The organism is Teichococcus deserti (assembly GCF_001982615.1).
Classification (GTDB): domain Bacteria; phylum Pseudomonadota; class Alphaproteobacteria; order Acetobacterales; family Acetobacteraceae; genus Pseudoroseomonas; species Pseudoroseomonas deserti.
This window is the reverse complement of the sequence record NZ_MLCO01000069.1, coordinates 1-54,652: the sequence shown is the minus strand read 5'-3', so window position 1 is coordinate 54,652 and position 54,652 is coordinate 1. Positions and strand designations below refer to the sequence as shown.

Genomic DNA, 54,652 nt, shown 5'->3' with positions numbered 1-54,652 from the left:
GGCAGAGGGGCTGATACGTCTGCTTACTATCCTTCGTGACGTAAACAAGGTCTCTACACCTCACGGACAGACGGAAGATGTGTTGGACATGATGAAGGCCATGGTGAACCACGTGCGAAGCATGGGCGAGCTTCTTGTCAAAAACGTGGATCTCAAGGCGATCTAATGTCCGATCTGAAAATGAACGAGCTTCCGAAGGCCACTGCCGAACTGCTGCAGGCCGCAGTCGTCGATGTGGCGAACGTGACGCGAATGGCTGCTGAAAAAGCAGCGCTTAGCCAGCAGAATGAATTGCTGGAGGCAGCCCTTGCAGAGACAGCTACCGTTCGCAAATTCGTTGCCGAACCCTCAACAATCCTTGGAAGCGTAGCCACCAAGCATGGCGAGATTGCTGAACGTGTCGAGGTCGGCGTACGCCGTGCTCGGGATGTTTTCAACCAATTGCCCTTCTCAGCCTCCATTGACAATCTGAGCCGCACTGCGCCCGGAGATTATATACTCAACAACAAGCAGGTTCAGTCGAAATTCATCAACGGCGTAAACAATAGTCTGTCTGCCGTGCTGGGCCATTTGGCCAAGTACAAGACGTTCGGGCGTGATGATAGCTTCTACCACGTCCCCAAAGATCAGTATGCTGTTATGCTGAAGGTGTGCCGGGGTGAGCACGTCGACGGCCTCAACGCGAAAACGATCGCAGCTATCTCTCGAAATATCAGAGAGATTGAGCAGGCAGCAGGAAAGCCCTTCTGTGAAGCAGTTAAGCCTAGTCTCTCCACCTATGCTGAAGTGCAGCAGGGACAGGTCATCAAGACGATCTCCCGGCATGAAGACGAACTTGTTGACGACAACGATAAGCGGCGTGATGAGATCTCTGCTCAGCATCAGCCTGGTTGGATGGACGGTGCCAAGGTAGTAGGCAAAGCCGCCGCTATCGGCGCGACGGTTGGATTCGCTACGGAACTGCTTCGTAAGCACCGGGAACAAAAGAAAAATCCATTCAAGGGGCAATTTACCCGGGCAGACTGGGAAGAAGTCGGTGTCAAAACGCTAAAAGACGGTGCCGTAGGCGCCGTCGCCGGTGCCGCTCTGTATGGGCTAACAAACTTCGCTAAAACGTCTGCGCCCTTAGCAAACAGCTTTGTTGCCGCAGCAAAGGCGCTCTACCCTTTGGTCCTAGCCTACAAAGAACGGAAGATCTCCTTAGATCAGCTTCTCGATCAAGGGACGTTGGTCTGCTCCGACGTAGGAATTGTGGGTCTTTGCGCCGTTGGTAGCCAGGTGGTTATCCCGGTGCCGGTGATAGGTGCACTCGTGGGCAGCGTTGCGGGCAAGGTCCTTTCGCATCTTCTACGTAGTCATGTTGCAAATGCCGCGGGCCAGATTGAGCAGCGTAACCAGGCGATGATAGCTGAATTGGATGAAGCATCTGCAAAGCTTATCCATCGGATCGACGGAGAGTTTGATCGCTTAGGCGATCTTGTCCATGCCGCGTTCGATCTTAGTCTCAACGAGTCATTGACTGTTCGCAGTGTCGAGTTCGCGCTGGCCCTCGGTGTGCCAAGCGAAAAGCTTCTTCGAACGGATCAGGATCTCATCGATTTCCTGAGTGCATAGACCGCCTCGCCCACCTCGGAGGTGGCGCGCCTCATCGTCGGCCACCTCTTTGCTTTAAGAATGGCCCGCCTTGTAGGCAGCCTGTGCTAGCACACGATCGCTGCGAGTGATCTCTTCCGGCGTTCCTGGCTGATCCCAATAACCTTCATACTGGACGGAGTTGGCGCGCATCCAGTCCAGGCTGTAGGTGATGAATGCGGCAGAGTCGGCGTCAGGTCCGTAACCTGCTGCACCCCACTCAGGAATCACGAGCGGCTTTGCGCGCGACTGAGCAAAGCCCGACCACCAGTCTAGGCCCCAATCCATAGTGCGGATGGTGTTGAAGGCTTGCTGTGGATCGGTGGAGAGGCCAACATAGCTGTAGTAGTAGAAGTTGACGCCGACCTTATCCACGTAGGCATCACCTGGGTAAGCTGTCGATGGGTCATAGCCCTGTCCGTAGTTGCCACACCAAGTGAACTCAAAGCGATTGCCACCAGTGACAGAGCGGAAGGCGTTTACGAGATTCCTCCAGGCCGCGATGAAGTTTGCCTGTCGGCCCTGCGCACGCCACGACATCCAGTCGCCGTTGAACTCCCAGCCTGTGCGGATATCAATCTTATCCTGCTGGACGAGGCCGGCAGCGTTGTTCTGATTGATCGCTGAGATAATGTTGTTAGCTGCGGTCACATACTGCGAGTTGTAGCCACCCGATGCCGCTGTGGCGAGGCGAGCTAGATTGACTGGATCGCTGTAGTTTGTGCCTTCGACATTTGGAAGCAGCGGGAAGACGACATACACTTCACGCCCATGGCCGCCTGCTGCATCGGTGAGGAACCAGTTGACGTTGGTGTAGTTGGTGTCGCCCTTATCGGTATGTGCCTGCGTGCCAGCAACCTGCTTGCCAACGAACTGCTCAAATGGCGGGGTTCCGGCCGTGACGTTGTTCTCAAAGTAGGGGACCATCTTGAGGTTGGACGAACTGCTCGAACCGCCGACAAAGGGTGCAACGTCTGCAATCCATACGTCGTACCAAAACTGCGCCGCAGCGAAGTCAGCAGCATTGGCGCGCAGAAGCGCGTAGATGTCCTGCAAGGCAATCTGCGGGTCATTCTGCTGCCATTCATCCGGGGTGCCTTCCTTCATGCCAGCCCAGATGAGCGGCCAGTAGGTGATGGAGCCGATGGTCTCCATGTGGCCGTACACTGGCGTGTTGGCATAGGTGTCGCGCTGTGCGTAAGCTTCCCAATCCAGCTTCTGAAGTGTGTTCAGTCGTGCTGCGTCGGTGATAGCCACGCCGTTGAAGACGAAGGTAACCGCCTTTGTGTCGCTGCCGCCTGCGTTGGTTGCAGTGATGTTTACCGAGATCGTGACGCTCTGATAGACGTTGGCGAAGGCTGTCACCAGGCTGGCAACACCGGCTGAGCTAACTGCCACGCGGACATCGCTGCTCGTGAAGCTTGCTGGTGCACCGCCTGTTGTCGCGATGGCTGTACCCAGCACTGCGCCTGCGGCAACATTCGCCAGGTTGGTGTAACTCTGATTGGCTGTGATGACAGGCTTAGCAACCACAGCGGTGAGGGTGACGGTGATCGTGGCTGCGTTGCTGCCGCCGCCGTTTGTTACCGTGATAGTCAGCGTGATGACGGTCGCCTGCGTCGGGTTAGCCATTGCTGCGCTGAGCGTCAGCACACCGGCTAGGGAGACCTTCACGCGGTCATCACTACTGGTGATGATTGTTGGAGCGCCGCCGCCGAGCACGAGGGTGCCGATGGTGCCGTTAGCCGCCAGGTTGGCTGGCTTGGAAAAGCTCTGGTTCGAGATGGTTGGCTTGGGAACAGTTAGACCAACCTGAAGGGCTGTGATCGCCGCCTCGGCGTTCGTCAGACGAGCTAGGAGATTTTCGTATTGGACGGCATTCACAACGCCTTCGATGCCCTGAGGGCCGGGAATGCCCTGAATGCCCGGCGGGCCGATGTTTCCCCGGGGGCCGGCTGGTCCTTGGTCGCCTGTGTCGCCCTTGTCGCCCTTCACGCCGATCTTGGCGTATTGGAGAGACACTAGGGCACTCGATGCTGAGCGCTCTGCATCCTGGTGCGCTAGCTCGGAGTAGATCTCAGACGAGCGCGTTGGGTTGGTGTCAGGAAGATCAGGGGTGCCGCCGGGGACGGGGTCAGTGAAGACGCCGTTGCTGTAGAGCCAGCCCTTGCGCACTCGTAGGTCAGTAAGCAGCATCCAAGATGATCCTGGACTTACCGATGATACTAGAAGGTCGGTGACAATGCCTCCAACGATGTAGACGTAAGTGTTCTTAGTCATCTTTCTCCCGGCTGGTCCATTCCCACAGCTCCATGGCATTGGTGCCAGTGCTCGGGTCCAAGCTGTCTTCGCAATGTCCGCGGTCAAAGAGGTTCAGGAAGCCGCAGAATGCTGCGGCTATCCGATTGCCTGCTTGAGATGCACGGGCCGCTCTTTGGCTGACTGTCTCATTGGCTGAGCCGAGGAGAACTGCGTTAGCCACGCGGTCTAGGGCTAGTAGGAGGTTGCCAGCGTAGAAGCGGGCAACTCCACAGGGGCTACATGCCATCAGGGCGCCAAGATGGAGGCAGGGTCTGCTCCGACCGCCTCTAGCAAGCCGATGACCTGTGCGTCCTTGGGGTCGAGGCCCTCCTTCAGGGTAAGCACCTTAAAGGCCATGGCCATGTCGGCGCCTAGCACAGCGGCTACAGCGCTCCAGAGGTTGACTGCCTCCAGACGCTCGCGCACCACGCTTACTGGCACATAGCGAACCGCTTCACCCATCCAGCCTGCCGGGAAAAGGCGCAGCACGGTGGCTTTAAGCTCCTCCTCGTCAGCTAGCGCCGGGGTGACAATCTCAACGAGGTTGCCGGAGACATGTGGGGGCAGGGTGGAGATGATGGCGTTCGCCCAAGCCACGTAGTTGGCGTCGTCCACCTCCACGTAGTCGCGCGCCTTGCTGCTGTAGATCTTGCCGCTGTCGCGAACGCGCCAGAAGAAGTTGGAAAAATCAGGTGCTGTGAACATTAGTAGTAGTTTCCTCCGGTGACGCTCGTGCCCGCGACCGAGCCAGGCAAGTAGGTTGCGCTGTTGCCGTTGACCTGGATGTTGCCGCACGACTCGGCGGAGTAGCGCTTGCCGCTGACATTGCCTGGATTGGTGAAGGTGTTGCTGTAGATCACGACGTTGCCGCCGGTTGTCGCGCACACAAAGGCGCCACCGAAAGTGACGGCTGCGCTGACGGTAACAGTGGTGACCACGTTCAGCACTCGACCAGAGCCGGTGGCTACTGCGTGGTACTGAGAACCGCCGCTAATGCGGTAGTTCGTGGATGCGAAGTTTACGATGCTTCCATCAGCGGCGTTCACGTGGGTGTGGCCGCAGGCGCCGAAGTCACATGCGTAAGTGTCAACGTAGGCTGAGCCGAACGCTAGGATGCCATAGCCAATGCTGTTGTAGACAGTGGGGGTTCCTGTGGCCAACATGCGGACGCCCCGGATCTGAACGCCAGCACCGTATGCTGCAACAAAGCAGTTTCCATTGGCTACATTGAACACCACGTTGGACGGTGTCGTCTCGTTGCCCTGAACAACCCAGTCAAACTGACCAGTGCCACCAAGAGGCTTGTTAACGAACGCGGCGCCAACGGTGTATGTGCCAGCGGCGCAGTTGATGATGCAGTGAAACCCGTTGAAGTCGTAAGTCTTGCTTGCGGTGTCGATGACGTTCTGCACAGTTAGCTTGGGAGTGCGTGCCGAGAGGCCATCGTTTGAATTGTTGCCGCTTGGGCTAACATAGGTCATCAAGTCAGCGGTTAGCTTGGGACGAATGGCCGTCTTCAGATCCATCAGATCGTAAGGGACGAAGAGGTTGTTTGGATGGCGCTCGATGTGGGCAGCCGTAATGGTGGACTGGCCGTAAGTGAGGGTCACAACGTACAACGGGATGGCACCAGCAGGGGTGGCTGGGATCGTCTCGTTGCCTGTCGTTGTGGAGGAACCGGAGGTGATTCCGACTACTGCGCGCTGGATGCGCCTGGTGTTCTGCGATGCACCTAGTGTCGATTGTCCGGTGACCGAATCGTAATAAGGGAGCTGCGCAGCTGTGGTATCAGTTTCCTGGAAGCTCGCGTGGATGATGATCTTGCGGGTCTGACCAGTTGTGCCAGGCGCGGTGAAGCCTGTGATCGTTCCACCTGCATAGCTGGCTGCCTTGAAGATCGAGGTAGAATCCGATGCCAGTGTGCTGTAAGCGCTGGGATCAACTGGCGCAGATGTGCAAAGCGTACCGGCGCTGAGCACCACGCTCATGCCAGCTGGTGAGTTTGGGGTGGCATCAAAGCCAGCTACACCCTGCGAGTTCATGGTGAGGCGCAGCACGGATGAAATCGCATCCTGCATGTTGCGGTTTGATTCTAGGACGTGCTCCACCTGGGGAATCTGACCAGGGTAGACGATTACGCGATCTGTCATGTTGTCTCCTCGAAAGGCGAGGCTACGTGGCGCAGTCCTCCCGTTGTTCTACTAATTAGCCGTTCTAGTCAGGTGATCTTCACCCACACGGTCGTGCCGACAGGCCGGGTTGCGTTGATCGCGTTGATGATGGTTTCGTCGGTCACATCAGCTTTGATGTCGCTCGGGGTGGCGTACATCATTGCGCCTCGCCCGTATCCACCGATGGCCTTCGGGTAAGCTGCACGCGGCTTGTTGCCGTAGCCCTGCGCCCCGGGAACACCGCCGACAGTAGCGCCGCGTGTTACGTCAATGATGACTTGATAGGGCATGAGGTTGCTGCCGTACCGGCCAGCCGAGTTGTAGGCCATGTTGATGTTGTAAGCGCCGGTGTCCCTGGCATTCATGGGCTCGAAGATCACCGGCTCAGTGCCTGTGAGATCCTCGATTACGCCGACCATGGCAGGACGTGTGCCGCGGTCGCGGAACAGCTCTCGTTTGATGCGTGCGCGGTAGTTGCCGTCTGCCTCACCCACTCGGCGCGGCAGCATCCCTTTCCCAAAAAACTCATCCGCAAACATGTTCAGGAACACGTCGCGCAGGGTGCTGATGCGAGCCTGGTCGCCTACGTAGTCCAGTTGCTCCATTGAGAAGCTCTTGTGCGTGGCGATGCTACCAAGCACCGCATCCAGCACGGGCGCGTTGTCGGGGAACCAGCCAACCGGCAAGTGGCTACGAAGTCGGGCGCGGAAGTCTTCAACTGAGAGGGTCATGTTAGTTCACCGCCAGTGAGACAACGCGCACTGTTTGGTTGGTAGCCCCGCCTAGATTGCTGGAGCCGTTGTTGACCTTGATCTCCTCCAGGTACCCGATGCCAGGGTGCGCCTGGCGGGCGACTGCCACGAGGTTGGTAAAGCGAAGAGGCACACCCATCCCGAGGCCATTGACGTAGGAAGTAACGGCCAAGCTAACGGCGTTACGCACCTCGAGGGCATTGAAGCCGGGGAGGATGGTGGGAGTGATGGAGATGGTCGCGGCCGCCACGTTCGGGCTGAGCACCGCGAAGTAGGTGGTGAGGGGACGTACATCATCCACCACCTGGTAGATGCGGTTCAGCAGCTCAGGGGCAGGGTCGCCAGTCCCATCATCCACATAGATCGAGACAAAGCCCGCACGCTCACTGCCGTTAGGCAAGGTGTTCTCAGCAAAGCTGTAGCTTAGCCCCTGCTGGACGTTCGCTATGGCACTTCCTATGGCACGGAGAGTGCCCAAACTTCGGCTGTTAATGTAGTCGGGGAAGCGCTGTCGGGCGGCTTCATCGCTCTCAGCGTCAATGCCATTGGCCAGGGGGACCAGGTTAGTCACCGTGTCCACGCCCCCTAGGGCGCTGCTGATAAGGGTAATGGCTCCGGAGCTTACATTGCCCCCACTGCCCGGCAGGGTAGCCCGTACGGGGATCTGTAGCCCCGTGATACCGGGAGGAATGGCGTAGCTCTGGCTTGCTGGTACCCAGGCGCTGTGCTCGCTGTCAGCTGTGACAATGTAGCTCTGCTCGCCGTCCTGGGTTTTGACGATGGTTCCGACCGGGACGGAGGCGAGGGCCGCTGGCACATAGCGAGCGAAGAGAACGCTGCCTGATGCGTAGGTGGCTGGGAGCCGTGCCTGGCCGTAGTCGGCCAGGAAGGTGTCGATGTCGTTGCCCTCGCTGGTGGAGAGCCGGGTCTGCTTGAGCAGCTGAATGGCAATGTACTGGAGCCATTGGCTCTCATGCGCTGAGGAGCGGATGATCTCTAGAAGGAGGTCGCCATCGGAGAAGCTGTTGAAGCTTGGATTGGTGGCGCGGATGTAAGCGACTGCCGCTTCTACAAACTGGTCGTGCGTTGAGTAAGGTAGCTGTGACATCGCGTCTCCATTGTTGTGCTTAGGCGGAAATCTTCATCTGCAATGCCGGGAAGGCGCCTGTAGTAGCGTCGGTGTAGGTCACGTCGGCTATGACCGTTTGTTGGTTGATCGCTCGGACTGTGACGCTGGGTGAAGGACTACGGCTCACCGACCTCTCCATGCGGGTTTGCTGAACCATCGTAGCTTTGATCTTCGCTACGTCTGTGTTCTGTCCGATGAACTGCCTGATGCCAGCGCCGTACTGGCCACTGTCCTGCATGTCGCCGGGGTTGGTCATGTAGCGGCGGATGAGGCGCTGTTCGGTCTGCTTGGTCGCGTCTGCAATGCGCAGGCCGCCCTTGCTGTCGATTTGCAGATCCTCGCCCCATTGGTGGTACAAGCTCGTCATCGGGTGTTCCTCTATTTACTCGGATCAGGGATCGCTCAGGTTGGTTGGGCCGGATGTGCCGCCACCAGTCTGGACGTTGGTGTGGCGGTGAGCGTTGTAGTGGTCGCGGAGTGTGTCGAGCGCGCCATCCTTGTCGATGACCTCTTTGTCGCCCTTGATGTTGCCCATCACTCGTGTGTTGCCACTACTAGTGAAGTTTCCATCGTGCTCGATGTCGCCCTTGAAGAACCACTTCCCCGTTTGGCTGAGCCTCATGCAGGAGCCGGTGTTCTTCTGGAATACGCCAAGCTCGCCAGGCACGAGGTATGTGCCGTCGCTGCCAATCGCGCTTGGCATCTTTGATGGCATAAACTCGTCGTTGAAGCCGCTGGCGACCAGTGTTCCCGACAAGCCTTGTGCATCGCCTTCCTGCAACAGCACCAGCGCCATGGTTCCCACGATTGGTGGGATGATTATCTCTAAGTCGGCCACGGCAGGTGTGCCCACATGGAGCCAGCCGCTTAGGATGTTGTCGGGCTGGATACGCACCTTGGCTGTGTTGCGCTCTGGATTGTAGCTCTCAACAATGCCCCACTTGGGTTGTCCAAGCTGGCGCATAATCTGGCCTGCCTGTGCGGCATACATGTTCATCAGCTGGTTCACTGCGGCTCCTCTTGGCTTGGTGCTTTATTTTTGGCTCGCACCTCCTGAGTGAAGCCTCCATCAGTCCGTATTCGGCGGGTCACAGAGTCCACAAAGTACTCCTGGGCATAGCTACCCAGATCGCCGGATAGCAGCACCTTCCGGCGTGGGTTGACGAGCAGCTCGCCTGGTTCCTCCCAGCTGACCTCTCGGGTGTGCTGGATGATCTCAAGGTATTTACGCTGTGCCTCCTGCAGGAGCTGCTCTTCGGTCGCATCCGGCAATTGAAACTCGTACAGCGTGACCTGCTGGCCCTGTGACGTGCTGCGCACCCGGCGGTCAGCGCTCGGGTAGCTGCGTTCAATGCGTCGCCCGGTACGGCTGTTGAAGCTGCTAACAACGATTTTCACATCACGGGCGAGGTGCTCTCGCTGGTTAAGCCGCAGTCGAGAAACTTCGCTCGGAGCGTGTCTGGCAACTGGCAGGCTAGGGTGAGTGAAGGTCGGCAAATCCACACGGATGATGCGAGGCTGTTCGGTGCTGGCCCCGGCCGGATGGAAGTGGATGGTGGTTCCTGTTACCCAAACATCGTAGCCTTCGCGACGTGCCAGGAAGACGACCATGTCCCAAGCGGTCTGTGTCTGACCCACCGTACTTTGACTGTGGTGCGTGGTGTTCTGATCGTAGAAGCGACCAACATTGCCGCGCGTTGGTGTCACATCAGCTGTCATGCCAACCGCAGCAGCCAGCTTCTGCACGATGGCACTGGCACTCATGTTTTGGTAGGTTTCTGTCGTCTTATGGTCAATCAGCCTGGACGTGTAATCGCGGCCGCTGAGGGTGACGATACCTGCATCAATGTCGTAGTCGGCCAGGTCTGCGGTACCGGTTATCAGCGTTGTCCAGCTGACTGAACCGGAGACTTCAAAGCCCATAGCTATCTCGATGGGCTTGCCCGTTCGTGTATCCCACCACTGAATGCCATAGCGGAAGTCGGCGAACAGTGCGCAATCAATTTGCCACGCGTCGGCTTGGAAGAAGTTGTTGTTAGTGACCTCGGCGCTAATTGCCGCTACCTCAGCTCCATCCACAATCACCCGAAGGCGTGGCTTTCTGACGTTGCTTGGATTCATCTAGTCTCGTGAGCTTAGAGCGGCACGCCTCCGGTGCTGGGGTTGCTGGGATCTGGAAGGCGCAAGCGGGTGGTGCCTTTGAGGAATGGGTCGATGATGCCGTTGAGCTTGGCTATCTCCACCCAGCGTGTTGCGTCGCCTAGCTCTTTGCTGGCCACTCGCATGAGGGTGGTTTGTGTTACAAGGATTTCTCTCATGGTCAGCTTCCCAATCTAGCGGCTGCGCTACCTAGGTGGGCGCCTGTGCGACCAAGCAGAGCCAGCTTCTGTGTTCCGGATGCAAGCCCATTGACCACGTTGATGGCGGTTGAGCTGCTTGTCATCGTTCCAGCGATCTTGGCAAAGCCAGCCACCTCGCCGTTGGCCACTCGCGCTGCGCCTGTTACCAGACCTTGCGCTGCGCCGATTGCGCCGAGCACCTTAACCGCACCAGGGCTTCCACCCGTGATGCCAACAACTGTAGATGCAACGGACTTCACCGTAGACACAGCGCTGCGCACGTCAGCCAGCGTGCCGGGCAGATCAATACCAAGCGCACTACCGATTTCGTCGCTAAGCTCTCCGAGGAAGCCGCGGTCGCCGCTCTCCAATCCGGTACTGACGATCACGCAGGTGATGTCGTACTGATAATGGTAGCCAACGCGGATGACATCGAACTTGATTTTGTGAAGGAGAACCTCCCAGCGGTTGTCGCCAAAGAGCAGGCTGACAACCTCACCCTCATCGCACATCAGCTGTAGCTCGCGGGCGCGATCTTCGGCATCTTCGCTGAGCAGCAAGCCGCGCCAGCATACCGACTCAGGGTTCGGACCCATGAGATCAAACACACGCTTGCCGCCTGGCAGAGTGTGGATGCCGAGCATCTGCTCAGTGCCGTAGCTGAGGCTCTCTGGAACCTCATAGCCGGTGAACTCCATCTGTCCCAAGGTGAGCGCGCTGGCGCCTTGGAAGAGGTTGGCCACACCACGCACTGCGCTAACCGCTGAGCCAATCGAGTTGATGTCTCGGAAGCTCTGCGTGATGGTGTTGGCTCCAGCGAGCAGACTGTCAATTGAACTCATGCGATCGCACCTCCTCTAGGTCGGAAACTCATGTTGGGATCGAAGCCGCTGCGGCTTTGTCCAGCGCGCTGCGCCTCCTGCACCTGATGCTCCGTGACCGTTCGGCCGATCTCGCGCTTATCGAGCTGGAGGGACGTATGGACCTGGATGACGTTGCTGCGCGGCTGGAAGGCCATGACATTGCTGGCCAGGTTGAAGCCGCCTTCTTCGCGGCGCGAGCTTTGCGGGCCAGGGGTGTGATCCCTCTGCATCAGATCTTGCGACCGGGAGCCCAATGAGCCGCCTCGACGGGATCTGATGCCGGCTGCTTCGTCCTGTAGTCGCTGCTGGTTAGGGGTGAGGGCAGGGGAAGCGCCAGGGAGGCTTGGGATCAACTCCTTGATCTTGCTCCACAGGTCGCTGACCCAGCCGACGAATGCGGAGGTGATCTGGCCAAGCCACCCGGTCACGGAGCCTACAAGCCCGCCGATCCATGTGTTGCCCAGCTGGGTCCAAAGCTCGCCCACCTTGCCCCACAGGGAGGTTAGGGCGCCTGTGATGGTAGTGCCAACGCTTTGCAGCTTGGCCCAGACTGCTGAGCCCATGCGGGTGATGAGGTTGCCGATGCCCGAGGCAATCATCCTAAACTGGTCCCAGAGAACCCTCAGACGCCCGCCTACTGCCCTCCAATCCACACGGAGTGCCCATACAGCCAATCCGGCTACAGCGCCCGCTACGAGCACCACAGGGGCTGCTGCGGTAGCTGCTGCGGCAATGAGGCCGCTGAAAGCGCTAGCAGCCAGGACAATGCCCCCCACTAACGCCGCGCCAGCTAGTAGCGTCAGGGCGCCGGTGAAGCCAAGGGCAAAGCGCATGATGTTGCGGGTCGCACCAGGGTTGGCTGTCATCCACGCGTTGATGGCCGAAAGCCCCGAGGTGAAGCCGTTAATCAGGTAGGCAAAGTCTTGTGCTACACCCACTCCGAGAAGCTGCTTAAAACTCTCCCATGTGGCGGATAAGCTGCCGAGCGCCATGTTGAGGTCGCGTGTGCGGAGCAGCGCATGAGAGTCCTGTAGAGACATGCTGTTATCAGCACGGCGGGAATTGTTCTCATATTGTAGGCGGTTCTTTATCACGTCGAGGAAGAGACGCTGGCTCGTTGAGCGGCCTGCATACCTAGCGGCTTCGAGTGCTACTCGGTTGTCGTAGTCATCGTCGGACTCGCCTGCGTTCCTGCGGGTCCGCTTTCTAACTCGATCCTGCAAGTCCCACAGCGCCTCAAACGTGTCGTTCTGGAAGCGATTTCTGTCTTCGCCTATCATGCCGCCGCGGCGGTCAAACTTGTACCCTAACGACTCCATCATCTGTCGTCGCTGCTTGGTCATCGTGCCAAAGAGCACTTGCTGGCCGACGGCCATCATCTGTGTACCGGCGGTGCTACCCGAGGTGGACGATGCCAGCTCTGACATCATGCCCCAGAAGGCTCGTTGGTTCATGCTCTGTGCGAACATGCCGCCCTTGCTGACCATCTGGAAGATATCTTCCGGCTTCAGTGTGCCGTTGCTGGAGTTTAGCGCTCTCCAAGCCCAGTCTAATTCTGAGCGGAACTTGTCCACATCCACATACTGATTGCCGTTGGCATCGCGGCTGTAGATGGCGCCTCGCATCTCGATGGCTTTAAGGAGCTGCTCAAGACCGCTGTCACTCATGCCCGATCCGCGCATGGTTGATTGAAGCTGCGCAATCAGCGGAGTAATTGTGTTTGCTGTTTTTTCGTCGTTGAACAACTGCATCATGTTGCCCTGGAGGCTCATGATCTCAGTTGTGTTGACGTTACCAACGCGGGCTTGGATGCGGTTTGCTTCGACCGTAGCCCGGCCAACCTGACCATTTGTCCAGCCCTGGGTGCGAAGGCGGTTCTGCATGTTGAGTAGCTCGCCGCCCGCCTTGACCGCATCCCACAAGCCATCAGCGATCCGAGCCGAAGCCAGCATGGCGCCAGCAGCAACCAGACCCCTACCAAGTGCGGTCAGCTTACCGTTCGTCTGATCGACAAGGCGGTTCAGGCGGCCAAGATGACCGGCCGCGCCAGCAATGGCGACGCCGACATTGCTGCCCATGTGGAGATATGCGTAAAGGCGGAATTGGCTCATCCGATCATCCGATTCTCTTAAACGCTCGGATGATTCGGCGTGTCATCATGTCGGCAATCTTCGGCTCTGACACGACAAGCGCTCTCTCAACGAAGCTACGTGGTGGCATCTTGCTGGTGCCAAATTCTAGGTGGACTGCCTTCTCATCGTTGGTGCCGATAAAGGCTTCATTGTCGCCAACCTGCGTGCCGATGCTCTTCTTCATGTCGCCGGTGAGTAGGAGGGGGCTGTTGGGATTGCTTTTTACCGGCGCCCAAGCGGGGAGGTGAGCAACTGGACCTTGTTGTGTGCCCAGTTCGCTCTTCATCTCTCGCTCGACAATCTGAGCACCTTGCTCAGTCGCGCGCTGCATCTCGTCCTGGATCGTGTTTTCAATCGCTGCGAGCATAGCCGCGAACTGCGCAAGGTTATTTGCCATTCTCTCTCCAAGTGCATGTGCTGTAGTCGAAGGTGCTACCCTCCATTTCCTGGAACATGATGACCATGGCTGTCGCCATCTCGTCGTCCATGCGGTCGGCCATTTCAAAGGGGATGCCGTTCTTGATCAGGGCAAGCCGCGTTCGTAGGCGGGCATCCCCTGTTATTTTTTTAGGGAAGCGCCCTGCTTTGCAGCGTGGTCTGCGTCATTCGCGATGGCGCCTGGCTCGCCCTCCTCGGTGGCAAGCTGACCCTGAACGTGTTTGACGAACGCAAAGAATCCCTCGTCGCCCATCTCTTTGATGGCTGCGTCGATGCTTCTCTCGTTGACCGGCATTGGGCGAGGCTGGCCGTCGATGGCGCGGATGCCGCAGGCTATCATGGCGTAGCGCATGTAGAGCTCATTCCCTGAATGAATGCCCGCTGCCTTACGCATCATAGCGTCTTCGAAGACGCCCAGTTCGCGGTAGGTGATCTTTCGGCCATTGCTGTCAGTGAGTTCGATGCTGTCGGAGCTTGTGATTGCGTTAGACATTGATGGTGTCCTCTCGGGGAAATGGATGTAGAAACGGCTGGTGCCGTCCGACTATTTAAGCCAGACATCACCAGCCGACTTTCTCCCCCGAGAAAGGGTCTTGTTAGTTTACAGCGAGCTTGCTGGCCTTAAAGGTCACTGTCATCTTCACAGCGTTCTCGCCCTCCCATGTACCTGCATCATCAAGGACAATTGCAGCGCCAGTGAACTGGTACACGGTTCGGCTGCCGTTGGCTTCGTTGACGTAGAAGTAGAGGGTGCAAGTGCTGTAGTCGCCAGAGGCATGCCACAGTGCGGCTTCAGCGGAGAAGAATTCCTCTAGCGCTGGATTGCTGCGGGTGGCCTCGAAGGAGCCTTCTGCGTGACGTGGAAGGCTTGCGAAGACCGCTGTGCCATCCATGCGCAGAACGTCAATCTCCACGGTCTTGCGGCTGTGCTTAAAGTTGGTGACGTGACCGAGGTCCACCTGACCAGCTGCGCCTTGAACGATTAGCTGTGCATCACGTCCTACGCTGATTGGCCCGCTTCCTGTTTTGGTTCCCATGTTGTTATCCTTGTTTTTGGGGGAGGGGCTGCGCCACTAGTAGTGGTGCGTTATCCCACTCCCCAGGCCGAAAATTAGCGTTCGATGATGGTGACGGATGCGCCAGCTTCGAGGTTCACGATGAAGAAGCGAACAACGCCCTGATAGCGGACCTGCACGTCAGCTGTGAGATAGCCCAGAGCAGTGCGCGACTGCGGGTTGTTGGACACGTCACAAGTGACCTTGTAGGGGCGGCTTCCATCAAGTCCGAGTGCTAGCTGACCAGTCTGCAACATGTTCGCGAAGAAGCTGTTCAGGGTGGACTCAGCATTGCGAGCCGTTGTCTGATTGATCAACTCGCCAACGTAGATCCCTGTGCCTCTTGAGATCGTCTGCGCAATATAGTTGGTCTGGCGGGTGTACTCGTCGCCCTTGATGTTCGGATTGCTGGAGGCGTTCACTCCGCCACGTAGGCCAAAGTAGTTCCCGCCTGGGACAGGGTTCGTGATAACGTCGATGCCTGCATTGAACAGCGTTTGCAGTTCAGCGGTACTGTAGGATGCAGAGGATAAGCCGTTGGTCTTCTGTGTACCAACGATGTCGTAGATTGGCTTGTTCAAGCCGCTCTGCTCGATGCTGAGATTTGCGTAGCGCCCAGCTACAAAGCCCTGCGGTGAAATCAGGCGCAGGCTCTTGTTTACGGGGTCCTGCCATTGAATCCAGTCACCGAACATCACCTTAGCGGATGCGTCGTCGATGCCAGCAGTGTTCTTGGCAGTGACCGCAGCGGTGATCGCCTGACCAGCTGGACCAGTTAGGATTAGGAAGAAGCTCTCAGCCTTTGCAAAAGCCAGCTGACCAGCCCATGAGCTGGTGGTGTCTGTGTCGGCGAGCACAAGAATCGAAGCGTTTGGCTGAGCCTTCAGTGCGTACATGCCAGTTCCCGGGTTGTTGTCCAGGCCGACAAGCGTTGCGTCGTTGATGGTGGTTGTGCCGTCAGTTCCGCTTGCCAGTGAATAGGTGGCTGTAGCAGGGGCAGTTGTGCCAGCGCCCGCAGTGGCAGTGACGAGCGCACTTTTGCTGCGAAGGTCAGTGCCGTTGTTGATTGCAGCAGCCATTGCGACCCACAGGGCGTTGCCTGAACCAGCGATATTATCGAACACCTCGGTCACAGCGCCTGGCATGCTAACCACTGCTCTGAATGTCGAAGGCTTTGCGCCAGGTCCAATGTCAACCTTGATGCTGTTACCAGCGCTACCCGTGTAAGCAGCGGTGACAGTTAGGCAGGTTGCTAGGATCGCGACCGATGCAGCAACGTCGGTGCCGTCAGTTACACGCACGCAAACGAAGCTGTTTGCTCCCTGCTTGTGCGCCGTGGCAACATGGGTGCCCATGTCGTACTTGCGGTTCACGAGGTTGCCGAATACGCCCACATAGTCGGCGTAAGAGCCAACCACGACGGGGGTGTTCTTCGGGCCAAACGATGCCGTGCCAACAATGCCAATGCCGTTGGTTGGAACTCCGTTAAGGTTACGGGTCTGTGGTGGAATTACGTTAACTGCGGTATCAGGAACAACCTGCGCAGTGAGGTTCAACGATCCCGCTGGGTAAACAGCCATGCTTATTCTTCCTTGTTCTTGGGATTTGGCGTTCGCCTTCTCCGGTATTGCCCTCGCGGGATGTTCTGACTTACAGCCGAGCAGCGACGAGTTTTGTGCCTCTATTTAAGCGCCTTACGGTGCTGCTTAGGGCGTCTGTTCGTAGTCGGTGATTTCTAGTGAGGTCAGGTTCGTGATGGTGCCGCCTACGAAGACCACGGCCGGAAAGCTCTCCGTCTCGGTGGTGTGGTAGTCGATCGACCAGCGCAGATCGCGGCGCCAAACGTCCTCGGTGCCGCTCGCGTCGCTCATGCTGCCAGCGCCTAGGCGCGGCACGCCTGTCCACAAGCCATCGGGCATCAGGAGGGCGTTGGTGCGAGCTATGGCCACTTTGACCTGGCTGCTTAGTCGCTCCCTGAGATCCGGAGTGGCCGCCCAAACCGAGACCTGGAAGCTCTGGCTCTCCTGGCTCAGCATGGTGGTGGCTGTACCGTCGAGGCCCACTCGGGCGATAACGAGGCCAGGGGGAAGGGTCAGCACGTTGCCGGTGCGGGTAGCGCCGGGGATGGCTGCTCGGAACGCCTCAAGGAGGGTCACTGGCGTGCTCTCAGGGGTGGCGCGAACCGTCCAGCCCTTCTGCCCTAGCGCGATACCTACTACCTGGCCACCGCCGCCTGTGCCCGCGAGCGTGACCTTGTTCCCTGCCACAGAGGCAAAGAGGGTCTGAGGGGAGCGGGTGACTGTTACCTCGTGCTGGAAGAAGCGGCTGGTGCTGCCTCCGCTACCCGCTACCGGATAGACGGTGATCCAACTCACAGGGGGAGAGAGGGCTACTGCCTCGGCCAGCTCGTTGCCCACTGGCCAGCCGTAGCCGATCCGGAAGAGGTCTCCACTACTCGTGGTGTGGGTACCGGCAGTGGGGATGAAGGATGAGCCGACTAGGTGCAGCCCGATTGTCTGTACGAGGGCGTTTCCCACATCGCGTTGATCTGCCATGTCAGGACACCGTGCTCTGTTCAACCAGGAGGCGAAGCCCTAGGTGGGTTTCCTCGATGGCATTGATGCGCCACTTGGCGCCCTTGCTATCCCGCACCTCGTAGGAGGTCTGGATAGCCACGCCAGGGATAGCAGGCATCAGGATGTCCTTGCTGCTCTGCTTACCCGCCTCAGGCACACCGGCTAGAGGGCTGTCGCCCTTGCTGGCCGTTGTCATCCTGACCGGCCAGGCCTTTGCCAGGAGCACAGGAGCCGTGTTGCCCATGTGGGCGGCCATGCCTGCCTTGCTGGCGGGGCGGCTGATGGTGATCTTCTCGTTGCAGCGGACTGCCGTAGCCGGGGTGATGTCTGCCTGAGTGGCGATGAAGTAGGTGGCCACCTCACCGACCAAATAGTCACCGACCTCTACCTTAGCCGTTAATGTGGCATACTCGTTCCTGTCGTTCCACAGAGCGGGCTTGATGCCTCTGAACTGGGGGTCGCGGTCAAAGTGCGCCTTGAGCGCCTGAACGTCCTCGACGGCTGACAGATCGGCTGAGCCGGGGAGGGGGCGAACGAGGGTGTAGGGGTGGCCGAAGAGCTGGGCGAGCTTTGCCCATCCCAGCGAGATCCGATCTCGGATGAGGGTGCCTCGGTCAGGGCAGCACGCCATTAGACGATGACCCTGATGTTCGGACCGCAAGCACTGCGGGCAGGACCAAAGGGAACGCCGATATGTCCAGCTAGAGCTTGTGCTTCCCGGAGGTACAAAGCCTCTCGGTCACGAAGCTCGTTCTTGTTGCGCTTCCAGATGCCCGCCTCGTCAGTGTCGAGGCCGCAGGAGGCGTCAATGAGCGCCTGGTCCAGCTTGTCGAGGTTGGGGAGGAAGCGACCTACGATTAGGGCAGCATCCTCGTCAGTGAGGTTTGCCAGCCTGAATTCGAGGACGGCGTATTCGTTGTGGTGGAGGTAGGAGAAGAAGGCGTTGTCGCCATTACCAATGGCGGGGTAGCCGAGGTGGCGCCTAACAGCGACTTTCTGTGCTTCAGTGAAGGTGTGGAATGCGCTCATGGGCTACCTCGTGTCCGTGGGAAGGGGTGACGGAGAGGGCTGCCCTCTCCGTCAATCTCAGAAGCCCTTAGAGGGACTCGATCACCACAGCGCGCTTGTAAGCAGCGTTGGATGCAGTTGGTAGCACGGAGGCGTTGGTGTTCTTGTCGGTTGGGACAACGAAGCCACCGATGTAGTTCCAGCTCTGTGTGATCACCTGCTGTAGCTGATCGATGGGAGCGCGAGTAACCATCGCGACGTCATCCACCACGCTGACCATGCCGTTCTTCACTAGCTCCTCGTGGTTTGCGTAGGCAGTGCCAGTTAGGGTGCTCTCAATGAGGGCGCCGTTGGCAACCACGATAGCCCGGCGGACGGTCAGGCCACCTAGGGACTGAACTGGGCTCATGTTGGTTGCAACGATCTCTACACCTAGTAGGTTGGAGATCACGCCATTGCGCCACTCAGCAGTGCCGTTTCCGCCGCGGAAGAAGCTCTGGAAAGTAGCATCTGCGTACAGGCCAGTTAGGTGCTGTGGATCGGCGTAGCAGATCATGCGGCCGGAAACGCCGTTAGCTTCTAGCTGTGCCTTAGCTGCAAGGATCTTGTCAGCGGTCAGAACGTCGTTTGCAGCTAGCAGGCCAGTGTGTGCGCGGTTTGCAGCACGCAGCACAACTGGAGCGGTTGAACCAACGACAGCCTTACCAACCACGCCATCGGATGCCAGGTTGCCGGCGCCGGTCATGGTGATTGTGCCAGCTACGCCGTTTGGCGCAGTGGATGTGCCAGAAGCAGCAACAGATGCCACGGTGTAGGGGCTGCCGTTAACAGCAACAGTCTGGCCAGCTACGAAGCCGCGAATGTCGTCAACGGTGATCGTTGCGCCAGATGGAGCCCCAGTGGTGCGGGTGTTGCTAGACAGATAGGCGCTGAACAGTGCGTTCGCGGCCAGGGTGTCTAGCGAACGACTAGCCTGCTCACCAAGCTTGGAAGCATTCTGCATGGCTAGATCGACGATGTTGACCACGGAGGTTACGCGGTTCAGGTTCATGCTGGAGCCGTAGCTCTGAGCGACAACCTTGTACTGCTCTAGCGCAAATGCAGACTCGCCTACACCGTTGGTCAGGTCAGAGTTAGCAACAGCGGCTAGGGGAGTGATAACGGCAGGTAGTAGACCAGCGCGTGTCTTGGTGATCTCTTCGCCGATGCCGGCTGTGAAGGCCTCGCGGTCAGCGATGGCGCGGAAGCCCAGCTTTGCCTTGAGAGCGTCGTGAAACTTCTTCTCCAGAAAGCCCTGCTGGATTGCTGCCTGCAAAGCTGCGGGCAAGTTATTGATTGCCATTTAGTGCCTTTTCTTATTGTTCTTGCGCCCCATTTTGACGGCGGGCGGTTTGGTTAACGTTGATTAGCGACCAGTGTCCTTGAGGCGCTCTACGGCGGCCTTGAACTCTTCGTCGCTCATGTCACGTGCGTGCTTTGGAGCAGGCGCAGCGCCCTTGGGTGCAGGACCAACATGTGTGGTGGTTGCAAGAGCAGTCGCGTCTTCGAACAGGTAGCCCTTGGAAGCCTTGAGGCTTTCGATAACTTCCTGTGCGCCGACAACCTCGCCCTCGTCGTTCAGCTTGATCGAGGAAAAGTCGGCCAACTTGAGTCCGTCTAGGTCATGCATTCCGGCCTTGATGGCCAGTGCCTTGACTTCTGCACGGATGGTGCGGGCTTCCAGCTTGGTGGCATGTTGGGAGAACATTGCCTCTGCTGCTGCAAGCTTCTGCTCCAGATGCCTGGTCTTCTCGGCCCTCTTGAAGAGGTCGCGCTTGAGAGCCTTGATCTCTCCATCGCGATGACGCTCGCTGGTATCTAGGCTGTCCTGCTCATCAGAGGGGAAATCCTCCGCCGCATTGTCTTGGATTGAGCCAGAGCCCTGAGTGTCGGGTGCTGAGAACGCAATTCGATTGAGGTGTGGGTTGAACATTTGTCTGTCCTATTTCGTGCAACCTCTTTGGGCTGCTTGGTCGCCACTTAAATGGCAGGTGTCTTGGGTTCCGCTGTTGCGGAGCCCGCTTCGGGTTGAGGATCTTTTTCAATCCTCTTTAGCTCCTCGCTCGTGTCTGCGATGTCGAAGATCGGTGCGAGGTTGTTGATTGCCGTCTCACGGCTGAGAACACGTCCAGTGGTCAGGATGTGGATTGCCTGAGCCATCTGTGCGGTGTCAGCGGCTGTTGCTTCGAACCAGTTTGGCCAGTTCAGATGCAGACCATCAACGTCAATCTTGTTGAGGTATTTATTGTCCACAAGGATGCCCTTGGGCGTGCGCTCGGCGGCCCTGGCAATCATCTGCATCAGCGAAAGGATGCCACACTGGCCGTAGCTGATACGCATTCGGGATGCGAGGCTGATGGTTGCTTTGTAGAGCAGCTCCATGGCCTTTCCCGATTGTGGCATTGTCATCTTGTCGCTGGATGCGCGAAAACCGTGTGTGCTCTCTAGCGCCAGGTTCCGTAGCTCGCGAAGCCACTCGAGCATCGTGCTCTGCGCACTGCCATCGAGTTCGAGGTATTTCGCGTCGCTGTCTTTGCTCAGTTCCAGCGCATTGGCTGCACCGCCGATAACGGCAGGCGTCGTGGAATCGGTCTTCAGGATCAGCTTGGGATCTGCTGCGTAGCGCAGTGCTCTGCCACCCTGACTGTATAGGTAATCGTACTCGATCACCGTGGAGATCATCGCCTCGAAGGTGCAAGGCCCTTCAAAGTCGTCACCGCCAGGCAGGTTCTTGATCCAGTGGATGGGACAGAAGCCAAGAGCGTGAACAACTGAACGGTTGTCATCGCGAACAGGCTTTGCTTTCTCATCGCTTACCGGCCACGGCAGATACCATGTCTCTTCGTTTGCATCCCAAACGCGCATGAACCAGTGGCGGCCCCTTTTCGGGTCCACGTCATAGCCGAGGGCGATTAGCTCCTGCGGCTCCACCTTCATCTTCTCCGTGACCTTCTTTGGATTTCTACGAAAGGCATCCCACTCGGGTGTAAGGTGCGTGGTTGGCAGCACGTCGATGAGCAGCTGGTTCTCGATAACGCGCAGATGCAGGGCAACAGAGCCAACAGCACCGCGTGTAGCGGCGTCGATCATTCGCTCCTGCAGGTTGGTATCGCGCACAATGGCAGCCATGACGGCTGTTGCAGCAGCGTCTTTACCCTGAATAGTTGGGAAGTGGTTGTCAGCGAAGAGAAAGCCCACGCTGTCATCGACCACAACGCGGCAGAGGTTGCTTGGCGTTGATGGGCGGCGCATAGACAGGGGAATGTACTCGTTGCCCGCATACTCTTCCGAAAAGCTGTAGGTTAGATGCTCGTAGTGCTGGTTGTTGAGCACGCGAGTTAGCGCGTCTAGACGAAATGCGCGTTCGGGTAAGTCAGCATCTCGGTGGAGCTTGCCTCTAAGTTCTTGCCAATCCAATGTGATACCTCGAAACGGTGTGAAGGACGCGGGTCAAGGTATTTAGCGGCCCATGAGATTGAACCTGCGCCACACTGGCGGCTTGTTCTTTTGCTCCATGAGGTCGTTGAAAGCTCTGCTGAGTGCGTCAACCTGGTCGTCATGGCGACCGGATGGAAACACAGCTAGCTCCTCGATCAGCGCGTCGTTCCATTCCGCCTTGAGCATCCAGACGTTGCCCATGTTGACCTGGCTGGCAAACGGCTTTGCTCGCGTTTCCTTGTCGCCTGTGTCTCGTGTCTGGTTGAGGCGATAGCCCGCAAGCGCACGAGCATAGTCCTGCGCCTGACTTGCTCCTGCCTGACCTGGATCCTGTGGGATGGAGATTGGCACGGCCGTGCCGTCCTGCTCAGCGACCTGGATAATACGACTGCGCACCTCGTCTGGCTTGCCACGAAAGCGCACGACATCGAGGATCACCGTGTCATTGGTTTCCGTGCGACCCATGAGCACACCAACCGTCCAGTCGCCGCGTAGGCTTGCTGCTAAGTCCCATGCTCGGATGCGGGTAACCACTGGGGGCAGAGCAGCGTGTGGATGTGTCTTGATCTTCTTTGCGTCGAAGATCCAACCATCCTCGGGAGCAGGCTTCTGCTGGAAGGTGGAGATGAAATCCCGTGGCTTGAGCTTTCGGATGGCGGCTAGATCAGCGAGGGTGTGTTTGCCGGGCCAAAGTGCTTCGCCGGGCTGGCGGCCAACAGGGTCGTTTTCCTCGGCAATGGCTGGCAGGCTGATGTAGCGCCACTTGCCCCGGATGCCTGGCTCCTCGAGTTCGGCATCACGCCAGTTGGATGTTGCCTCGTCCCATATTTGGCCGGTGTGTCCCTCGTGCTTCAGCAGCTGGCCGTTTAGATCTTCCTCGTGGAAGCGCGTGGCTACCACGATCATGGCGGTCTTGTTGCCGTTGTTTCGGCTGATCCAAGAGCCTGTGTACCAGTCCCAAATCTTCTCTCTTGTCTCTGCCTTCTGCGCAGCGTCGTTGTCGGCGTAAGGGTCATCGACAATCAGCAGATCGCCACGACGGCCGTTGATCGCTGAGCCAGCACCACGGGTCAGATACTCGCAGTGATTGGTTGTCGTCCATTCTCTGACGTTGGTTGTTTCGAGGCTAAAGCCGAGAAGCTTGTTCTGCTCTAAGATGTGCGATCGGATCTGACGCGAGAAGCTGAGTGCGAGGTTCTCTGCGTTGGTTGCGACGATAGTTTTGCTGCGTGGCCGCATCATCATCCAGTAGGGGATGAAGAACTCATTAACGTATTTGGATTTTCCGTAGCCAGGCGGCATAGAAATCATGAGATACAGAAGGTCGCCATCTACGATCTGCTGTAGCGCGTCGATGATGATGCGATGGAAAGGCTGCGGAGAACCAAGCTCCAAGGTACGGCAAAGATGCTCGCACCACTTGTGGAAGGAGGAGGTGGCTTCGCGATTGGCCTTTTCGGCATCAATCTTCTTGAGCAGCAGGAGTGCTTTGCGCTGCTCCTGCGTGAGCGCGGGTAGTTGAGTCATTGCAGTTTGCGGTGGCCAGCGCCACTCGTTCTTGGGGATTAGCTCCCTTGTCCTGGAACAGCCTTGGCTGTCGCTCCTACGGATGTAGGGCAACCGTACTTAGCTGTGCAGCACAACAGGCATGACAAAAGCCCCGAGGCGATTGCCAGGGGGCTTGGTACAGATACCAGAAATTTTTGAGCGGCCTTAGTTGCAGCCCCTTTGGTGCGATCCTAACAGGGGTAGTGCCCGCGGCGTTCGAAGCCTGTCCTTGGAATGGTTTGGTCTGCTTCGTCTACTCCTCCGTTGCATCATCATGATAGCATCGTGAGGCAGAGGATCAACAAAAGACTTGGATGATTGTCAGAAAAATTGCCGTGCTGTGGTGTGTTCATCTTGCGATACTATCGTTTAAACCACACACTTCTTATGCTCCTGTCGTATTTGCATGTACACGCCAGACAATACGCTTGCTCTTTGTCATGTGCGACAGCAGCGTGAGCAGCAGCGCAACGCAGCACGAGAGCAGCACATGACAGTTTATGGCTACACAAGGGTCTCAACGCAGCAGCAGGTAGCGGAGGGTGAGAGCCTCGAGGTGCAGCAGCGGCAAGTGCGCGGCTACTGCATGATGCAGGGTCTAGAGGACCCTGAGGTGTTCACTGAGGCCGGTGTGTCCGGTTCGGTACCCCTGGCTAGCCGCCCGCAGGGAAGGGTGCTCAGCGGGCTTCTCAGGAAGGGCGACGTGGTTGTAGCTGCAAAGCTCGACCGCATGTTTCGCGACGCAGCTGACGCGCTCAACACCATTAAGCTGTTCAAGAAGCAGGGGATCTCGCTGGATGTAATCGACTTCGGCGGCGACGTTATCAACAATCCCAATGCAAAGATGATGATGCAGCTCCTCGCCGTGTTTGCCGAAAGCGAACGCGATCGGATTAGCGAGCGAGTGTCCACTACCAAGGCCGATCAACGCGCCCGTGGCAAATACCTTGGGGGAAAAGTGCCGTTTGGCTTTGCCGTTGATGCTGAAGGGCTACTGGTGCGGGACGATGAGCAGCAGCAGATTGTTGCTCATGTGTTGGATCTGAAGGCACAGGGCATCAGCTACAGAAAAACCATTTGCTCTGTGCAGCAGAAGTTTGCTTACTCCATTGCCCTCAACACAGTGATGAAGATCTGCAATGCTAATTGACAACACGATGCCTTCGTTGCGAGCTATTCTGCTCAAGCAAAGGCTAGCAGGAGAACAAACCGTAGCTGCTTCAACGCTTGGCGCTGTGCGAGACATGCTCCGCAACTCGCCCATGGGTACAAAGCCGCCGTGCGAGTGGACAGATGATGAGATTGTCATCGCTGCTAAGACCCTCTCGCTGTTCAGGCAGGGTCTGTGAGGGCCTACAAGGGGTCGCTAGCGGGTTCTAGGGCCTAGGTGCTGCACAGCTAGCTCTCAGGGGCTTAATTGCCCTCAGCGACGTTCTCTGACCCGTCATGCTCGATGATGTTCCGCACGATGCCAGCTGCTTCGTGCTTGAGCTGTTCTAGCTCTGCATCGGACATGCCTACAATGTCGTGTTCATCCTCATGCGGATCAACCTGAATGGCGTTCTTGCGAGCGTAGCGGTACGGAGCTACGGACTTAGCGAACTCACGGCGCTCCTGCATGGGGAGGCGATTATCGCGCGACATCACTTCCATCCAAGTCAGGCTGTCGCACGGATCGAAGTCGGATGCTTTGGCCTGACCCGATGCGATCAGCCAATCTTGCAGCCGTACAACGGCCTGTTCCTTTTCGATGGTGCTCTTGTTGAGCTGACCTCGTCGCCGTCCCTTAAGCGCAGGGTTCTTGTTCGCCATCGCAACCTCCTGATGTCTGTGCCTCGTATTTAAGGCGACACAGGAACTAGCGGAGCTACGCCAGGTTGGCTGAAGCTTCAGTCTCCCAGTAGGCGCAGTTGAGATTGGCTATTCTACTTGATGAGCGTCGCTAGCCAGGGCGCTGCCTTCTGCAGGAGGTTGGCCAGCTCAGGCACCCACGTCGCTGCGTACACAGTTGCCCCGCCTACGAAGACCCTTGCGGAGTTCTTTCCTGCTTCTGCTGCGAAGTTGTCCGCGTACTTGTCGACCTTTCCGAATATCCAGCGGCCACAAAGCTTGGCTGCAGCCAAAAGTTTAGCGATACGACCGACATCGGGTTGCGGCGCCGACAACTCCCTCTCAACCTGAACTGAGATCTCGAGAGTTGCCTGGGCATGCTCTAGGTCATCCGTCAGAGATCCACTGTTATGACCTATAAGCGGGTTACTGCGGCGCTCCAGTCGAATTGCACCGCTCAGACGGCTAGCTGCTGTCCTAAGCTCTTCCCGCGCTAGTAGCTCTTCGTTCGAGGGAATGAATGCGCTCGGAGAGTTCTGGACGTAAGCGATGAGACTATCAAGGGTGTCATCGTTGAAGATAGAGCGTATGAAAGCTTCATTGCGAGATGCTGTTTCATCTCCAAAGTCTCGGGCCTCGTAACCAGATCCATCGTCGATCCTAGACCATTTAACGGTTCCGCTCTTCGCCTCAATCCGGTTTGCAATGGCATTGACGATTCTATAATCAACGTGATCGCCGAAGTGGCCCTGAAGTACCTCAGCGGCGTCTGCTGGCTCGCCGTTAATCCACTGGTATCCGCCTTCGCTGCCAATGTACGGCAGGCTGTGAACAGGGTCTTCGTAGTTTTGGTAAAACCAGTGGACAAGATAGGGCTCGACGGCGTCGCGGCTCATCCTCTTGAGCTGATTGAGTGTCTTGCCTGTCGTGTCATCGTCGTCGCGGTAAACGCGATAAGCTGGCTCGCTCCTAGCCTTGGTTTGCTTAGCCCTAGCATTCTTCAAATTCTCAAAGCTGTATTCGGGGCGAAGGTGCCACCTCGCCTCCATGGTTCGAAGGAGGTCGCCTTCCCATGACGTGAAGCCAAACTGATTTACCGCTTCGGCCAGCTCATCATCCGTGATTCGAAACGGAAAGTAGGACCTTAGAAGATCGGGTGTGTTGAGGCCTGACCCTCCGGGCGAGAACGGCTCACCGTCCCGCTGCATGGGTTGGCGGTAGAGGTTCTCTGTAGAGTCCATCTCATCGCCTTGACGGGCGATCACTGCTTCTGACTTAGTAAAGTGCCGGTTCAGCCACGTGTCCATGAACGCCAGCTTTCGAGCAACACTTAACTGCCCAAAGGTTTTCCCGGCTGGCCGGTTGTACGTTTCGATGTTGCGCTCTACTCGTTTGAGCTTCCGAATTCCAGATTGATGCCTGATCGCGGGCAGGGGTATGGAGGGTCGCTCGAACCATTGCGTGTTGGCACGACCCTCTGATGTGAGCACCATCGCAATCTCGGCGATCTCAGACCGTGTTAGCCACTCGGGGAAGAGCGCTACAGCTTCTTTGGGATCTATCGGATTGCCCGCGGGCTTTGGAGCTCCTGAAAGTCTTCCGACGCCTATCGGCGTTCCCCCGGATAAGACCATGGATGTGTCATCGTAGCCGGGGTCGTATTTGTCGAAATGGCTGTTCAGCCACCACTCCACATAGGGCAGCTTCTCGGTAACAGTTAGTCTGCTGAACTCGGTTGGAGTAACGCCCTTGTCGTCCAGATAGCGCTGGTACCGAAAAGCCTTCGCCATAGCCGTCCTCCACCTGGCAGCAGGATAGCCATTGCTGGTGCCTAGGCCTAGAGGGTCTGTTACAAATGCGGCCTACGCCCGATCTCCTGCATCTCAGCCTCAAGCTGCTTCGCATTGACCATGTGTTCGTAGAAGGGGATCACCACTACTAGTGATGCGCGCTCGTCTGGCTCTGCTCTGCTCTTGTAGTGGTTCAGCACGCTCAGCGTTGAGATCATCGTTCCAACGCTCACCTCGTTGATGTACCAGGCCATGACATCCTTGCGGTCAGTGAAGCTTGGGATGTTGACGAACCTTAGTGCTGCCGCGTCCATCTCGAAGAGCAGGGCTTCTGCCTGTTCGAGCTCCTCCGAGTGTTCTCTCTGGAGGCTGGCTTGTTGCTCAGCGGTGAGGGGCATCAGCTGGCTCCCAAGGGGATGACGCAGGTTAGCAATGGTGGTCATTCGGCATCTGGCCGTTTTGGTTTCCGACCAGTAAGCGGCTTTGGAAGCGGATGGTGGCTGAGACGCAGTTCCAGGGGAAGGTCTATGCGTGCGAGGCGGGCGTTGAGCCGAGATGCACCCATGCCTAGGTGTTTCCCCCAGCCCGCGCGGCTTAGCTGCTTTCCGTGACATTCAATCGGTGGGAGCGGCGAGCTAGGTGCTACGGCTCGGTCGAATACCCGGCTTAGAGGCATGCCCTTTTTGAGCCGCTGCTGAAGGCGCGCAACTGGGATGCCCAGTTTGTTGCTCCACTCCGAACACGTCATGGTAAGGCCGTTGTACGTCACCTTCTTCGGTGGTGGACCGGGACATTTGATGCAGGCGTTCGACGGTCGCTTGCGAAGTGGATCCTCGACAGGCGCGACGGGTGGCTTGCACTCCAGCTAGATCAGCAAGGCAGTTGTCTCCGCGCTATCGTCCTTTGGTAGAGGGGACACAGGAGGAGCCTTATAGGCGGCCTGGGGGCTCTGGGGTGCAGCTAGCGGCGCCTGGTGCTGGCGGGCATCCAGCAGGGTTCTGAGGGCGCTATAGTCCGCGGCTAGCTCGCGTCGCTTCGCTGCTTTGTAGCGCCAATGGACAACTGGCACCTTGCCTCGCCCGTAGGCGATTAGCTCGGGTGGGAAACTGGGGGAGGGTTCACTTGGGGTCATGCCCATATTTACGCAGCAGCTAGGCTCAAGCGTCGGGCGCGTAGAACTTACAGAGGATGTTGCCGTTGAAATAGGCGCGGCTGCCATTGGGCAGGCGGGCTGTTAGCACCCGGCGGGAAAATTGTTCCTCTGCCTCTCGATAATTCGTCTCTCCCCTAGTGCGGCACCAATGGAGGATCTCGCGGGTAAACTTATCTTCCCCGAGGAGAGCAATTTCCGCGAGCAGCTCTGCGCAGCTTCCCCAGTAGGTCTGCCAGTCGCTCTGTGCCCTGACGACCTGCGTCTTCCTGGCACTCTTGGCACCCGGCTTGGTCTTGACGTTCCTGCGACGGCGGCTTTCAAGGTATTTCCGGCCGATGTAGCGGCGGCCGCTGGGTGCGGTAATGAGGTAGACGAAGCCGGCAAAGTCGGCAGGGTTAATTCCGGGGGCGATGATCCATTGTGTCATCGCCTACTTACCAGGTGCGCCAGCTTCCCCTGGCGTTCGGCTTGAGCTTCCCCTAGCACAGTGGCAACGACCTGGAGGGAAGCGGTAGGTGTTGAAGAAAGCTCTACCCGAGGATCACCGACAGGCCAGGGACGAGAAGTCATCTTGGCTGGCGCCTACGAGCATAACAGCTCTGATGACGTTAGGTGTTGGTGCCTTCGTAGGGTACAGTCAATTCCGCAAAAACCGCCTGGACTACTTTGAGAAGCGCTTTGCGGCTTACCGCAAGATCATGCAGCTTGCGGATCAGTACGAAGCGGCGATATCGCAACGCAGTTCAGTGGACATCGTCAAAGAGGATTTCCATCAAGCAAAGCTCGAAGTTTGCTTTCTTTTCGGCCCCGACGTTCAGGCGCGCTGCCTTGAATTACAGAGCGCGTTGCTTCTTTATTCGACCATGAGTGCGAATTACCTTGACAACATTTGGGATGATTATGGTTCATTGAAGAAAGCAGAGTACGAGCATCGAAAAGCTGCTACAGCGGCAGCTCATTCGAAATATGCGTTGGCCGAGGCGTGCGGAGAATACCTCACGTTATGGAGCTACCGCAGAAGGCTTTGGCTCAAAATGAGAGCAATGTGGAACCGGACTGAGTACGGGCGGTACAGCATTGAGATTTGGTTAAGGGAGCGTTGGCCCAAGGTAAAGAAGGGAGCGGCTGGCGCAAGGGCGCGACTCAGTGCCTGGCGCGAGGCAGCCCGCAGGCTTTGGCTGCCACCACGGCAATAAGTGGTCCCAGCACTTGAGCTATTCGGGGTTCAGGAGATAGTTGGCGTAAATCGGGGATATTAAGCCCTTGCGCTTCAACGTGGCGAAACGTTTGCGAAACAGCTTCCTTGCCAGGGGCGAACCAATGTCCGAAGTTGGAATGTAAGGGAAGAGCATACAGCCCTTAGCCTCGTTAGGAGTGAGGAGACCAGCCTCCACCAGGAGGTGCATCTGTATGTCACGGGCGCGTTCAGCAATGTGCGTGAAGAGCTTTGGAAAACGCCGCTCGCTTACACCCGTATCCATGTCAGCCTCCCTAAAGTTCGCATGACCCTCCGGAAATTCAGGAGCTTGGGTTTCTATTTCTGCAGGGACACTGAACGGCGGAGATTTGCCGGGAACAAAACACCAAATGAACGTCACATGGAACCTCTCAAAAGCCAGTTGCCGTTCTTGAAAAAACTCGCATTCTTTGTTCCGCACAAACTTTCGGCCTGGACGACTCACGAGGATGGAGAAATACAGAGTGGTTTCGTCTGGGGAGTAGGAACCCAGCGATATCGTCTGAGCATCCTCAGCTGATGTGTTGTAGCGTTCATCAGTCAAATCGGCTGATGCGCGAGTGGTAACAATAGCAAATATGTTGTGGTGCTTGAGCGCCGTCGTGTAGTGGACTCTTGTAACAGGCTTAGGTTTACCGCCGCCTTCAGGTCGCTGAAACTCAGTTTTCTTGATGAGATTGATTCTTTTTGGACTGTCGTTGGATTGATGGACTGAGAATTTCTGGCTCTTAATGCCGCGTCGCTGAATGAGCCCAGAGGCTGTCGGCGGTTCAAGCGAGTCTCGACCGTGCTTGACGAAAACCCTGAGGTCACCTGGCGACGTACCGTCGATAACCTGATCCACCACGGCAATGGTTCGCGGCGAACCACTCACCTCGATAGTAAACTTGACTCGTTTTCGGTCCATTTTATGCCTCTATCAGCGAGGAACGTCGGGCTGTCGCGCGATAACTATTGCCTCTGATGTAGAGTGGTCAGGTCGTTGCGGCAACGGGTTGCCTCCCGAGGAGCTAAGCATCAGCAGGCAATTGCGCCTTCGTAGTTAGACGTCTATCCATGCTCAGCCAATTGGGTTATTCCTCCTTCGCATTGATCGACGGCAGGGAGTGCGTTTGGCATGGTCAAGTTCTTCTACGTTCTGACAATCATCGGTGCGCTTATTGGCGGCTTTTGGCTGCTGATGGCTATCTTCGGCGCAAAAAGCGCCCCGCAGGAAGCGGCTGCAGCCGCTATCGCCGCGGCCTGTGCCATCATCCCCTACGTCTTCGCCCGTGCAGTCCAGGAGATCAACAAGAGCCTCTAACGGCCGATGTGCGGAAGGCGATGGAACGGCAAGCCCCTGCAGGAGAGGGGCACCGGGCGTGCAGATGCCCTAAGAGCGTTGGTCGGCGTCCGGAGGACCTTACGGTTTGAAGGTCCTCCGCCGACTGATGGGTGATCAAGACGTCGCTGACAAAAGCGAAGGTTTCATCCCAGACGGCTGGGACCTTTGCTCAACCAACTACTTTTAAGGTGTCTGAAGCTTCAATGCCTTCAGGACTTCCGAGAAGGCCGACATGAAGGAGGGCCCGGTCGCCTCGTTTAGATCGCCGGCTGCCATCCGAGCCCGCATGTAGGTCTGTACGTCGCCGCCGCGATACACGCGTTGCATAGAATCCTGCATATACGAACATGCTGATCCTGCGCGCCCGTTGGCAGCAATCTCCGCCTGGCAAGACAGAGCGGAAATTTTCAACTCGTCCATCTCAGCGACGAAGCTTTGTGGGCTGGCTCGCACAGGGCAGATCGCCAGCTGTGTGCCAAACAGGGCGAGCAGAACGATCCTCATTGTCCACATCCGATCATCACGCCGCGCGGGGTGATCGTGCAGCGGTTTCCCATGCTGTCCACCGAGTGAGTTCCCTGTGCATCTGTCCACGACCGCACCGAGTAGCTGTTACCCATGCTGTCACTCGATCGGATCTCCGTCCCGTTGCCGGGCAGGCGGCGCGTGGTCGTATCGACGGAATAGCTATTGCCCATGCTGTCCGAAGAGCGAATGCTGATGTCGCCATTAGGCGCCGTGTAGCTGTAGGAGCAGACACGGTAGGGCGGCTCACCCAAACACTCAGCATGTCCTGAACTTGCAAAACTAAGCACGCCGAAGAGTGCCGACCCCAAACACCAATTCCGCCGCATAAGATCACCGATGCAAGAAGAATTTGGATGATAACTCGTATCGATTGTGTTTGGGAAGAGGCTTAGACTAGACCATTAAAAGTTTTTTGACATTCCGTGGCTAGGTCGTGTGACGAGACCTGAAGCCGGTTCCGGCTTGTGGATGAGTTCTGCTGATCGAAGGATAGAGGCGCAGTGAGCTACAGAGCGGCGGGACTGTCAGTTTTTCAGCATCCAAGCCGGAATGTGGACAAGCCCACTGATGCCGCCGTTCGGCATCAGTAGGTGCCCGGAGACGATAGGCACTGGACCAATGCGTGGGAGGTATTCCATCACGGTCACCTGCATGCCCTCGACGCCAACGAGGGTGGCGCATTTCCGATTGTATATATCCGGCACGTCTCGGTCCTGCGCGATCAGCGTTGTCACCCGCACGAGGTCAGCACGGTTGGGGCAGATGAACACCAAGCCGGAGGTGTAGACGGGCTTGGATGTGTCGAGGGTTGTGGGCGCGGCCTGGCTAGGCTGGGCAGCTAGGGAGCAGGCAAGGGCAAGAGCTAGGGCAACGGCCTTCATGTGGAACTCCGAGGGTTGGTGTTCCTCAGAGCATGTTGTCGCCTTGCCCCTGCGTCATTCGCTTTCCTTGGATCTGCTAAAGGAAAGATCCTTCGATGAAGGTTCGGCCGTGGGTTCGCCAGCACTCACGAGCTAGCTGCTAGTTGTTCACGTTTTATCTTATTAGTAAAAAAGAAAGGGGTGAGAACTCAACTCTACAGATGGATTAATCGCCAAGGGCGAAAAGCAATCCACTTGGATGAGTGATCCCAATACGGCTCGATGGCTATGCCATCTGATGGATTAGCGACAGCTCGTCATGGGCTTCCATGAATTGCTTCTTGCTTACGCCTTATTCGCTGGATGATCCATCTACTCACTGTTGCTTCATCCATTTGGGTAAAGAGAGATTTGAAGCCGTAGGCTGACACTCTCTGAGTGTTGGCAAACCAGTGCATCGCCCAAGCACAAATGTCTGCCTGACATTCAGGTTCTTTATTGTTCTATTTCTGTGAATTTAATATAAGTAGTCACGTGGACAGAGAGTTCGTCAGGAAGTCATGAGCCTGGCGCTTTGCTCAAAATATGTCGGACAGTTTCTTCTCTCTGTTCACCACCGACATATGAGAGCGCACCCCTCGGGCCGACACCCGCAAGAGCAAAGACAAAAAGAAAGAGTACCTCCATGCCTACCTACATTTTTTCAAGACCAGCCGCAGCTGGCAAAACCGATGCTGCCTGCCAAGAGACATGCGATCTCATGCGCCAGGGCAAGCACGTTATCCTCGCCTTTCCCACCATCAAGTTGCTGAAGCAGACGGAACGCCGTCTCTCCTCGTTCCTCCAAGCGGCCGGTATCAAGATCAAGCCGATTGCTTTGTATGGCACGGAAGATGATAGCCAGTCAGTGCATGATCGAGTGACGCAGGTTCTTGTCTCATCCACCGCCGGCCTTCCAACGGCGCTGCTGATCACGCACGAAGCGTTCAAGCGCATCCCAGGAAACATGCGACGTGGCATAACAGTCTTCTACGACGAAGAGATGAACGTGTATGAGACATTCCCAATCAGTATGCCCTACAGCCATGCACAGATAACCAGCCATGTGCGATCAAGCGAACTACCTAGATTCGAAGCTGTTCTGCATCTGACAGCCAAGAAGAGCAGTCGGGAATACCTCCGCCAGATCGCTGATAAGGGAATGAAGGATCAGCTATGGACCCCGCTCGTTCAGCTGGCCTCTGCGCTGCTCGACAGCAGCCGTATGGTGCTGGTTCTACGAACTGAATGGGACGACCTCCTAGCTGAAAAGGAGCCGCTGCAAACGCGCTTCCACACCGTGATCAACGGCGATGTGCTGCGCGGCTATGAGAGCGTGACCTTCATGGGCGCTTTCTACGAACGCAGCCTCCACGCAATGCTGTGGGATCGGCTGGGCCTTGGCATGACCAACCATCCAAGGCTCGGCGGCCAGGTATCGAACAGCAGCCATACCAATGGGCATCAGGTCGAGATCTATTACGCCTACGATGATGGCTTCAGATACGGCACTCGCTCGAAGGTCAAGCTAGACCCGCGTGACGGAAAAACCACTCGCGTCGCGGCTTACGCTGCGGCTGTAGATCAGCTGTTCGACGGCAGTGAATTTGGCTGGATGGACAACAAGGACGTTTCCTACAGGCTGGGGCTACCAGACGAAAACCGAATCCCGAACAGGCCGCACGGCATCAACACCGAGTACGAGCATCTTACCGGCGTGGCGCTGTTCGGCGCGTACAACATGGACGACAACTGCTATCCCTTCTTTGAGGCGTTGCGTATCTCGCCTAACGACATCGACTACGCCAGAAACTTCCTGGCCTACTATCAGGGTGCCATGCGCATCGCGTTGCGGGATCGGACATACCGCGGCATGGCGAAGATCGTCGTTCCAACTCGACAGCACGCTGAATATTTCCAGGCAGTGTTCCCCAACTCGCAGATGAGCCAGCTGCCCGAGGTGGAATTCACAGCGCGCGGCGCTGGTCGTCCTCGCTTGCCGGATGAGGTCAAAAAAGCCAATCGCGCAAAGCGGGACCGTGAGCGCTATGAAGCAAAGAAGATTGCCAACCTAGGAGTAAAGTGAATGAAGAAAATGGATGAGGTCAGGAAGAAGGTTTTGGCAAAGCAGGAGCAAGCCGCTGTTGATGCGGAGGCCCGTCAGATTGCCAAGGAGATCATCGAGGGGACGTTGAAGGCTCAGAATGTGAGCAAGGTGCCCGTTACCGATTTTGATCCAGACAATCAGTTGTATCAAGACCCAACTTATGCACGAGCAATGCAGCAGGCGATTGAAAGCGGCGCCCTGCTGGGAAAAGGACAAACGATAAGCAACCCGCAGCGTCCGGATACTGTTCGGCTGCCCGGCTTCCTGATGCGACCGTTTACCGCGAAGCTAGAGATCTACGAGAATGACAACAGTGTACGTGGCCGCCTCAGCATTCCGCAGTTGGCCGCTTACAATCTCTGCTTTCGTGGCTTTGAAATCGCGATGTCCAAGATGCTTCCCTGTGCAACACGAGGATGGAACGACTGGTGCTACGAGCAGCTGGCGGGGAGCTACATCAAGGACACTGTCGCTGCTCCTGACGACCGGAACGCGCGTTACGTGTTCAGCCCTCTATACGCAGAAGCCGACCGGCAGTGCGAAGGCAAGCCTGCCTTGGGAAATACGCTCGTGTGGCTGGTGTGGAATGACATTGGGCTTGAAGCAGCTTCCCTGATCTTGCAAAGCCGCGTTCATAGCAGCAGCGTGCCGGAATTAAGTGAGCACGGCTACACCACGCACATCCGCAAGAGCTAACGAAACAGACCCGTTTGAGCGCGGATTTCGGCGTTCTCCATTAAATATCTTTGAGAACAGACAGAGCGATCAAGCTTTGCGGTCACGGAGATTGCCATGGAGAACGTCGTAAACCCGTTAGTACAAGAACTGCTAAACAAACTTCATGCTGCCGTAATCAAGGATGACCGCGTGCTTGAGGCATACAAGAACGTCCCTCTCGACACCCTGAAGTCCCTTCAGGCAGCCAACACTATCACCGAAGCCCGCCGCGTTTGGATTATCAGGAACGCGAAGTTTCGCGGCATCAATGTGCCGTCTGCGTTTCACGCCATCCCTCTGGGCGACAGCGCTGCTCGCAGCATTCAGACCGGGCCGGTGCAGGTGATGCCCTCCGCACAACCCGTCGCTGTTCCAGCTGCTGATGCTGTTGAGCAGGCTGTGCCAGACGCATTCCGCGAGCTAGCAGCGGCCGCCACAAAGCTGGCTGATCTGTTCAGCAAACTATCCGCACGATGAACTCGGTGAACGTCCGTGTGGTGAAAAAGGGCGATCCTGAGTGGGAGATGGTATTTCCATTTTTCTCGACACAGGACGATTGGATCGTCATTCACATCAGCTCTGAGCACATCGGCGATCCGGTCTACAACGCCATTTTCGACTGGCTCGAGGAGACGGATTGCCGCAGCTACGAATTCAGCCAGGGAACACCCTGGGGCCTGGCAGGTCTAACAATCGTCTTCCCCGAACGCGACGTCGCGATGCTTTTTAGACTGACATTCGGCTGACCGCTTGGATGCCTCTAAAGGCAAGGGGATCCATCGCATAGGCGGCAGTCAAAGCTGGCGCCTATGCTACTGCTACAATCTGCGTGGGATGAGTTTTCGAGCGGACATTTCGGCAGCCGCCATCTCAGCATGCTGCCTTCTTACTCCGACCATAGGCCCGGGCAAGTAGCCCGATGCGCACAAAGTATCGCTTGTAAGACTACTAGCCTTTCCGATCGACGATGTGCACAACAACAGAGTCTCGAAATTCGGAGAATCTATCTTCCAAAAATGCGGAGAGCTCTTGCGCATTTGCCCTGAGGAAACTCGTAGGAAGTTCCCCCTGAGGCACAGGCAAGGTTCCAGCGACGTAGATGGTCGCCTCATTACCGACTAGCACCGCTAGCGTTAGAATGATGCCCGTACCGTTGAGGTCGAAAAAGCCGAAGCAGATCAGACGTGCGTCATGCTCCTCTATCTTGGGCGGCACTGGTGTTGCACGTTCGGCAAAGAAGCTAAGGAACTCCTGCGCTGCGGCCAACTCGAACTTTGTTACCTTGCGGCTGCGAAGGCTTTCCAAAACGTGGTGGCGGAAAACTGAAGCTGATTGCGTAGGCGCGGATGCGGGATGCTCGGCATGTATTTGACGCTGCTCACGGCGAGCGGCCTCAACACGAGCGGCCTCAGCACGAGCCGCCTCAGCACGAGCCGCCTCAGCACGAGCCGCCTCAGCACGACCCGCCTCAACACGAGCGGCCTCAACACGAGCGGCCTCAGCACGAGCCGCCTCAGCACGACCCGCCTCAACACGGGCCGCCTCAACACGAGCGGCCTCAACACGAGCGGCCTCAGCACGAGCCGCCTCAACACGAGCCGCCTCAACACGAGCCGCCTCAACACGAGCGGCCTCAGCACGAGCGGCCTCAGCACGAGCGGCCTCAGCACGAGCGGCCTCAGCACGAGCGGCCTCAACACGAGCGGCCTCAACACGAGCGGCCTCAGCACGAGTGGCCTCAGCACGAGTGGCCTCAGCAAGTGCAGACGAGCTTCGCGGGTCCGCGTCTGCTTGATTCGTTCGATTTTTGGCGCGGCCTTGGGCAATAGCTTGTTTGCCCCGTTCCACGGTCGCAAGAATATCTTCGTGGACTATGTCGTAAGCTGACGGCTGCTTGTTGATGGTGATGTTTGTTCCTTTGCCTCTTCGGCCAATGTGAAAAAAAATCGAGTAATTTTCTCCATGAAAAACTTTATCAAAGATAATAGAGTCACGCATGTCGTCATAAAGCTTGCCTCCATTATCTAGAGCATAACGGCATGCAGCTTCGAAATATAATTCGGGAACATCGATTTCTTGCTTACCCGACCGGATCATTGCTAGCAAGTACGAATCTATAATTCTATTTCGTCTGCTAGAAAAAAAGCCGAACATGGATCCTCGCACCAAAATTTTCTCACTTGAACACTGTCTGTCCAGCTCATGCAACTTTAGGAATTTGAGGGGGTGCGTTGTGGCAGCCGTTGAGGACATTAGGCGAGGCATCCGTCCCTTCTGCGACCGCTGCTATCGCCTCCTGCTCAGTGCTCGGACGGGAGCAGGATCACCATTTGCTCGCCGTCACCCTCCTCAACCCAAAGCGTCATCTCGCGCAGTGGGAAGTCCGTGTACTCCACACGACGCTCGACAATCGTCTTTGGCGTTCGGCCATTGGTCATGACGATCAGCGCCTCCTTGTCCGGCGTGACGGTAAGCTTCCAGCTCTGCCAAGTCTCTCGCTTGACCTCCTGCAGGTGTTGGAATGACCCGATCAGCTGAAGCAGCCAGTAGCAGTTCGCTCTGTCGGCCAGGTGCTTTACGCCATCGGTGAAAAGCATCCGCCGGTCGAGACGGTACCAGCGCGTTGTGCCGGTGAAGTGAGCAAGCTCAGTCTGGAGGTCGGACATGGGGCGGCTCCCTTGTTGGCCGCCTTGCTATCAAGCTCCGTCTGATGAGCCTGTCAGCCGCTCATTCCGGCCCGTACAGGGGGAGGGCAGGGCGGCTGTACCCTCGACACTCCCGCCGGAGCGCAGGGGCACAGCGGCCCCTTGCAGACCCTCAAAATAGGGCTTGACCGGGTACCGAGGACTATGGCAGACATACCGTCCCACTTGCCTCCGGCTTAGCTGTTGGGGGTTGAAAACATCGGCAGCAGAAATGCTGTCACTTACCAGACCTGCAACGCGGAAACGCGTCAGGGTCGGCTCCAAAGCGGCCCCATGTGGTCTGCGCTTAGGTGGCTAGCGAGAGCTAACTCGTTTGCCTAGCGCGATACGGGACTCGGCCGGTTTTGGGTAAAGGGCGCGGTGTGCCTGCAAGGCAGCCGCTAAGGCCGTGCAATGAGAGCGGCAAGGACTGAACCCGGAGAAATGGGGGAAGTCGTCGGGAGTGGGCCCCGGCATCAGACAACTTTCCTCAACTTGGGGGAAGCTGTGCATGATGCCGTGTGCCAGCGAGGTTTCCTCAGCCACAGTTATGCACAGCACCTCGCTATATAGGGTGCCCTGCCTATGTCTCCGTTCCATGTCGTTATCATTGCCGACCAGCGCACGTTGGCCCGCTTCGATGCGAGTCTCCCCGCGCTGCTAAGCGCAGGCTCTGATCTTATTCAGCTGTCCGGAAAGAAGTTGCGCCAGCTAGAGGCCGTTAAAGACGAGCTTCGCTCTATGGTCCTCCGCAATCGTCTACCGGACTCCACGCTCAGTATTACTGCACTTGAGCTGGCCGGTGCAGCTATTCAGGCCTTCGGTATTGCGCGTAAGTTCCCGAATGCGGTCGGCGCGGTCCTAGAGGTGGCTGCTGATCGTATATCAGCGAGGCCGATTTTTGCCGACGAACTGGCAAAGCAGAACGAAGCCGAGCGGCGGCGCACATTAGCGAACCATAGCGCTCTATAACCGCAAGCAAAATCTGTCAGCTCAGAACCACGACCAGCTTGGTCCCAGGAATGCTCACCCATGCTTGATATCGATTCGATTGCGAAGCAATTCAGCCTCATCGACCACCCAATTTGGCACGACTTTCATCGGCGACAGTTAGGCTTGGTCCACCGGGCACAAGCCCAGATGGTCAGCCTCCCCCACATCGTCGCCCTACCTTGGCCTGAGCAAGGGGGCGGGCATTACGACCGTACCCGCTGGTGCAAGCGCCAGTTCAAATGCAGCCAGTCAGAAGGCCGTTGGCGCCGCGTTCGTTTTGGTCTGGGGTGCAGCGGCCCAGGCGCAACGGATGTTCGGCAGGCAGACGCGTGGTGGGACGTCTACCACTTCCGCGATCATGCGGACGCCGTCCTCTTCAAGCTGACCTTCACCGGTGAGTAAGCGAAGCGGGGGTGAAAGCCCCTCTTCAGATCGACAGACCAAACCCCCTGTCTCGCGCCACCGGTGGACGGTGGCCGTTCCTTCGAAGCAATTTCCATGATTAAAAATATCGTAAACGCAACGTTCACCACCGCGACCGGTCTCTCCTTAATGGTTGAGCTAACGCTACCCGAGTATGAGTTCGCTTTTTCACGGCATTGGAAAAACAGTCCGGCCGAGCGCGCTGACCTGATGAAGCGTCTGACGCCGGCTCTGGTGCGCCAGATCAGGGCAGGTGACTACGAGGCTCGCCACAAAGCCATCGCTGAGGCGTACGCCGGCTACAGCAAGGCGCAGAAGCGTACGATGGCCTTCTACAAGGCCGAGTCGCTGCTCAACCAGCGCATGAAGTGGCAGCACAAGCTGGAGGCGGTGGTGAAGCTGCTGGTGATCGCAGCGGTGCAGGAAGCTGGGTATCCAGCCAGCTACATCGAGGGGCGTAAGCTGAACTTCAGGGTCGGCAACGGCAAGGTGGAGTTGGCGAAGTGACAGCGCCTCGTCCCATGCTGGGCGTGCCGGCCTATGATCCGGCTGAACGGCACGAGCTGTCTGCAACGATGATCCGCTTCCACGTGGAGGAGCTACGGAGCTGGGCTTATGACTTGGAGCTAAACGGCATCCGGTGGGACGGGCATCACTGCGCAGAAATTCGGGAGTGGATGTTTAAGAACATCCGGGCTCAAATCCAGCAGACTCAGGGAAAGCACCACCTCGTCACGGTGGCGGGTTTTCCAGACGACTCGGATGAAGCCCTGGAGCGGATGGCCTGGTGTTCCAGCCAAGGCGACCCCTCGACGTTCCACAGCTTCAGAGATCCGAATCCAGAGTCGGAAGAGGAGACGCACTTTGTCTTCGCGGACGCCGACTTGGCGACCCTCTTCAAGCTGACCTGGGGCTGACCATGACACCTATATAAGGCGAGTGGAGACATCTCCCTGACACACGACCCGGCGGGCCCTACAGGCTGGCCGGGTTTTTCGCTTTCTGTCTAAGGCGGGCGAAATTGGTATACTGTCAGCAGCTTAGTTTGATGGAGTGTCAGTCGGCCGCGTCAGACCGTCGGTAGGGCCAGCTGTTCGCGGCCCTCTTGTAGGAGCCGGTGTGCGCCCTCGGGCGGCGGAGGCCGGCCTCACCATCCGCCTCAGTCAGCGTCGCATGGGTGTAGTCCGCCCGGAGCACGGTCCATTCCTCTGCTCCGTCGAGCTTCCAAGCCAATTCGGTGGGTTGGCCCTTGACCACGTTAAATTGGAAGCTGTTGTCGGCCAGGACAACGTGAGCCGTTCTATCCGGGTAAATGTCGATCCGGCCGATGATCGAAGCCATGAAGACCATGAGGCGGTTGCGCGCCTGTAGCCGTACCTCTCGGTCGGTGCTCCTAGCCTCCGCAATGATGGCATCCGCCTCTGCGATCATCTCGCCAATGGTTCCGGAGCCTTGCGCTACAGAGAGGCGCTTCTCCAGCTCGGCACGCCGAGCGTCCCAGCCATCAAGCTCGCGGCTAAGTTCGCGGTAAGCTTTGCGGATGGACTCGCTTTCTTCCTCGTCCAGCATCTCGCTGAGCGTGTCGAAGCGGCGAAGCTTGCGACCGTGCTCTTCCCCCAGGGCTGCCAGCTGCTCGGCGATCTTCTCGACCTCGGCCCCATTGGTGCGCTTGCTCTTCACCAGTTGGAGACGTGCCCTCAGGCCCTGGAACACCGCCTGCTCGATAACGTCGATATCGATGTGCGTCTTGTTAGTGCATTCCCCGGCACTGCGCTGAGCCCCGGCACACACATAGTAGTTGTACTGGTCGCCGCTCTTCAGGGGTTTGCCGTACCGGGAGCGCGCGACAGAGCCGCATTCGGCGCAGAAGACCTTGCCTCGGAAGATGTTTCCGTGCCGCGTGTCCTTGCGGCCGCTGCCGGTCTTGTCGTTCTGCAGGCGAACGGCCTGGACCCGGTTGAACAGGTCGAAGCTTATCACCTGGGGGAAGTAGTCCCGGATGACAGGCACGGACGTGTCGGGTTTGAACTTGCCGGGGGCGACGGAGATGCGCGGCTGGAATTCACCTAGGACACTCCGTCGCTGCAACAGCTGACCCACTGTGGCTGGCTGCCAGCCAGGGGTGACACCTTCGATGAGCGTGCGACCGGTGAAGGTGGGGACCCCCTCGCGGTTAAGGATCTTGGCTATCGTCGCCATGCCGAGACCCTCCTCGGCGGTCATGTTGTAGATGCGACGCAGCACAGCGACTCGGTCTGGAACTAGGTCCCACTTCTTTGCCTCAGCATTCCATTTTAACCACTTGGGAGATACGGCGGTGAGGGGGCTATCCCTATGCTCAGTCATGCGAGCGCGTTTGTTGGCCCAACTCTCCCTGATGCGCTGGCTCTTAACTGCGCTCTCCTCATGGGCGCGCATCATGACCATGATGGAACCAAGAAGTAGAGTTGGTTCTTTTGCTACGCTCTCCCAGGTGTAGTGCCGCCTGTCGGTAAGGGTGACGATCTCGATGCCAGCTTTTAGCAGAACGTGGAACTGAGCCTGCGCGTCAAGTGGATGAGCACGGGACAGACGGTCGAGCGACTCGACAATCAGGATGCTTCCGCGCGGAACGTTGCCGCTCTCAATTTCTCTGAGAAAGCCGCCGAACGCGCCTTTCAGGTTAGCGCCGCTGTATGCGGAGACACCTTCATCCCGCAGATCGCGATTTAAGTCCCAGCCCTGCTGCGCAGCGTACTCCTCAGCCTTCTGCATCTGACGCCGAAGACTGTCGCCGCGTGCCTGCTCTGGCGAGGAGAACCGCATGTAGGAGAAGGCAATACGTTTCATCACTCTAATCCGTTCTGAATCCGGAATAAGCTCCCTAGCTTCTACCCGGCAGAGCAGCAAATACACAGGCTTGTGCTTTGTGCTGAAGTATCCTTAACGCACTGAAAAGGCAACAGACACAGGGCTGCGAACTAAAAGAAACAAGGTGGTGGAGCTGGTGCTGAAGAACGCGTCGATCGCGGCGACCGGCATCTGGCAGGCCGAGGATGACGGCGTGCTGAACCCGGCCACCGTCCAGCTGGTGCCGGGCGCCATCATCCCGAAGGCGCCGGGCTCGGCCGGGCTGACGCCGCTGGCGGCGCCGGGGAACTTCGACATCTCGCAGCTGGTGCTGACCGACCTGCGCACGCGGATCCGCACCGCGCTGCTGGCCGACCGGCTGTCCGCCCCGCGCCAGCCCAGCATGACCGCGACCGAGGTGCTGGAGCGCGGTGCCGAGACCGCCCGCCTGCTGGGCGCCACCTATGGCCGGCTGCAGGCCGAGCTGCTGACGCCGCTGGTCGCCCGCTGCCTGGCGATCCTGCGCCGCCGCGGCGAGGTGCCGCCGCTGCTGCTGGACGGGCGCGAGGTGCGGCTGACCTACGACTCGCCGCTGGCGCGGGTCCAGGGCCGTGCCGACGCCTCCAACACGCTGCTGTTCCTGCAGGCGGTGGCGGCGCTGGGCCCGCAGGCGACGGCGCAGCTGGACCTTGCCGCCGCCACCCGCCACCTGGCCCGCGCGCTCGCCGCGCCGGCCGGCATCCTGACCCCCGCCGAGGAGTGAGACGCCGCATGGCCGAGAACCTGCTGGACCCCGCGCCCGAGAGCGACGAGGCCCGTCCCGAGGCGATCCCGGAGAAGTTCTGGGACAGCGAGAGCAAGTCGCTGCGCATCGAGGCGCTGCTGAAATCCTATCGCGAGCTGGAGAAGCGCCTGTCGCAGCGGCTGGTGCCGCCCGGCGAGGACGCGCCGGAGGAGGAGCGCAACCGCTTCCGCCGGGCGCTCGGCGTCCCCGCCGCGCCGGAGGAATACGAGGTCGACGAGAAGCACCCGCTCTGCGGCTCGGACCCCGAGATCAACAAGCGGCTGCACGAGGCCGGCTTCACCTGCGCCCAGGTGCAGCTGGTCTATGACCTGGCGGCCGAGCGGCTGCTGCCGCTGATCGCCGAGGCCGCGGCCGATTACGAGGCGCAGAAGCAGCGCGCCAAGCTGGAGCAGGAATTCGGCGGCGCCGAGGGCTTCCAGCGCATCGCCGGCCAGATCGCCAGCTGGGGCAAGGCGAACCTGCCGAACAGCGTCTTCGAGGCGCTGTCGACCACGGCCGAGGGCGTGCTGGCGCTGCACCGGATGATGCAGAAGGGCGAGCCCAGCCTGGCGCGCGATGCCGCGCCGCCGGAGGCGATCGACGAGCAGGCGCTGCGCCGCATGATGCGCGACCCGCGCTACTGGCGCTCGCGCGAGCCGGAATACGTCAAGCGCGTCACCGACGGTTTCCGCAAGTTGTTCGGCCAGGGCTGAAGGCCCGGCCGCCGAGATTTCCGCGGCGCAACCCCTTCGTGGGCGCCGCGGCCTGCCTGGCGCTGCGCGGCCGCCTGTCATGGCGGAGAACCGCACGCCCGGGATGACGACCCCTGAAACCTGATGCTTCGCGAAGGAACACCGCATGTCCGGTTCCATTGACCAGGTCTTCATCAAGCAGTTCGAGTCCGAGGTGCACGAGGCCTATCAGCGGCAGGGCAGCAAGCTGCGCCCGACCGTGCGCAGCAAGACGGGGGTGCGCGGCGCCTCGACCGTCTTCCCGATCGTCGGCCATGGCATCGCCGCCGCCAAGGCGCGCAACGGCGCCGTGCCGGTGATGAACCTGGCGCATTCCACCGTCGAATGCTTCCTGCAGGACTACTATGCCGGCGAGTGGATCGACCGGCTGGACGAGCTGAAGACCAATGTCGACGAGCGCCAGGTGGTCGCCGCCGCCGGGGCCTATGCGCTGGGCCGCAAGACCGACGAGCTGGTGATCGCGGCGCTCGATGCCGGCACCGAGGAGGCGACCGACACCGCCGCCGGCACCACCGACACCGACGGGCTGACCAAGGCGAAGGTGCTGCTGGCCTTCGAGATGCTGGGCGCCGCCGACGTGCCCGACGATGGCGGGCGCTTCGCGGTCGTCGGCTGGAAGCAGTGGTCGGAGCTGATGCAGATCGAGGAGTTCGCCAACACGCAGTATGTCGGCGACAGCGAGCTGCCCTGGAAGGGCACGCAGGTGAAGCATTGGCTGGGCGCGACCTGGATGCCGCATTCGGGCCTGACCAAGAGCGGCGACCTGCGCTTCTGCTATTTCTACCACAAGACCGCCATCGGCCATGCCGTCGCCCAGGAGATCACCACCGATCTCACCTGGCACGGCGATCGCGCCGCGTACTTCGTCAACAACATGATGAGCCAGGGCGCCGTCCTGATCGACCCGGCCGGCGTCGTCCGCATGCGCTGCTTCGAATAATGGAAGGTCCAGGAAACTCAGTTTCCTGGCGGGAGAGCGCGAGAGGGCGGAGCCCTCTCGTGTTTTTTTGTCTGTTGAGGAGAAGGCCGATGCCGTTATCCGCTTTGGTCCTGTGCTCGCGGGCGTTGTTGAAGATCGGCGCGCAGCCTGTGGCGTCCTTCGAGGAGGGCAGCGCCGAGGCGGAGGTGGCGGCCAATCTGTATCCGTCGGTGCGGGATGCGATGCTGTCCTCGCACCCCTGGAGCTTCGCCTCGGGCCAGATGGACCTGCCGCGCCTGCTGGCGGTGCCCGTCGCGGACTTTTCTTACGCGTTCCAGCTGCCCGCGGATTTCCTGCGGGTGCTGTCGGCGGGCGGCGAGGGCGCGGGCAGGGGCCTGCTGTACCGCCTGCAGGAGAACCGGCTGCATGCCGATTCGCCGCGCGTCACGCTGACCTATCTGTTTCGCCCCGACGAGAGCGTGTTTCCCGCCTTCTTCGCCTCTGCCCTGGCGACGCGGCTGGCGGCGGAGTTCTGCATCCCGCTGACCGAGAGCAGCAGCCGCGCCGAGATGCTGCACCGCCTGGCGGAGGCGGAGTTCCGCCATGCCCGGCTGGTCGACAGCCAGCAGAAGACCACGCGGGCGCTGCAGGATTTCCCGCTGATCACGGCAAGGGGGTGAGCGATGGCCGCCGGCCGCAGCATCAAGACCAGCTTCACCGCGGGCGAGCTCAGCGACCAGCTGCTGGGCCGCGGCGACCTGCGCGCCTTCGAGAACGGGGCGCGGCGGTTGCGCAATGTCTTCATCGAGCCGACCGGCGGGGTCACGCGCCGGCCCGGGCTGCGGCATGTGGCGGTGCTGCCCGGCGCCGCGCGGCTGGTGGCCTTCGAGTTCAACACCGAGCAGACCTACCTGCTGGCGCTGACGCATCAGCGGCTGCAGGTCTTCATGGGCGATGCCGAGGTGGCGAGCCTCCCGGCGCCCTGGACCGCGGCGATGCTCGACCAGATGGCCTGGACGCAGAGCGCTGACACGCTGCTGCTGCTGCATCCCGAGATGCCGCCGCAGAAGGTCACCCGCACCAGCCACACCAGCTGGAGCATCGCCGGCTGGGACTGGGTTTTTCTTCCCTATTTCCGCTTCCTGCCGCCGGGGATCGCGATGATCCCGAGCGGCACCGACGGCGACATTTCCCTGACCTGCACGGGGGATTTCTTCCAGCCGGGGCATGTCGGCGCGGCGATGCGGCTGCATGGCAAGCGACTGGTGGTGTCGTCGGTGACCTCCACCACCACGGCGACGGCGCAATTGGCAGAGACCCTGCCGTCGACGGCGCCGACCACCGACTGGGACGAGGCTGCCTTCAGCGGCGCCCGCGGCTGGCCGGCCAGCGCCTGCTTCCACCAGGACCGGCTGGTCCTCGGCGGCGCGCGCGACCTGCCGAACCGGCTGTGGCTGTCGCGCTCCGGCGACCTGTTCAACTTCGACCTGGGCAGCGGCCTGGATGACCAGGCGATCGAGTTCGGGCTGCTGTCGGACCAGGTCAACGCCATCCGCGCCGTCTTCTCGGGGCGGCACCTGCAGGTCTTCACCTCGGGCGCCGAATGGATGGTCACCGGCGACCCGATGACGCCCTCCTCGATCCAGCTGCACCGGCAGACGCGGATCGGCTCGCCGGTGGCGCGCAGCATCGCGCCCGTCGATGTCGACGGCAGCACCATCTTCGTCGCGCGGTCGGGGCAGGCGGTGCATGAATATGCCTACACGGATGTCGCCCAGGCCTATCAGGCGAACGACCTGGCGCTGGTGGCGCGGCACCTGGTGCAGGCGCCGGTCGCCATGGCCTATGACCAGACGCGGCGGCTGCTGCATGTGGCGATGAACGGCGGGTGGCTCGCGACGCTGACCCTCTACCGCGCCGAGCAGGTGACCGCCTGGACGCGGCAGGACACCGCCGGCCGCTTCCTGTCGCTGGCCGAGATCGACGGCACCGTCTGGTGCGCCGTCGACCGCGACGGCAGCGTGCGGCTGGAACGTTTCGACCCGCTGCTGGCCGTCGATGCCGGGCTGACCGGCGGAAGTGCGGTGGCGCAGACGACCTGGACCGGGCTCGGCCACCTCGCCGGGCGCGTGGTGCAGGTGGTGGCCGATGGCGCGCCGCGCGGCACGGCCAGCGTCGGCGCCGATAGCGTCAGCATCGATCCGGAGGCCTTCGCGCTGCAGGTCGGCCTCGGCTTCGCCCATGTGATCGAGCCGCTGCCGCCGCAGCTGGGCGGCGCGGCCGGGGCGCGCAGCGGGCCGCTGCGGCTGGTCGCGGCCGGCTTCCGCCTGCTGGAGACGGCGGCGCTGTCCGTCGATCTCGGCCGCGGGCTGCAGCCGGTGCCGTTCCGCCGCCTCGACACCGCGCTGCTCGATGCGGTGGCCCCGCGCTTCACCGGCGACGTCACCCTGCGCGGCTTCGGCTGGCGGCGCGACACCCTGCAGCCGCTCTGGCGCATCGAGGGCGACACGCCGCTGCCGCTGACGCTGCTTTCCGTCACCACCGAGACGAGGATGACCGACTGATGGCCCAGCTCGCCCCCATCGCCACGCTGATCGGCACCGGCGCCTCGCTCTATGGCACGGTGCGCCAGGGCCAGGCGCAGGCGGCCCAGGCCAAGGCGCAGTCGCAGCAGGAGGCGGCGACGCTGGCCGCCCGGCAGCAGCAGCTGGCCGCCCAGCAGGCCACCGACACCCGGGAACGCGAGGCGGCGCTGGAACGCACCATGGCCTCCACCCGCGCCCGGCTGGCGGCGGCCGGCGTCAGCCCGGACCAGGGCTCGGCGGCGGCGATCACCGCAGGCCTGCAGCAGGATGCCGCCGAGGCCGCTGCCGACAGCGCCGACCGCTTTGATGCGCGGATGGCGGCCGGGCGCAGCTCGCTGCTGAACGCCGACGGGTCGCTGACCACCTGGCTGCGCGCCGGCAACAGCTTCGGCGGCGCGCTGCGCTCGCTGCTCGAGTAAGCGCCGCCCGGCTGACGCCGTCCCCGCCACCCTTCCGCAAGAGAGATCCGCATGGCCGAGCATATCCGCATCGGCGACATCGCGCCGCGTGTCCACTACGCGGCGGATGGCGCGCAGACCGTCTTCGTCTATCCCTTCCCGATCTTCGAGGCGAGCGACCTGGAGCTGCGCATCGACGGCGTGGCGCAGCCGGCCTCGGCCTATGCGGTCAGCGGCGCCGGCAGCTCCAACGGCGGCAGCGTGACGCTGGCGGTGGCCCCTGCCGCCGGCAGCCGGCTGCTGCTGCGCCGCGTGCTGCCGGTGCAGCGCATCACCGACTTCCAGCCGAACGGGCTGCTGCGCGCGGCGACGCTGAACGAGGAGCTGGACCGCCAGGTCGCCTTCACCCAGGAACTCCGGGAGGAGCTGACCGGCACGCTGCGGGCCTCGCCCAACGACCTGCCCGCGTCGCTGGTGCTGCCGGACAAGGCGGGCCGCGCCAACCGCGTGCTGGGCTTCGATTCGCTGGGCAATGCCACCGCCCTGCCGCGCGACCCGGTGATGCAGGCGCCCTTCGGCGGCGCCATTCCGCGCAGCATCGCCGACAAGCTGGCCGAGCGGCTGACGGCGCGCGACTTCGGCGCCATGGGCGACGGCGTCACCGATGACGGGCCGGCGCTGCAGGCCGCCATGGCCGCCGCCGGCGCCTCCGGCAAGTTTTTGGAGATCGGCGAGGGCACGCACCGGACGACGATCCCGCTGGTCTTCCCCGGCGCCTCGGCGGGGCTGGTGATGCGGGGCAGCATTCTCTACGCGGGCCCCGGCGGCGAGACGGCGCTGACCATCGGCGACGGCGCCGCGGTGCGCAACCAGGCCAAGTATTTCCACGGCATCCGCGTGCTGCGCGCCACCATCACCGACTGGCTGGACGAGCGCGACATCGGCGTGCTGCTGCGCAACCTGGATTCCTGCGTGGTTGAGGTTCGCCAGGTCGAGGGCTTCACCATCGGCATCCGCAGCCTGGGCGTCGAGCGCGGCGTCGAGGACAGCAACATCCATCTGGGCCGCATCGTCAACAACGGCATCGGCCTCGATGTGCGCACCCAGACGGCGGGCGCCTGGAACACGTCCGTCCGCTACTACGGCGGCCACTTCGCGCATGGGCAGTCGGTCAATGTCGATCGCGACCGCTACGGCGTGCGCTTCTCGGCCGAGCCCGGCGCCTATGTCGCGCACAACCGCCACGTCTTCCATGGCCCCGCCTTCGAGCTGCAGTCGCGCGACAAGCCCTGCACCGGCATTCCCTTCCTGATGCAGGTGAACAGCCGCGCGGTGATGGTCTACGGCATGCGCATGGAAGGCTGCGATCCCTTCGTCGCCCGCCACACCGCCGGCGCCCAGGACCATGTCTACGAGGTCGCCTGGGCCAGCCAGGGCTACAATGTCTCGATCGACTATGCCGCGACCGCCACCCGTGTCGGCTCGGTGGTGCGGGCGCTGCACCAGGCGGTCGGCCATCGCGAGGCGCTGCGGCTGGTGGGCGACATCCCGAACCTGCGCGCCGCCGCCATCCGCTGGAGCGCGACGGAGACCGGCTTCGAGAAGCTGGCCGCGCTGTCCACCAATGTCTCCGGCAGCCCGACCACTCTGCCCCAGTTTTCCTTCAAGGCGCTGGACAATTACACCCTGACAGATTCGGGGGTTTTGTTGACCGGCGGCCGGGCCTTGGGCTTCGTCGTCGACACGCGCAGCTGCAAGGAATTCGCCCTCGCCGTCGATGCCGACGAGCCGCGGCTGATCGTGCAGTGCTTCGATGCCGCGATGACCCTGATCACCGAGCCGCTGCATGGTGCGCAGGTCCGCGCCTCGGGCATGTCGATGGCCTGGGCCGAGACGCCGCGCTGGTGGCAGGGCAATGCCGACAATGCCGATGCCAGTCTGACCCGGCTGCAGACGCTGCGGGTCGGCGACGGCGTGGCCTATGCCATCATCGGCGTCGCCCGGCTGGCGCGCGACTACGAGGTGCGCGCGATGCGCCTCTATTGCGACCCGGGTTTCGCGCCGCCGCTGCTCTACGGCCAGCCCAACCTGCCGCATGGCAAGCGCGAGCTGGTGGCCGAGCTCGCCTGGGACCCGCCGAGCATCGCTGCCGGCGGCTCGGCGCAGATCGGCGTCTCGGTGCCCGGCGTGCACACCGGCGACTTCGTCCAGGCCGCCTTCAGCCGGCCGACGACGGGCATCGTCTTCCACGCCAATGTCGGCGCCGACGGGCTGATCACGGTGACCGCCTGGAACCGCCACACCGACGCCATCGACCTGGCGGCCGGCACCATCCGGGTGCGGGCGGTGAAGGCATGAAGCGTCCGAAGAAACCGCCACCCGGGCTGGAAAGCCTGGAGACGGTCGTGCAGCGGGTGGTCGACGACTACGGCGCCTTCGTCGCCCGCGGCCCGGCCCCCGGCGCGCATGACGATGCCCGCGCCTTCGCCGCCCACCATGCCGCCGCCAAATCGGCGCTGGCGCATCTGGAGCATCTGCTGAAGCTCGCCGGCCCCGCCGCGGCCGGCGAGGAGGATGGCGTGGCCCGGGCCGAGGCCCTGCTGCGCCAGGCACGCGGCGCCCTCGCCGCGCCGCCCGACGACGGCGATGAGGAGGACCAAGCTTCCGATGACGGAGCATCCGGTTGAGCTCAGCGAATTCGTCTGGATCTGGAACAGCGAGGCAGGGCAGGGGACGCCGGCGGTGCATCGGCGGATCCTGCGCTGGCTCGAGGCGCGGCGGGCGGGGGGCGACACCCGGCTGCTGCTGATGGCCTTCCGCGGCTGCGGCAAGTCGACGCTGGTCGGGCTCTACTGCGCCTGGCTGCTGGCGCGCTGGCCGGAGACGCGGATCCTGGTGCTGGCGGCCGACCTGCCGCTGGCGACCAAGATGGTGGCGACGGTGCGCCGCATCGTCGAGCGCCATCCGCTCTGCGCCGGGCTGGTGCCGCCGGCGCCCGAGGCCTGGGCGGTGGACCGCTTCACCGTCGCCCGCCGCGGCGCGCTGCGCGATCCGTCGATGCTGGCGGCAGGGCTCTTCGGCAACATCACCGGCGCGCGGGCCGACGTCATCATCTGCGACGACGTCGAGGTCGCCGGGAATTGCGACACTCCGGGCAAGCGCGAGGCGCTGCGCGAGCGCCTGGCCGAGACCGAATTTGTTTTGACGCCCGGCGGCACGATCCTCTATGTCGGCACGCCGCATTGCGCCGACAGCCTCTACCGCGCGCCTTCTGCGGATGACGGGAAAAAGCCCTTCCTGGCAGGGTACCGGCGGCTGGTCGTGCCGCTGCTCAATGCCGCGGGGCGCAGCGCCTGGCCGCAGCGTTTTTCCCTCGATTCCGTGGCGCAGCTGCGCGACCGCGTCGGGCCCCTGCATTTCGGCCGGCAGATGCTGCTGCGGCCGATGGCCGGCGGCGCGGCGCGGCTCGATCCCGCCCTGCTGATCCGCTACCGCGAGGAGCTCGACTATCGCGAGGCGCTCGGCCGGCCGGTGCTGCAGCTGCTCGGGCGGCGGATGGTCTCCGGCGGCGGCTTCTGGGACCCGGCCTATGGCCGCCCCGGCCGTGGCGACGGCAGCGTGCTGGCCGCCTGCTTCGCCGATGCGGAAGGGCACCACTACCTGCACCGCCTGCTCTACCTGACCCACGACCCCGAGGCGGCGGACGACCCCGCCACCCAGCAATGCCGGGCGGTCGCGGCCCTGGCGCGGTCCTTCCTGTTGCCGGTGGTGCGGGTCGAGACCAACGGCATCGGCCGCTTCCTGCCCGCCCTGCTGCGGCGGGAGATGGCGCGGGCCGGCGCTCCTTGCGCCGTCGTCGAGCACCACAGCCATCGCCCGAAGCAGGACAGGATCCTGGCCGGCTTCGACCCGCTGATGGCGGCGCGAAAGCTCTTCGCCCATGCGACCGTGCTGGACGGCCCCTTCGCCACCGAGCTGGCCGAATGGCGCCCCGATGCCGCGGGGCTGCGTGACGACGCGCTGGATGCCGTCGCCGGCTGCCTGCTGGCCGAGCCCGTCCGCCTGCCCGGCGCCCCGCCCGCGCCGCGCGGCCCGGGTTGGCGGGGTCTCTGACGTTCTTATTTTGTTCTTGATCGGCAACGAGCGTCGCGGCAGGATGCCCGCATCAAGGCCCGAGCTGCGTCCGCCGCTCCGCCGAGATCCCCCGACAACCTCGAGAGAAACCACCCGCGGCCGGCGCCTGCCGCCGGCCTTGCGCGCGTCCCCCTGAAGGAGGTCCGCATGCCGCCTTTCGACCTGGAACCGCAAACCCTGGCTGCCGTGGCGCAGACGCCGATGCTCGCCCTGCTGTTCTGGATGATGCACGGGCTGCGCCGCCACCTGCATGACCGCCCCGAGGAGACCTCCCCGCCGCAGGATGCCGGCGCCCTGGCGCGGACCCGCGACGAGCTGGCCGCCTTCAAGCTGGAGGTCGCCCGCACCTACGTCCCCCTGTCGCTGATCCGCGACGTCGACCAGCGCCTGAGCCGGCAGCTGCTGCGCATCGAGGAGAAGCTCGACGCCGTGGCCCGCGCGGCGACGGCCGCCCAGGCCCTGCAGGCCGCCCAGCCGATGCAGGCCCCCCTGCGCGGCTGGCATTCCGAAGACCGGAACTGAGGGAGGACCGTCATGTCGAGCCATGCCATGATCCCGGCCGCCGCCCATGCCCTGCCGCCGCAGGAGGTGCTGGCGCTGACCCTCTGGGCCGAGGCCGGCACCCGCCCGGTCCGCGCCATCGAGGCCCTGGCCGCCACCATCATGAACCGCGTCCGCCTGGCCGAGGCCGGCACCGCTCATTGGGGCCGCGGGCTGTCGGCGATCTGCCGCGCGCCCTTCCAGTTCAGCTGCTGGAACCGCAACCACATCCGCCACGCGGTGATGCTGGCGGTGCCCTCGGGCGATCCGGGCCTGGCGATCTGCCGCCGCATCGCCGCCCGCGCGGCCAGCGGCACGCTGCAGGACCCGACCGGCGGCGCGACCCATGCCCATGGCGTCGACGAGCTGCCGCCCTGGGCCGTCGGCCGCCCGCCCCAGGCCGAGATCGGCGCGATGCTGTTCTACCGCCTCGAACCCGGCTAAGCCTCCGGGCCATGCAGCCCATCATCTACACCATGGTCCGGGACGACGACTGGCAGGAGGCCCGGGCGATGGGCCTCTACCGCGGCAGCGCCGAAGACGCCCGGGACGGCTTCCTGCACTTCTCCACGGCCGACCAGCTGCGGGCGAGTGCTGCGAAGCACCGCGCCGGCCAGCCCGACCTGTGGCTGGTGGCGGCGAAGGCCGAGGCCCTTGGCGTGACACTGCGCTGGGAACCGGCGGCGGGCGGCTCGCGCCCCGGCCTGTTCCCGCACCTCTACGGGCCGCTGCCGCTGGCGGCCGTCGCCTGGGCCATGCCGCTGCCGCTGCAGCCCGACGGCACCCACCACTTCCCGCCGGAAATCCCTTGAGGCGCTACTCGACCCGCAGCGAGGCGCGTAGTTCCGCCGCCCCCGTCGGGTCCAGCAGCCCCTGCAGCCGCCCGGCCGAGAGCCGCGCATAGCGCAGCAGCAGCGACTTCCGCCGCGCCGCCGCCAGGCGGTGCTCGGCGGGGGGGCGGAGGATCGCCGCCTCGCCGTCATCGGCGACGATCAGCCCGACATCCTCCGGCAGCAGCGACTGGGGAAAATCCAGGTCGACCGCGAAGTAGAGCCGGTCGCACCAGTCGCGATACTCGGTCCATTTGGCGTCGGTCTGGAAGTCGCGGGCGCAGCTCTTCACCTCGATGGCGGCGAAATCGCCGTCGGGCAGCAGCGCCAGGATGTCGAGGCGGCGGCCGGTCGGCAGCGGCACCTCCAGCACCGGCGCCCAGCCCAGCCGGCCGCACAGCCGGGCGGCGGCGCGGCAGACCTTCAGGGTGCGCTCGGGAGGGGAAAGATCCAGCATGGCGCGCCCATGTTCGCCCTCCGTTCCGGGGCACGTCAAGCTTGGCCGGCCGCAGATTCCGCCTCCCATGCGCTTCCGGCATTTCAGTCGCCGGCAGGTTTCGCCTAGAAACCCGCATGGGCGCCGAACTGCCATTCTGGAAGACCAAGACCCTCACGGCCATGACCCGGTCGGAATGGGAAAGCCTGTGCGACGGCTGCGGCCGCTGCTGCCTGCACAAGCTGCGCGACGAGGACACCGAGGCGCTGGCCTGGACCGAGGTGGCCTGCCGGCTGCTCGACACCACCAGCTGCCAGTGCCGCGACTATGCCAACCGCCGCGACCACGTCCCCGACTGCGTCAAGCTGACGCCGAAACGCCTGGCCAGGATCGACTGGCTGCCGCCCTCCTGCGCCTACCGGCTGGTGGCGGAAGGAAAAGACCTGCCCGACTGGCATCCCCTGGTTTCCGGCGACCCCTCGACCGTGCACAGTTCCGGCGCCTCCGTCCGCGGCCGCGCCGTCTCCGAGCGCGCGGCCGGCGATCTGGAGGATCACGTGGTCGACTGGCCCGGAGAGTGGCCGAGCGAAGGGCCGAAAGGCTGAGGGGAAGTAGAGTCTGATGCAGGATGTTTTCCAGGGCGGCAAGGACAGTTCCGAGCCGCTGCGCTGCCGCCCGCCCGCGGTCGCCACCCTCCAGATCGACAATGCCGCGATGCGCGTCACCCGCTGGGATTTTCCGCCAGGCGCCGAGACCGGCTGGCACCGCCATGGCTGGGCCTATGTCGTGGTGCCGGTGACCGATGGCGAGATGCTGCTGGAGCTGCCCGAGGGCAAGACGGCGACCGCCAGCATCACCGCCGGCGTCTCCTACGAGCGTCCGCCGGGGGCCGAGCACAACGTGGTCAATGCCGGCACCAGCCCCTTCAGCTTCGTCGAGATCGAGCTGAAGGCTTTCCCGGGTTGATGTCCCGGGCGCCTCGCCCCCGATGGGGCGAGGCCTCCGCAGCAGCGGGGAGCCGGCGATGACCGACCTGGCCCCCGCGCCGCCGCCCGAGACCGTCCAGCTGCGCGCCCATCCCGGCGCCGCGGCGCTGGCCTGCCCGCTGCGCTGGCGGCGCTCGGCCCGCGCCAGCCTGGTGGCGCTGCGGATCGACGCGGCCAGCGGCGCCGTGGTCATCACCCTGCCGCCCGAGGGCACCCGCCGCGCCGGCCTTGCCTTGCTGCGCCGCCATGCTGGCTGGGTGGCGGGGCGGCTGGCGGCGCTCGGCCCGGCCCTGGCGCTGGCGCCCGGGACCGCGCTGCCGGTCGGCGACATCCCGCATGCGATCCTGCACGAC

The 54,652-nt window shown here is 60.8% G+C and carries 60 protein-coding genes and 1 pseudogene (1 of these 61 cut by a window edge); 28 read left to right on the top strand and 33 right to left on the bottom strand.

The window, feature by feature from the left end; all coding sequences use genetic code 11:
- On the top strand, positions 1-166 hold the 3' portion of the coding sequence (locus BKE38_RS31435) for a hypothetical protein (RefSeq protein WP_076956980.1). Its footprint begins 698 nt before the window's first position; only the last 166 of its 864 coding nucleotides appear in the window; its start codon lies beyond the left edge, outside the window; the stop codon is at positions 164-166.
- Positions 166-1,614: a hypothetical protein gene (locus BKE38_RS31430; RefSeq protein ID WP_131829542.1), complete on the top strand. Its 1,449-nt coding sequence runs from the start codon at positions 166-168 to the stop codon at positions 1,612-1,614. The genes BKE38_RS31435 and BKE38_RS31430 overlap by 1 nt, the downstream gene beginning before the upstream one ends.
- A gap of 54 nt (positions 1,615-1,668) precedes the next feature.
- Here the strand turns inward: BKE38_RS31430 and BKE38_RS33615 are convergent, their stop codons facing one another.
- The 22 genes from BKE38_RS33615 to terL (BKE38_RS08845) all read right to left on the bottom strand — a co-directional run bounded on the left by BKE38_RS33615 (position 1,669) and on the right by terL (BKE38_RS08845) (position 23,400).
- A complete protein-coding gene (locus tag BKE38_RS33615) occupies positions 1,669-3,828 on the bottom strand; it encodes a glycosyl hydrolase (protein ID WP_165694150.1) in 2,160 nt (719 codons plus the stop codon).
- Positions 3,829-4,179: 351 nt separating this feature from the next.
- Positions 4,180-4,638: a hypothetical protein gene (locus BKE38_RS08940; RefSeq protein WP_076956977.1), complete on the bottom strand. Its 459-nt coding sequence runs from the start codon at positions 4,636-4,638 to the stop codon at positions 4,180-4,182.
- On the bottom strand, positions 4,638-6,083 hold the full coding sequence (locus tag BKE38_RS31420; protein ID WP_131829540.1) for a hypothetical protein: 1,446 nt from the start codon (positions 6,081-6,083) through the stop codon (positions 4,638-4,640). The genes BKE38_RS08940 and BKE38_RS31420 overlap by 1 nt, the downstream gene beginning before the upstream one ends.
- Positions 6,084-6,151: 68 nt before the next feature.
- A complete protein-coding gene (locus BKE38_RS08935; protein ID WP_076956976.1) occupies positions 6,152-6,835 on the bottom strand; it encodes a hypothetical protein in 684 nt (227 codons plus the stop codon).
- Between the two features lies 1 nt (position 6,836).
- A complete protein-coding gene (locus BKE38_RS08930; protein ID WP_076956975.1) occupies positions 6,837-7,964 on the bottom strand; it encodes a baseplate J/gp47 family protein in 1,128 nt (375 codons plus the stop codon).
- Between the two features lie 19 nt (positions 7,965-7,983).
- Positions 7,984-8,352: a hypothetical protein gene (locus BKE38_RS08925; protein ID WP_076956974.1), complete on the bottom strand. Its 369-nt coding sequence runs from the start codon at positions 8,350-8,352 to the stop codon at positions 7,984-7,986.
- A gap of 24 nt (positions 8,353-8,376) precedes the next feature.
- Positions 8,377-8,994: a hypothetical protein gene (locus tag BKE38_RS08920; RefSeq protein WP_076956973.1), complete on the bottom strand. Its 618-nt coding sequence runs from the start codon at positions 8,992-8,994 to the stop codon at positions 8,377-8,379.
- A complete protein-coding gene (locus BKE38_RS31415; protein WP_131829539.1) occupies positions 8,991-10,106 on the bottom strand; it encodes a phage late control D family protein in 1,116 nt (371 codons plus the stop codon). Before BKE38_RS31415 ends, BKE38_RS08920 begins: the two co-directional genes overlap by 4 nt.
- 14 nt (positions 10,107-10,120) lie before the next feature.
- Positions 10,121-10,303, bottom strand: a complete 183-nt coding sequence (locus BKE38_RS31410; RefSeq protein WP_076956971.1) for a hypothetical protein — start codon at positions 10,301-10,303, stop codon at positions 10,121-10,123.
- A 2-nt stretch (positions 10,304-10,305) separates the two neighbouring features.
- The gene (locus BKE38_RS08905) at positions 10,306-11,166 is read right to left on the bottom strand and encodes a hypothetical protein (RefSeq protein ID WP_076956970.1); all 861 of its coding nucleotides are present in this window, start codon (positions 11,164-11,166) and stop codon (positions 10,306-10,308) included.
- Positions 11,163-13,298: a phage tail tape measure protein gene (locus BKE38_RS08900; protein WP_076956969.1), complete on the bottom strand. Its 2,136-nt coding sequence runs from the start codon at positions 13,296-13,298 to the stop codon at positions 11,163-11,165. The genes BKE38_RS08905 and BKE38_RS08900 overlap by 4 nt, the downstream gene beginning before the upstream one ends.
- 4 nt (positions 13,299-13,302) lie before the next feature.
- Positions 13,303-13,716, bottom strand: coding sequence for an HK97-gp10 family putative phage morphogenesis protein (locus BKE38_RS31405; protein ID WP_131829538.1), 414 nt, complete (start codon positions 13,714-13,716; stop codon positions 13,303-13,305).
- A gap of 162 nt (positions 13,717-13,878) precedes the next feature.
- Entirely contained in the window at positions 13,879-14,250 is a 372-nt protein-coding gene (locus BKE38_RS08890) for a hypothetical protein (RefSeq protein ID WP_076956967.1), read from the bottom strand.
- Positions 14,251-14,353: 103 nt separating this feature from the next.
- On the bottom strand, positions 14,354-14,794 hold the full coding sequence (locus BKE38_RS31400; protein WP_076956966.1) for a hypothetical protein: 441 nt from the start codon (positions 14,792-14,794) through the stop codon (positions 14,354-14,356).
- A 74-nt stretch (positions 14,795-14,868) separates the two neighbouring features.
- Positions 14,869-16,392, bottom strand: a complete 1,524-nt coding sequence (locus tag BKE38_RS08880; RefSeq protein ID WP_076956965.1) for a phage tail protein — start codon at positions 16,390-16,392, stop codon at positions 14,869-14,871.
- 126 nt (positions 16,393-16,518) lie between these two features.
- On the bottom strand, positions 16,519-17,367 hold the full coding sequence (locus BKE38_RS31395; RefSeq protein WP_131829537.1) for a hypothetical protein: 849 nt from the start codon (positions 17,365-17,367) through the stop codon (positions 16,519-16,521).
- A 1-nt stretch (position 17,368) separates the two neighbouring features.
- Positions 17,369-18,019: a hypothetical protein gene (locus BKE38_RS08870; protein ID WP_076956963.1), complete on the bottom strand. Its 651-nt coding sequence runs from the start codon at positions 18,017-18,019 to the stop codon at positions 17,369-17,371.
- Positions 18,019-18,417 (bottom strand): hypothetical protein, encoded by a 399-nt coding sequence (locus BKE38_RS08865; protein ID WP_076956962.1) that lies wholly within the window; start codon positions 18,415-18,417, stop codon positions 18,019-18,021. The genes BKE38_RS08870 and BKE38_RS08865 overlap by 1 nt, the downstream gene beginning before the upstream one ends.
- Before the next feature lie 67 nt (positions 18,418-18,484).
- Positions 18,485-19,738, bottom strand: a complete 1,254-nt coding sequence (locus tag BKE38_RS08860) for a hypothetical protein (protein ID WP_076956961.1) — start codon at positions 19,736-19,738, stop codon at positions 18,485-18,487.
- 63 nt (positions 19,739-19,801) lie between these two features.
- The gene (locus tag BKE38_RS08855) at positions 19,802-20,368 is read right to left on the bottom strand and encodes a phage scaffolding protein (RefSeq protein WP_076956960.1); all 567 of its coding nucleotides are present in this window, start codon (positions 20,366-20,368) and stop codon (positions 19,802-19,804) included.
- 47 nt (positions 20,369-20,415) lie between these two features.
- Positions 20,416-21,768, bottom strand: a complete 1,353-nt coding sequence (locus tag BKE38_RS08850; RefSeq protein ID WP_083747401.1) for a phage portal protein — start codon at positions 21,766-21,768, stop codon at positions 20,416-20,418.
- Positions 21,769-21,894: 126 nt separating this feature from the next.
- The gene (gene terL, locus BKE38_RS08845; RefSeq protein ID WP_076956958.1) at positions 21,895-23,400 is read right to left on the bottom strand and encodes a phage terminase large subunit; all 1,506 of its coding nucleotides are present in this window, start codon (positions 23,398-23,400) and stop codon (positions 21,895-21,897) included.
- Between the two features lie 427 nt (positions 23,401-23,827).
- Between terL (BKE38_RS08845) and BKE38_RS08840 the strand changes: the two genes are divergently transcribed.
- Positions 23,828-24,571 carry a recombinase family protein gene (locus BKE38_RS08840; RefSeq protein WP_106409168.1) on the top strand — a complete coding sequence of 248 codons (744 nt, stop codon included), beginning with the start codon at positions 23,828-23,830 and terminating at the stop codon, positions 24,569-24,571.
- Positions 24,572-24,834: 263 nt separating this feature from the next.
- Here BKE38_RS08840 and BKE38_RS31390 read toward each other — a convergent pair whose 3' ends face one another.
- The 4 genes from BKE38_RS31390 to BKE38_RS31380 all read right to left on the bottom strand — a co-directional run bounded on the left by BKE38_RS31390 (position 24,835) and on the right by BKE38_RS31380 (position 28,621).
- Entirely contained in the window at positions 24,835-25,233 is a 399-nt protein-coding gene (locus BKE38_RS31390) for a hypothetical protein (protein WP_131829536.1), read from the bottom strand.
- 113 nt (positions 25,234-25,346) lie between these two features.
- Positions 25,347-27,041, bottom strand: coding sequence for a hypothetical protein (locus BKE38_RS31385; protein WP_131829535.1), 1,695 nt, complete (start codon positions 27,039-27,041; stop codon positions 25,347-25,349).
- A gap of 59 nt (positions 27,042-27,100) precedes the next feature.
- Positions 27,101-27,439 (bottom strand): hypothetical protein, encoded by a 339-nt coding sequence (locus BKE38_RS08830; RefSeq protein WP_131829534.1) that lies wholly within the window; start codon positions 27,437-27,439, stop codon positions 27,101-27,103.
- A 759-nt stretch (positions 27,440-28,198) separates the two neighbouring features.
- Entirely contained in the window at positions 28,199-28,621 is a 423-nt protein-coding gene (locus BKE38_RS31380; RefSeq protein WP_131829533.1) for an NAD synthetase, read from the bottom strand.
- A gap of 88 nt (positions 28,622-28,709) precedes the next feature.
- Here BKE38_RS31380 and BKE38_RS31375 point away from each other — a divergent pair, with 88 nt between their 5' ends.
- Positions 28,710-29,390, top strand: a complete 681-nt coding sequence (locus tag BKE38_RS31375; protein WP_207553533.1) for a hypothetical protein — start codon at positions 28,710-28,712, stop codon at positions 29,388-29,390.
- A gap of 18 nt (positions 29,391-29,408) precedes the next feature.
- Here the strand turns inward: BKE38_RS31375 and BKE38_RS31370 are convergent, their stop codons facing one another.
- Positions 29,409-30,338 carry a hypothetical protein gene (locus BKE38_RS31370; RefSeq protein WP_131829531.1) on the bottom strand — a complete coding sequence of 310 codons (930 nt, stop codon included), beginning with the start codon at positions 30,336-30,338 and terminating at the stop codon, positions 29,409-29,411.
- 210 nt (positions 30,339-30,548) lie between these two features.
- Here BKE38_RS31370 and BKE38_RS08825 point away from each other — a divergent pair, with 210 nt between their 5' ends.
- Entirely contained in the window at positions 30,549-30,734 is a 186-nt protein-coding gene (locus tag BKE38_RS08825; RefSeq protein WP_076956954.1) for a hypothetical protein, read from the top strand.
- A gap of 204 nt (positions 30,735-30,938) precedes the next feature.
- On the opposite strand, the gene BKE38_RS31365 is transcribed toward BKE38_RS08825, so the two are convergent.
- Complete coding sequence (locus tag BKE38_RS31365; RefSeq protein WP_131829530.1) at positions 30,939-31,259, bottom strand: hypothetical protein; 321 nt, start codon at positions 31,257-31,259, stop codon at positions 30,939-30,941.
- Between the two features lie 548 nt (positions 31,260-31,807).
- Positions 31,808-32,164 (bottom strand): hypothetical protein, encoded by a 357-nt coding sequence (locus BKE38_RS08815; protein WP_076956952.1) that lies wholly within the window; start codon positions 32,162-32,164, stop codon positions 31,808-31,810.
- Between the two features lie 664 nt (positions 32,165-32,828).
- On the opposite strand from BKE38_RS08815, the gene BKE38_RS08810 reads away from it, so the two are divergent.
- The 4 genes from BKE38_RS08810 (at position 32,829) to BKE38_RS08805 (ending at position 35,752) form a co-directional block, all read left to right on the top strand.
- The gene (locus tag BKE38_RS08810) at positions 32,829-34,268 is read left to right on the top strand and encodes a DEAD/DEAH box helicase (protein WP_131829529.1); all 1,440 of its coding nucleotides are present in this window, start codon (positions 32,829-32,831) and stop codon (positions 34,266-34,268) included.
- Positions 34,269-34,985 carry a hypothetical protein gene (locus BKE38_RS31360; RefSeq protein WP_131829528.1) on the top strand — a complete coding sequence of 239 codons (717 nt, stop codon included), beginning with the start codon at positions 34,269-34,271 and terminating at the stop codon, positions 34,983-34,985.
- Positions 34,986-35,081: 96 nt separating this feature from the next.
- Positions 35,082-35,483: a hypothetical protein gene (locus tag BKE38_RS31355; protein WP_131829527.1), complete on the top strand. Its 402-nt coding sequence runs from the start codon at positions 35,082-35,084 to the stop codon at positions 35,481-35,483.
- Positions 35,480-35,752 carry a hypothetical protein gene (locus tag BKE38_RS08805; RefSeq protein ID WP_076956950.1) on the top strand — a complete coding sequence of 91 codons (273 nt, stop codon included), beginning with the start codon at positions 35,480-35,482 and terminating at the stop codon, positions 35,750-35,752. The genes BKE38_RS31355 and BKE38_RS08805 overlap by 4 nt, the downstream gene beginning before the upstream one ends.
- A gap of 202 nt (positions 35,753-35,954) precedes the next feature.
- Here the strand turns inward: BKE38_RS08805 and BKE38_RS31925 are convergent, their stop codons facing one another.
- Both BKE38_RS31925 and BKE38_RS08795 read right to left on the bottom strand, forming a co-directional pair.
- Positions 35,955-37,172 (bottom strand): hypothetical protein, encoded by a 1,218-nt coding sequence (locus BKE38_RS31925; protein ID WP_165694149.1) that lies wholly within the window; start codon positions 37,170-37,172, stop codon positions 35,955-35,957.
- 134 nt (positions 37,173-37,306) lie between these two features.
- Complete coding sequence (locus BKE38_RS08795; protein WP_076956948.1) at positions 37,307-37,672, bottom strand: DUF6876 family protein; 366 nt, start codon at positions 37,670-37,672, stop codon at positions 37,307-37,309.
- Positions 37,673-38,275: 603 nt separating this feature from the next.
- Here BKE38_RS08795 and BKE38_RS31345 point away from each other — a divergent pair.
- The 4 genes from BKE38_RS31345 to BKE38_RS08780 all read left to right on the top strand — a co-directional run bounded on the left by BKE38_RS31345 (position 38,276) and on the right by BKE38_RS08780 (position 40,023).
- Complete coding sequence (locus tag BKE38_RS31345) at positions 38,276-38,662, top strand: hypothetical protein (RefSeq protein WP_131829524.1); 387 nt, start codon at positions 38,276-38,278, stop codon at positions 38,660-38,662.
- 60 nt (positions 38,663-38,722) lie between these two features.
- Complete coding sequence (locus BKE38_RS08790; protein WP_076956947.1) at positions 38,723-39,085, top strand: hypothetical protein; 363 nt, start codon at positions 38,723-38,725, stop codon at positions 39,083-39,085.
- A 96-nt stretch (positions 39,086-39,181) separates the two neighbouring features.
- On the top strand, positions 39,182-39,613 hold the full coding sequence (locus tag BKE38_RS31340) for a hypothetical protein (RefSeq protein ID WP_131829523.1): 432 nt from the start codon (positions 39,182-39,184) through the stop codon (positions 39,611-39,613).
- Positions 39,614-39,627: 14 nt separating this feature from the next.
- Complete coding sequence (locus tag BKE38_RS08780; RefSeq protein WP_076956945.1) at positions 39,628-40,023, top strand: hypothetical protein; 396 nt, start codon at positions 39,628-39,630, stop codon at positions 40,021-40,023.
- A 139-nt stretch (positions 40,024-40,162) separates the two neighbouring features.
- Here BKE38_RS08780 and BKE38_RS08775 read toward each other — a convergent pair whose 3' ends face one another.
- The gene (locus tag BKE38_RS08775) at positions 40,163-41,935 is read right to left on the bottom strand and encodes a recombinase family protein (protein ID WP_076956944.1); all 1,773 of its coding nucleotides are present in this window, start codon (positions 41,933-41,935) and stop codon (positions 40,163-40,165) included.
- Positions 41,936-42,083: 148 nt separating this feature from the next.
- On the opposite strand from BKE38_RS08775, the gene BKE38_RS08770 reads away from it, so the two are divergent.
- From BKE38_RS08770 to BKE38_RS08715, 12 genes are all read left to right on the top strand, one after another.
- Positions 42,084-42,698, top strand: a complete 615-nt coding sequence (locus BKE38_RS08770; protein WP_420014311.1) for a portal protein — start codon at positions 42,084-42,086, stop codon at positions 42,696-42,698.
- Positions 42,699-42,706: 8 nt separating this feature from the next.
- Complete coding sequence (locus BKE38_RS08765) at positions 42,707-43,432, top strand: capsid assembly protein (RefSeq protein WP_076956943.1); 726 nt, start codon at positions 42,707-42,709, stop codon at positions 43,430-43,432.
- A 145-nt stretch (positions 43,433-43,577) separates the two neighbouring features.
- Positions 43,578-44,411 carry a phage capsid protein gene (locus BKE38_RS08760; RefSeq protein WP_076956942.1) on the top strand — a complete coding sequence of 278 codons (834 nt, stop codon included), beginning with the start codon at positions 43,578-43,580 and terminating at the stop codon, positions 44,409-44,411.
- 89 nt (positions 44,412-44,500) lie between these two features.
- Positions 44,501-45,070, top strand: coding sequence for a phage connector family protein (locus BKE38_RS08755; RefSeq protein ID WP_076956941.1), 570 nt, complete (start codon positions 44,501-44,503; stop codon positions 45,068-45,070).
- A 3-nt stretch (positions 45,071-45,073) separates the two neighbouring features.
- The gene (locus BKE38_RS08750) at positions 45,074-46,954 is read left to right on the top strand and encodes a phage tail protein (protein WP_076956940.1); all 1,881 of its coding nucleotides are present in this window, start codon (positions 45,074-45,076) and stop codon (positions 46,952-46,954) included.
- Entirely contained in the window at positions 46,954-47,394 is a 441-nt protein-coding gene (locus BKE38_RS08745) for a hypothetical protein (protein ID WP_076956939.1), read from the top strand. Before BKE38_RS08750 ends, BKE38_RS08745 begins: the two co-directional genes overlap by 1 nt.
- 51 nt (positions 47,395-47,445) lie before the next feature.
- On the top strand, positions 47,446-49,731 hold the full coding sequence (locus tag BKE38_RS08740) for a phage tail fiber domain-containing protein (RefSeq protein ID WP_076956938.1): 2,286 nt from the start codon (positions 47,446-47,448) through the stop codon (positions 49,729-49,731).
- Positions 49,728-50,060: a hypothetical protein gene (locus BKE38_RS08735; protein ID WP_076956937.1), complete on the top strand. Its 333-nt coding sequence runs from the start codon at positions 49,728-49,730 to the stop codon at positions 50,058-50,060. Before BKE38_RS08740 ends, BKE38_RS08735 begins: the two co-directional genes overlap by 4 nt.
- The gene (gene terL / locus BKE38_RS08730; RefSeq protein ID WP_076956936.1) at positions 50,041-51,486 is read left to right on the top strand and encodes a phage terminase large subunit; all 1,446 of its coding nucleotides are present in this window, start codon (positions 50,041-50,043) and stop codon (positions 51,484-51,486) included. The genes BKE38_RS08735 and terL (BKE38_RS08730) overlap by 20 nt, the downstream gene beginning before the upstream one ends.
- Positions 51,487-51,654: 168 nt before the next feature.
- On the top strand, positions 51,655-52,029 hold the full coding sequence (locus tag BKE38_RS08725) for a hypothetical protein (RefSeq protein WP_076956935.1): 375 nt from the start codon (positions 51,655-51,657) through the stop codon (positions 52,027-52,029).
- A gap of 12 nt (positions 52,030-52,041) precedes the next feature.
- A complete protein-coding gene (locus BKE38_RS08720; protein WP_076956934.1) occupies positions 52,042-52,491 on the top strand; it encodes a cell wall hydrolase in 450 nt (149 codons plus the stop codon).
- 11 nt (positions 52,492-52,502) lie between these two features.
- Entirely contained in the window at positions 52,503-52,859 is a 357-nt protein-coding gene (locus BKE38_RS08715; RefSeq protein ID WP_076956933.1) for a DUF952 domain-containing protein, read from the top strand.
- Between the two features lie 4 nt (positions 52,860-52,863).
- Here the strand turns inward: BKE38_RS08715 and BKE38_RS08710 are convergent, their stop codons facing one another.
- Complete coding sequence (locus tag BKE38_RS08710; RefSeq protein WP_076956932.1) at positions 52,864-53,334, bottom strand: MmcB family DNA repair protein; 471 nt, start codon at positions 53,332-53,334, stop codon at positions 52,864-52,866.
- A gap of 116 nt (positions 53,335-53,450) precedes the next feature.
- Between BKE38_RS08710 and BKE38_RS08705 the strand changes: the two genes are divergently transcribed.
- The 3 genes and pseudogenes from BKE38_RS08705 to BKE38_RS08695 all read left to right on the top strand — a co-directional run.
- Positions 53,451-53,918: a YcgN family cysteine cluster protein gene (locus BKE38_RS08705; protein ID WP_076956931.1), complete on the top strand. Its 468-nt coding sequence runs from the start codon at positions 53,451-53,453 to the stop codon at positions 53,916-53,918.
- 16 nt (positions 53,919-53,934) lie between these two features.
- Positions 53,935-54,279, top strand: a complete 345-nt coding sequence (locus BKE38_RS08700; RefSeq protein ID WP_076956930.1) for a cupin domain-containing protein — start codon at positions 53,935-53,937, stop codon at positions 54,277-54,279.
- A gap of 58 nt (positions 54,280-54,337) precedes the next feature.
- Positions 54,338-54,652, top strand: a pseudogene (locus BKE38_RS08695) (zinc metallopeptidase); the annotation flags it as partial.

Bases quoted from the DNA above. Each gene is read 5' to 3' on its own strand.
- BKE38_RS31430 (WP_131829542.1), top strand. From the start codon at position 166: ATGTCCGATCTGAAAATGAACGAGCTTCCGAAGGCCACTGCCGAACTG.
- BKE38_RS08860 (WP_076956961.1), bottom strand. From the start codon at position 19,738: ATGGCAATCAATAACTTGCCCGCAGCTTTGCAGGCAGCAATCCAGCAG.
- BKE38_RS08765 (WP_076956943.1), top strand. From the start codon at position 42,707: ATGGCCGAGAACCTGCTGGACCCCGCGCCCGAGAGCGACGAGGCCCGT.
- BKE38_RS31340 (WP_131829523.1), top strand. From the start codon at position 39,182: ATGATTAAAAATATCGTAAACGCAACGTTCACCACCGCGACCGGTCTC.
- BKE38_RS08870 (WP_076956963.1), bottom strand. From the start codon at position 18,019: ATGGCGTGCTGCCCTGACCGAGGCACCCTCATCCGAGATCGGATCTCG.
- BKE38_RS08900 (WP_076956969.1), bottom strand. From the start codon at position 13,298: ATGAGCCAATTCCGCCTTTACGCATATCTCCACATGGGCAGCAATGTC.
- BKE38_RS08940 (WP_076956977.1), bottom strand. From the start codon at position 4,638: ATGTTCACAGCACCTGATTTTTCCAACTTCTTCTGGCGCGTTCGCGAC.
- BKE38_RS33615 (WP_165694150.1), bottom strand. From the start codon at position 3,828: ATGCTGCTTACTGACCTACGAGTGCGCAAGGGCTGGCTCTACAGCAAC.
- BKE38_RS08735 (WP_076956937.1), top strand. From the start codon at position 49,728: ATGAAGCGTCCGAAGAAACCGCCACCCGGGCTGGAAAGCCTGGAGACG.
- BKE38_RS08830 (WP_131829534.1), bottom strand. From the start codon at position 27,439: ATGCCCCTCACCGCTGAGCAACAAGCCAGCCTCCAGAGAGAACACTCG.
- BKE38_RS08725 (WP_076956935.1), top strand. From the start codon at position 51,655: ATGCCGCCTTTCGACCTGGAACCGCAAACCCTGGCTGCCGTGGCGCAG.
- BKE38_RS08790 (WP_076956947.1), top strand. From the start codon at position 38,723: ATGCTTGATATCGATTCGATTGCGAAGCAATTCAGCCTCATCGACCAC.
- BKE38_RS08740 (WP_076956938.1), top strand. From the start codon at position 47,446: ATGGCCGAGCATATCCGCATCGGCGACATCGCGCCGCGTGTCCACTAC.
- BKE38_RS31345 (WP_131829524.1), top strand. From the start codon at position 38,276: ATGTCTCCGTTCCATGTCGTTATCATTGCCGACCAGCGCACGTTGGCC.
- BKE38_RS31365 (WP_131829530.1), bottom strand. From the start codon at position 31,259: ATGAGGATCGTTCTGCTCGCCCTGTTTGGCACACAGCTGGCGATCTGC.
- BKE38_RS31370 (WP_131829531.1), bottom strand. From the start codon at position 30,338: ATGGACCGAAAACGAGTCAAGTTTACTATCGAGGTGAGTGGTTCGCCG.
- BKE38_RS08810 (WP_131829529.1), top strand. From the start codon at position 32,829: ATGCCTACCTACATTTTTTCAAGACCAGCCGCAGCTGGCAAAACCGAT.
- BKE38_RS08720 (WP_076956934.1), top strand. From the start codon at position 52,042: ATGTCGAGCCATGCCATGATCCCGGCCGCCGCCCATGCCCTGCCGCCG.
- BKE38_RS08815 (WP_076956952.1), bottom strand. From the start codon at position 32,164: ATGAAGGCCGTTGCCCTAGCTCTTGCCCTTGCCTGCTCCCTAGCTGCC.
- BKE38_RS08840 (WP_106409168.1), top strand. From the start codon at position 23,828: ATGTACACGCCAGACAATACGCTTGCTCTTTGTCATGTGCGACAGCAG.
- BKE38_RS08935 (WP_076956976.1), bottom strand. From the start codon at position 6,835: ATGACCCTCTCAGTTGAAGACTTCCGCGCCCGACTTCGTAGCCACTTG.
- terL (WP_076956936.1), top strand. From the start codon at position 50,041: ATGACGGAGCATCCGGTTGAGCTCAGCGAATTCGTCTGGATCTGGAAC.
- BKE38_RS08760 (WP_076956942.1), top strand. From the start codon at position 43,578: ATGTCCGGTTCCATTGACCAGGTCTTCATCAAGCAGTTCGAGTCCGAG.
- BKE38_RS31390 (WP_131829536.1), bottom strand. From the start codon at position 25,233: ATGGCGAACAAGAACCCTGCGCTTAAGGGACGGCGACGAGGTCAGCTC.
- BKE38_RS08700 (WP_076956930.1), top strand. From the start codon at position 53,935: ATGCAGGATGTTTTCCAGGGCGGCAAGGACAGTTCCGAGCCGCTGCGC.
- BKE38_RS31395 (WP_131829537.1), bottom strand. From the start codon at position 17,367: ATGGCAGATCAACGCGATGTGGGAAACGCCCTCGTACAGACAATCGGG.
- BKE38_RS08715 (WP_076956933.1), top strand. From the start codon at position 52,503: ATGCAGCCCATCATCTACACCATGGTCCGGGACGACGACTGGCAGGAG.
- BKE38_RS08755 (WP_076956941.1), top strand. From the start codon at position 44,501: ATGCCGTTATCCGCTTTGGTCCTGTGCTCGCGGGCGTTGTTGAAGATC.
- BKE38_RS31360 (WP_131829528.1), top strand. From the start codon at position 34,269: ATGAAGAAAATGGATGAGGTCAGGAAGAAGGTTTTGGCAAAGCAGGAG.
- BKE38_RS31415 (WP_131829539.1), bottom strand. From the start codon at position 10,106: ATGAATCCAAGCAACGTCAGAAAGCCACGCCTTCGGGTGATTGTGGAT.
- BKE38_RS08780 (WP_076956945.1), top strand. From the start codon at position 39,628: ATGCTGGGCGTGCCGGCCTATGATCCGGCTGAACGGCACGAGCTGTCT.
- BKE38_RS31380 (WP_131829533.1), bottom strand. From the start codon at position 28,621: ATGACACAATGGATCATCGCCCCCGGAATTAACCCTGCCGACTTTGCC.
- BKE38_RS31405 (WP_131829538.1), bottom strand. From the start codon at position 13,716: ATGGCAAATAACCTTGCGCAGTTCGCGGCTATGCTCGCAGCGATTGAA.
- BKE38_RS08805 (WP_076956950.1), top strand. From the start codon at position 35,480: ATGAACTCGGTGAACGTCCGTGTGGTGAAAAAGGGCGATCCTGAGTGG.
- BKE38_RS31410 (WP_076956971.1), bottom strand. From the start codon at position 10,303: ATGAGAGAAATCCTTGTAACACAAACCACCCTCATGCGAGTGGCCAGC.
- BKE38_RS31385 (WP_131829535.1), bottom strand. From the start codon at position 27,041: ATGGCGAAGGCTTTTCGGTACCAGCGCTATCTGGACGACAAGGGCGTT.
- BKE38_RS08925 (WP_076956974.1), bottom strand. From the start codon at position 8,352: ATGACGAGCTTGTACCACCAATGGGGCGAGGATCTGCAAATCGACAGC.
- BKE38_RS08795 (WP_076956948.1), bottom strand. From the start codon at position 37,672: ATGTCCGACCTCCAGACTGAGCTTGCTCACTTCACCGGCACAACGCGC.
- BKE38_RS08705 (WP_076956931.1), top strand. From the start codon at position 53,451: ATGGGCGCCGAACTGCCATTCTGGAAGACCAAGACCCTCACGGCCATG.
- BKE38_RS08745 (WP_076956939.1), top strand. From the start codon at position 46,954: ATGGCCCAGCTCGCCCCCATCGCCACGCTGATCGGCACCGGCGCCTCG.
- terL (WP_076956958.1), bottom strand. From the start codon at position 23,400: ATGACTCAACTACCCGCGCTCACGCAGGAGCAGCGCAAAGCACTCCTG.
- BKE38_RS08865 (WP_076956962.1), bottom strand. From the start codon at position 18,417: ATGAGCGCATTCCACACCTTCACTGAAGCACAGAAAGTCGCTGTTAGG.
- BKE38_RS31355 (WP_131829527.1), top strand. From the start codon at position 35,082: ATGGAGAACGTCGTAAACCCGTTAGTACAAGAACTGCTAAACAAACTT.
- BKE38_RS08825 (WP_076956954.1), top strand. From the start codon at position 30,549: ATGGTCAAGTTCTTCTACGTTCTGACAATCATCGGTGCGCTTATTGGC.
- BKE38_RS08905 (WP_076956970.1), bottom strand. From the start codon at position 11,166: ATGAGTTCAATTGACAGTCTGCTCGCTGGAGCCAACACCATCACGCAG.
- BKE38_RS08890 (WP_076956967.1), bottom strand. From the start codon at position 14,250: ATGTCTAACGCAATCACAAGCTCCGACAGCATCGAACTCACTGACAGC.
- BKE38_RS31420 (WP_131829540.1), bottom strand. From the start codon at position 6,083: ATGACAGATCGCGTAATCGTCTACCCTGGTCAGATTCCCCAGGTGGAG.
- BKE38_RS08775 (WP_076956944.1), bottom strand. From the start codon at position 41,935: ATGAAACGTATTGCCTTCTCCTACATGCGGTTCTCCTCGCCAGAGCAG.
- BKE38_RS31400 (WP_076956966.1), bottom strand. From the start codon at position 14,794: ATGGGAACCAAAACAGGAAGCGGGCCAATCAGCGTAGGACGTGATGCA.
- BKE38_RS08880 (WP_076956965.1), bottom strand. From the start codon at position 16,392: ATGGCTGTTTACCCAGCGGGATCGTTGAACCTCACTGCGCAGGTTGTT.
- BKE38_RS08930 (WP_076956975.1), bottom strand. From the start codon at position 7,964: ATGTCACAGCTACCTTACTCAACGCACGACCAGTTTGTAGAAGCGGCA.
- BKE38_RS08750 (WP_076956940.1), top strand. From the start codon at position 45,074: ATGGCCGCCGGCCGCAGCATCAAGACCAGCTTCACCGCGGGCGAGCTC.
- BKE38_RS08710 (WP_076956932.1), bottom strand. From the start codon at position 53,334: ATGCTGGATCTTTCCCCTCCCGAGCGCACCCTGAAGGTCTGCCGCGCC.
- BKE38_RS08855 (WP_076956960.1), bottom strand. From the start codon at position 20,368: ATGTTCAACCCACACCTCAATCGAATTGCGTTCTCAGCACCCGACACT.